Here is a 41829-nt window from a genome sequence, read left to right on the forward strand (position 1 = left end):
AAGTCCGACAGCGCCCGCTCCCCGGTCGGCGTGAGCCGCACCGCCCGCTCCGAACCGATCCGTTCGCACCACCCCGCATCCAGCGAGTGGCGGCACAGCGCCGCCCCCGCCACCCCCGCGAGATGGGGACGCCGCTCGGTCCAGTCGAGGCACCCCCGGGCCAGCGGCCGCCGGGTCGACCGGTCCAGGGCGATGCCCACCGTGCCGAACCACTCCAGCCCCGCCTCCGTCAGCGCGAACCCGGTGTCCTGCCGGAGCAGCCCCCGCTCGGTCAGCGCGTCCGTGACCACGATCCCGAGTTGCCCGGCGAAATGGTCGTAGCAGGTACGGCCCCGGGCCATCGCGGAGCTAGCGCTCGATTCCCGAAGGGTGCGAGGAGGCCGCCGCACAGCCGCCTCGGGCACCTGCGCGGCGAGATCCTCGACGAGCTGCGCCACCCCCGGGTCGGCCAGCCGCACATACCGGTGGCGCCCCTGCCGTTCCTCGGCGAGCAGGCCGCCGCCCACCAGCTTGCCCAGGTGCTCGCTGAGCGTGGACGCGGCCACCCCGGCGTGCCGGGCCAGTTCCCCGGCGGTCCAGGCCCGCCCGTCCAGCAGGGCCAGCAGGCACGCGGCCCGCGTCTCGTCGGCGACCAGCGAGGCGAAGGCGGCGAGGCCGGCTGCCCGGGAGTCCTTGGAGGTCATGTGTCCAGCATGGAACACAGACGCTTCGGTGCCGGCCGAACTGCTGCTACACGCTCTGCCGTGCCTGCTCGTACTGCTGCGCCAGACCGTCCAGCAGCGCCGTCAGTCCCGTGTCGAAGGCCCGCTCGTCGATCTTCTCCTGCTGCTCGGCGAGCAGGTGCGCCTGCCCGAGATGGGGATAGTCGGCGGGGTCGTACGCGCTCGCGTCGTCCACGAACCCACCGGCGAAGGAACCGAGCGCGGAGCCCATGATGAAGTACCGCATCAGTGCCCCGATGGACGTGGCCTGCGCGGGCGGCCAGCCCGCGTCGACCATCGCGCCGTACACCGCGTCGGCCAGCCGCAGGGCGGCGGGGCGGCGGCCGGGGCCGCGGGCGAGGACCGGGACGATGTTCGGGTGGTCGCGCAGGGCGGCCCGGTAGGAGACGGCCCAGTCGTGCAGCGCGGTCCGCCAGTCCCGGCCGTCCTCGAACATCGACAGGTCGACCAGCCCGCTCACCGAGTCCGCGACCACCTCCAGGATCTCGTCCTTGGTGCGGAAGTGGTTGTAGAGCGAGGGCCCGCTCACCCCCAGCTCGGCGGCGAGCCGACGCGTGGAGACGGCCGCCAGGCCCTCCGCGTCCACGAGTTCCCGTGCCGTCTCGACGATCCGGTCGGTGCTGAGGAGGGGCTTGCGCGGTCGGGCCATGGCGCACATAGTAGGGCTGCAACTGGAAACTAGCAGTGCTAATTTAAATGTACGGCTTTCAAGATCCGTCTGGTGTGGGGTGATCGCGTGGTGAACCTGGGGCTCAGCGAGGAACACGGGGCCGTACGGCAGCTCGCCCGGGACTTCGTGGAGCGTGAGATCGCCCCTCACGTGGTCGCCTGGGACCGGGCCGAGGAGGTCGACCGGGGCATCGTGAAGAAGCTCGGCGAGGTCGGCTTCCTCGGTCTGACCGTCGGCGAGGAGTACGGCGGCTCGGGCGGCGACCATCTCGCGTACTGCCTGGTCACCGAGGAGCTGGGGCGCGGCGACTCCTCGGTGCGCGGCATCGTCTCGGTGTCCCTCGGGCTGGTCGCCAAGTCGATCGCGGCCTGGGGGAGCGAGGAGCAGAAGCGGCGCTGGCTGCCGGGGCTGACCGCCGGGGAGTACGTGGGCTGCTTCGGCCTCACCGAGCCCGGCACCGGCTCCGACGCCGGCAACCTCGCCACCCGGGCCGTGCGCGACGGTGGGGGCCCCTCCCGCTCGAGCGGAGCCGAGAGTGGGGGAGACTTCGTCCTCAACGGCACCAAGATGTTCATCACCAACGGCACCTGGGCCGACGTCGTCCTCCTCTTCGCCCGTTCCACGGACGCCCCCGGTCACAACGGCGTCTCCGCCTTCCTGGTCCCCACCGACACTCCCGGACTGAGCCGCCGCACCATCCACGGCAAGCTCGGCCTGCGCGGCCAGGCCACCGCCGAACTGGTCCTCGAGGATGTCCGGGTGCCCGCGTCGGCGCTGGTCGGCGAGGAGGGCAAGGGTTTCTCCGTCGCGATGTCCGCGCTGGCCAAGGGGCGGATGTCGGTCGCCGCCGGCTGTGTCGGCATAGCCCAGGCGGCGTTGGACGCGGCCGTGCGGTACGCCGGTGAGCGCGAGCAGTTCGGCAGATCCATCGCCCACCACCAGCTGGTGCAGGAGCTGATCAGCGACATCGCCGTGGACGTGGACGCGGCCCGGCTGCTGACCTGGCGGGTGGCCGACCTGATCGACCGCGGGCAGCCGTTCGCGGTCGAGTCCTCCAAGGCCAAGCTGTTCGCCTCCGAGGCCGCCGTCCGCGCCGCCAACAACGCCCTGCAGGTCTTCGGCGGCTACGGCTACATCGACGAGTACCCGGCCGGCAAACTCCTGCGCGACGCCCGCGTGATGACCCTCTACGAGGGCACCAGCCAGATCCAGAAGCTGCTCATCGGACGGGCGCTCACCGGAGTTTCGGCGTTCTGAGTACGTTCTCTGAGTATCCCGGCGGATGTGGCGCGGGCCACGTCCGCCGATGCTCGTTCCCATGAGTGACACACCGGTCAAGCAGCAGAACACGGCGGCCTTCTACGGCCAGGCCGTCGCATCCTTCGCGGTCGCCATGGCGGCCACCGCCATCGGCATCTTCCGGCTGAACGCCGACGCCTGGGTCCGGGCCTTCCTGGCCATCGCCGTCCTCTACCTCGTCACGTCCGCCTTCACGCTCGCCAAGGTGATCCGGGACCGCCAGGAGGCCGGACAGATCGTCAGTCGCGTCGACCAGGCCAGGCTGGAGAAGCTGCTCGCCGATCACGACCCGTTCGAAAAGCTCTGAGCGGGCACTCTAAGCGACCGCTCACCTTCGGCGGTATGGTGGTGCTCCTGTGACCGAGAGGGGCGAGCGAGCGATGAGTGCGGCGGAGGAGACGACCGGCGGCGAGGTCGAGCCGTGGGAAGAGGTCACCCCGGACGCGGCCCGGCGGCTGCTCGTCGCAGCCGTGGAGGCCTTCGCCGAGCGTGGCTACCACGCGACGACGACCCGCGACATCGCGGGCCGCGCCGGCATGAGCCCGGCGGCGCTCTACATCCACTACAAGACCAAGGAAGAGCTGCTCCACCGGATCAGCCGGATCGGCCACGACAAGGCCCTGGACATCCTGCGTACGGCGGCCGCGCGCGAGGGCACCGCCACGGAGCGGCTCGCCGACGCCGTCGGCTCCTTCGTCCGCTGGCACGCCGGGCGGCGCACCACCGCGCGGGTCGTGCAGTACGAACTCGACGCGCTCGGCCCCGAGGCCCGCGCCGAGATCGTCGCGCTGCGCCACCAGGTGGACGCCGAGGTGCGCGGGATCATCGAGGACGGCGTGGCCTCGGGCGAGTTCCGGGTGCTGGACGTGAAGGGCACCACGCTGGCCGTGCTGTCCCTGTGCATCGACGTGGCCCGCTGGTTCAACGTGAACGGGCCGCGCACCCCCGACGAGGTCGGCGCGCTCTACGCCGACCTCGTGCTGCGGATGGTGGGCGCCCGGTAGGCGCCGCCGGGCTCAGAGGTAGTACCGTGCCACCGACTCCGCCACGCACACCGGCTTGTCGCCGCCCTCGCGCTCCACGGTGAAGGCGACGGCGACCTGCACGCCGCCGGGGACGTCCTCGACGCCGGTGATCGTCGCCGTGGCGCGCAGCCGGGAGCCGACGGGCACGGGGGAGGGGAAACGGACCTTGTTCGTCCCGTAGTTGACGCCCATCTTCACGCCCTCGACCCTGATGAGCTGCGGTCCGAAGAGCGGCAGCAGCGAGAGGGTCAGATAACCGTGGGCGATGGTGGTCCCGAAGGGCCCCGTGGCGGCCTTCTCCGGGTCCACGTGGATCCACTGGTGGTCCCCGGTGGCCTCGGCGAACAGGTCGATCCGCTTCTGGTCGACCTCAATCCAGTCCGTGTGGCCCAGCTGCTCGCCCACGGCGGCCCTGAGCTCGTCGGGGGAGGTGAAGGTCCTCGGTTCTGCCATCTTCCCGGCCTCTCGCTCGTTTGTCTAAGCAACTGCTTAGCATGGTCGGCTCCGGGGTCCCTGTCAACGGACCGCGACCGGCGGGGTCGGTAGTCTCTGCGGAGTGCCCCAGATCCCCGAGAAGATCCACGAGCTGACCGTCGGCCAGTTGTCCGCGCGCAGCGGCGCGGCCGTCTCCGCCCTGCACTTCTACGAGTCCAAGGGCCTGATCAGCAGCCGCCGCACCTCCGGAAACCAGCGCCGCTACACCCGTGACACGCTGCGCCGCGTCGCCTTCGTCCGCGCGGCCCAGCGGGTCGGCATCCCCCTGGCCACGATCCGCGACGCCCTCGCCGAACTCCCGGAGGAGCGCACGCCCACCCACGAGGACTGGGCGCGGCTCTCGGAGGCGTGGCGGTCGGAGCTGGACGAACGCATCCGCCAGCTGAACCGCCTGCGGGACCACCTCACCGACTGCATCGGCTGCGGCTGCCTGTCGCTGGACACCTGCGTGCTGTCCAACCCCGACGACGTGTTCGGCGAACGGCAGACGGGGTCGAGGCTGATGGCGGAGCGGAGGTAGGGCGGTTCCGGGGAGCCCCTTCGAGGCGCTCCCCGTCACTCGTACTCCGTCCCGCCCTTCCGCGTCAGATACGCCGGGCTGACCGCCTTCGCGATCGCCCGGCCGCCGGTCACCGGGCTGTGGCGCTCCACGGCCGGCCGTATCACCACGCCCTCCCTGAGATGCAGTCCACGCCCCGACACCGTCTCCCGGCCGCTCGCGAACTCCAGCACCTTCTCGATGTCGTACGGCCCCGCGTACAGCCGGGGAACCAAGGGCAGTTCCCCGTCCAGCACCTCGGCCGCGTCGAGCCGGCGCACGACCCCGTCGATCTCCGCCGACACGTCGAACACCGCGTACCCCAGCGACTCCCGCCGCCCGTCGGCGCCGTACGTCAGGTCCTGCACCCCGGCGCCGTACACCTCCCCGAAGATGCCGACCCGGCGTGCCCCGAGCCGTTCGGCCAGCGCGGCCGCCGCCTCGGCGACCCCGTGCCCGCGCACCGCCCGCCAGTACAGGTTCCGCGGATCCTCCCTCAGCGCCAGGGACTTCGCCCCGAACCCCTTGGACGACACGAACACCCGGTCCTGCTCGGCGACATACGTCAGCAGGCACGCAGAACCGTGCAGCTTCTCCGTCAGGACCACAGCCTCGCCCGGTGGGAATATGTCCGGAAACCGCTGGATGTTCTCGATGTCGACCCAGGGCAGGAGGTCCGGGGCCGACTCGACCTGCCCGTCCATGGTCGGCGGGATCGGCGGCACCCACTTGGTGATGCCCAGCCGCTCGGCGAAGTCCGTCCCGTCGGCCGCGGCCCGCGCGAGATCGACGTCGGCCAGCGCCTTCGGCCGGCACACGATGCCCTGCGACAGCTCACCGCGCAGCCGCACCGCCTTGACCCGGTTGGCCTCACCACCCGCCAGCCGCCCGGTCAGCCCCAGCTCCTCGATCAGCCCGGACGGAAGCACGGACTGCTCGGGGATGTAGACGGCGGCCTCACCGGTGCGGTACGCGCCCTTGGCGACGACGGCCCGGTACAGCCCCACCTGGGCCAACTCCAGCGCGTCGGCGTTCGGATGCTCGTGGACGGTCAGCACTTCGGCGGTGACGCGCAGCGTCGACATGGGGGACTCCTCGGTTCCTCAACTCGGTTTCATCACCTCCCACTGTCCGGACCCGAAACGGGTGGAGCGAACGGATTTGGGGCTGCTACCGTCGCGCTGACGAGCAGCGCTGGGACGACCCGTACCGGACCAGCCCTTCCGTCACCAACTGAGCGTTGGAAGAGGCCCGTTCGCCGTCCGGCAGGAACAGGGTGTCCTCCAGGCCGATCCGCGTGGCCAGGCCCAGCCGGCCCGCCAGTCGCAGCACCGGCCAGGTGCCGCCCTCCTCGCCGTGGAGCAGGACGGGGCGGCCGAAGGCGTCGCCGATCCCCGCCAGCAGGGCCCGCGCCGAGGCCTCCGCCGTGGCCGGGTCCGGGTCGGTCACCTCGGCCAGCACCCGCAGCACCCTCGGGCCGAGCGGGGAGGCCGCGAAGCGGGCCGCACCGTCCGTGCCGGACCAGATGCCCGCCTCCACGCCGATGCCCATGGTGAGGAACTGCTCGGCGACCTCCTCGGCGCCCGGCTCGTGCCAGTTGACCGAGGCGAAGTCGGGCAGCACCGACCAGCGGCGCACCCGGGCGAGCCGGGCCGCAGGGTCGGGGGCGGCCGAGGCGCCGGTGGTGATCCCGAGCGGCACCCGCACCCGGTCGCGGAGGGCGTCGATCGTCTCCTCGACCACGCGTGGGGACAGGCTGTCCCGTCCGCACGGCGTCTTGGGACGGACATGGACCTCGGTGGCCCCGGCCGCGACGGCCTCGGCGGCAGAGCGCGCCAACTCCCGCGGGGACAGCGGCACCACCGCTCCGTCGGCGGCCGAGCGACGGCCGTTGAGACATACCTGCACCATGCCCCGATGGTGCCCGGGGCCACCGACAACAACCCCGCGGCGCAGGGCCTTTCTTCCGGATCGGCCCGGCCAAGCGCCCCGGCAGGCTCCGGAAGACGGGGCCTGGCACATCAGGGGGTGCGGCATCCCCGGCGCACCCCCGGTGCATCCCCGCCGATCGGGCCGGCCCGCGGATCAGGCCGACATCAGCAGCCGTTCACGCCTGGCGTACGCCAGCGCCTGCGGCGTGAGCACGGGCCGGGGCACGAGGATCCCGCAGTCCGCGCAGACCGGACCGGACGAGGGCTCGTGGTCCAGGCCGTACTTCCACACGAGGCGCTCACCGCCGCACACCGGACAGGCCGAGCCCGGTTCGCGGTTCAGCGCGGCTATCAGCCGGCGCAGCACCTCGGCCAGGGGCTCGTCCGGGTGGACCCGCGGATCGTCGCACCAGGCCACCCCGAACCCGCCCCAGGTCAGCCGGTGCCAGTCGTCCACGCTGCCCGGCCGGCGCAGCCCGTCGTGCTTCTCCTTCTTGCGGCGCTCGGCGAACTCGGCCTCGTAGCCGAGCCAGACCGCCCGCGCCTCCTCCAGCTCCTCCAGTGCGGCCACGAGCCGCACCGGGTCGGGGGACCGGTCCTCCGGGCCGAAACCGGCCCGGGAGCAGAGATGGTCCCAGGTGGCCCGGTGCCCGTAGGGAGCGAACCGCTCCAGGCACTTGCGCAGTGAGTAGCGCCGCAGCGCCAGGTCACACCGCGGATCTCGCACCTGTCTCGCGAGACTTCGGAATCCGGCCATCGCCTTGCACCTCCGTCACACCTGCGTCCGCACTTCGGTCAGTTCGGCGTCGCCGTACGGGTTCCGCACGACGTCGCCGAGTAGACGTGTCGACACGGAATTCGGCTCCATCCGTTTTCCGATGCCTCCCATAAGGCGCCCCGGGTTGACCGCCGGGCATCGACTGCAATGCCTCCAAAAGTTGACGCATGTTCATCTTCAATCCCGGGGATACCGGCGGTAACGTCCGGCCCACCCCAGTCGGGAGGAGCTGCCATGCCACGGCGCACCCCACGCAACGTGTTGTTCGACAAACTGAGAACTCCCCGCAGGCTCGCCGGGTTCCTGAAGACGGCATCCGTATGCGTTCTGATGGCCGGGCTTCTCTCCCCGCTCACCCGGGCCGTCGCCGCCGAGGACGCCACGGCCTCGAACGACTACTGCGGTGGCCAGTGTTCGGACATCCTGCCGCCCGGCGAGAACGGCAACGCGACGCTCGCCCAGATCCTGCTCAACCAGGCCTTCGGCACCCAGCCCTCGCACGCCGAGGACCAGCTCGGCCCCTACGCCGGCCTCGCGACCGGCTACTCCGGGCTCACCGACGCGAAGATCAACACGTTCTTCAACGACGCCTCGTTCGGCGTCCCTTCCGACCAGGTCGCCTCCACGGAGAAGCCCGCCGGCCGCGGTGACGTGACGATCGTCCGCGACAAGAAGACCGGTGTGCCGCACATCACAGGCACCACCCGGTACGGCACCGAGTTCGGCGCCGGGTACGCGGCCGCCGAGGACCGGCTGTGGCTGATGGACGTCTTCCGGCACGTGGGCCGCGGGCAGCTGACCTCCTTCGCGGGCGGCGCGGCGGCCAACCAGGGCCTGGAGCAGGAGTTCTACCGCAACGCGCCGTACACCGAGGCCGACCTCCAGGCACAGATCGACAACGCCGTGGCGAACAACGGCGCCCGCGGACAGCAGGCCCTCACCGACGCCAACGCCTACCTCGCCGGCATCAACTCCTACATCGACGCCTCCGACAGTGGCCGCTACTTCCCCGGCGAGTACGTCCTGACCGGCCACAAGGACTCGATCACCAACGCCGGCACCATAGACCACTTCAAGATCACCGACCTGGTGGCGCTCGGCTCCGTCGTCGGCTCGCTGTTCGGCTCCGGCGGTGGCGGCGAGGTCAACAACGCTCTCTCACTGATCGCCGCCCAGTCCAAGTACGGTGTGGAGCAGGGCACCAAGGTCTGGGAGTCCTTCCGCGAGCGCAACGACGCAGAGGCCGCCCTCACCGTGCACAACGGCGAGAGCTTCCCCTACGCCTCCAGGCCCGACGACCCCCGGGGCGAGGCGCTGCCCGACTCCGGCTCGGTGACCCAGGAACCGCTCGTCTACGACCGCACCGGCAGCGCGGCCACCGCGAGCGCCGAGAGCGCCTCCGGCACGGCCGCAAGGTCCACCCTCAGCTCCGCCCGGCGCGGCATGTCCAACGCCCTCGTGGTCAGCGGCAGGTACACCGCGAGCGGCCACCCGATCGCCGTCTTCGGACCGCAGACCGGCTACTTCGCCCCGCAGCTGCTCATGCTGCAGGAGATCCAGGGCCCGGGCATCAGCGCCCGCGGCGCCTCCTTCGCGGGCCTGAGCATGTACGTCGAACTGGGCCGGGGCCAGGACTACTCCTGGAGCGCGACCACCTCGGGCCAGGACATCATCGACACCTACGCCGTCGAACTCTGCCAGGACGACTACCACTACCTGTACCACGGCACCTGCACGGCGATGGACAAGGTCGAGCAGAAGAACTCCTGGAAGCCCACCGTGGCCGACGGCACGGCGGCGGGTTCGTACACCATGCGGGCGTGGCGCACCAGGTACGGGCCGGTGGAGTACCGCGCCACCGTCGGCGGCAGGAAGGTCGCCTACACCACCCTGCGCTCCTCCTACCTGCACGAGGCCGACTCGATCATCGGCTTCCAGATGCTCAACGACCCCGACTACGTCAAGGGCCCGAAGGACTTCCAGAGCGCGGCGCAGCACATCAACTACACGTTCAACTGGTTCTACGCCGACTCCCAGCACACCGCCTACTACAACAGCGGTGACAACCCGGTCCGGGCGAGCGGCGTCGACGCAGAGTTCCCGGTGTGGGCGCAGCCCGCGTACGAATGGCGGAACTGGAACCCCGCCACCAACACGGCCGACTACACCACGGCCGCCGAGCACCCCGACTCCGTCGACCAGGACTACTACGTCTCCTGGAACAACAAGCAGGCCAAGGACTACACGACCGCGTCCTGGGGCGACGGCTCCGTGCACCGCGGCAACCTGCTCGACGACCGGGTGAAGAAGCTGGTCGCGGCCGGCGGGGTGACCCGTACGAAGCTGGTGCAGGCCATGGCGGACGCGGCCCTCGCCGATCTGCGCGCCGAGGACGTGCTGCCGAAACTGCTCAAGGTGATCAACTCCTCCCCGGTGACCGACCCCGCGGCCGCCGGTGCCGTGAACAAGCTCCAGACATGGGTGAGCGCGGGCGCCAGGCGCACCGAGACCTCGGCCGGGTCGAAGACCTATGCCGACGCCGACGCGATCCGCATCCTGGACGCCTGGTGGCCGCTGCTGGTCAAGGCGGAGTTCGAACCCGGCCTCGGCAGCGACCTGTACACCGCCCTGACCGCCAACCTGCCCGTGGACGAGGCCCCGTCCGCCGGTCACGGCCCGACCGGCTCGCACGCCGGAAGCTCCTTCCAGTACGGCTGGTGGAGCTATGTCGACAAGGACGTCCGGGCGGTGCTCGGCGAGTCCGTGCAGGGCGGCCTGGCGCAGAAGTACTGCGGCGGGGGCAGCCTCGGCGCCTGCCGGGACCTCCTGATCAGCACCCTGAAGCAGGCGGCGGGCCTGACCGCGGCCCAGGTCTACCCGGGCGACGACCAGTGCTCGGCCGGCGACCAGTGGTGCGCCGACTCGATCGTCCAGCGCACCCTGGGCGGCATCAAGCACGGCAGGATCGGCTGGCAGAACCGGCCGACCTTCCAGCAGGTCGTGGAGTACACCTCGCACCGCTGAGGTGACGCGGGCGGCGGGTCAGGCGATACGGCCCGCCGCCAGCACCAGCCGCGCCAGCTCCGGGTGCACGATGTCGCTGTGCGCCCCGGCCGGCGGGCCCCCGCGGTGGACGACCGCGGCCGCGTCCACGTTCACGCACCCCGACGCGGGCAGGGGCCCGCGCAGGGCGGCGGCGAGGTCCAGGCCCACGGTGCCCGGCACCGCCTGCACCCCGTCGTGGCCCATCGCTCCCCACCGCGCCCCCAGCGTCCGCCCGAGGTCGAACCCGGCGACCGACCGGTCGTCGTCCGACATCCGGGAGGCCAGCGGGTAGAAGGTGCCGAGCGCCGCGTCGAAGTGCGAGTAGCAGCACACCAGGGGGCCGTCGATCCGCTTCTGCCGGTCCTTCAGGGCGCCCGCGGCATCCGCGTCCTGCGGCAGCCGGGCTGCGAACGCGTAGTGGGAGAAGGCCCCTTGGAGCAGGGTCACGGACTTCACCGTGCGCACTCCGGCCGGCAGCCCGCGCAGCGCGTACGACACCAGCCGCCCGCCGAAGCTGTGCCCGACCAGATGCACCCGCACCCCGGCGGCCGCACCGGCCAGCCGGCCGACGACGGGCCCGAGCCCGTGCTCGCCCACGGTCCCGGCCCGCCGTTTCATCGTGTAGTACGTCGCCTGCCGCAGCAGCTCCTTGGCGCCGTCCCAGGGATTGGGCAGGCTGAACCCCTGGGACGGCGCCGGCGCCTCCGGTGCGCCGAGCCCGGTCAGCGCCCGGGCGAAGTCCTCGCAGGCGATGTTCGTGTCCCCGCGGAACACCACGGGCTCGCCCTCCCGCGGGGTGTCCGTCACGGCGGGCGGTCCCGGGGCGTCGACCAGCAGCCGTACCAGCTGCCCGAACTCCGCGAGCCTGTCCTCGCCGGCCGGCTGTTCGTCCAGCATCCGGGCCAGCTGGTCGACCACGGTGGACCGCCCCGGGAAGGCCTCCAGCAGGGCACGCCTGGTGTCCTTGTCCAGCGCCGGGCCGGGCACCGCCTGCGCCGCCGCGGCCGCCACGGACCTGGGGAAGTCCGGGATCGGCTCGTCGCAGAACCGCATCGACGGCCAGATCACGCCCACATAGCCGATCCGTGCCCCGGGAGCCAGCTCAGGGATCGGGGCGAAGAAACTGCGGTACAGCGCGGTGGCGCCCGAGCGGTCGTTGTTCCAGCCGTGCGCGAAGACGATCAGGTCACGGACGCCGTGGTCCGTGACCTGCGCCAGCAGCCGGTCGCGTTCGGGGCCGTCCACGTCCCCGTCCGCGTCGAAGGTCAGCTCCCAGTAGGGAGTCACGCTCATCCCAGGATCCGCCATGCCAGGCCCCCTCGTCGCCCCGAAACGATGCGATGTGGGCGCATCGTCCTGCGGCGGGACGGAGTTGGCCATACGGCGCGGCTCACCTGTAGAGGAGATATTCCTTTCGGAGCTCGCCGAACGCCGCCAGCTCCTCCTGCCAGGCGCCGGCCACCTCGTCCGTGTCGGCCCCCGCGCCGATCATCGTCCGCACCCGGGCGGAGCCGGTGAGCTTGTCGATCCAGTTGTCCGGGCGCCAGGCGAAGCCGTCCCAGACCTTCCTCGCGGTCACCAGCAGCGCGATCCCGGTGCGTACGGGGTCGTAGGCGGCCCGGTCGTGCACATGGGTCTGCACGCCCCCGACGGTCTTGCCCTGGAACTTGGAGAACGTGGGCGCGAAGTAGGCCTCCCGGAACCGCACACCGGGCAGCCCGAGTTCGTTGACGGCGGCGGCCCACCGCCCGTCGATGCCCTCGGCGCCGAGAAGCTCGAAGGGCCGTGTCGTGCCACGTCCCTCGGAGAGGTTGGTCCCCTCGAACAGGCAGGTGCCCGAGTACACCAGCGCGGTGTCCGGGGTCGGCATGTTCGGGCTCGGCGGCACCCAGGGCAGGCCGCTGGCATCGTAGAACTGCGTGCGCTTCCAGCCCGTCATCGTCACGGTCTCCAGCGGGACGGGCGTGGTCAGGAACTCCCCGTTGAACAGCCGGGCCAGTTCGGCGACCGTCATGCCGTGCGCCTGCGCGATGGGCTGCCGGCCCACGAAGGTGGCGAACTCCTTGTGCAGGACGGGGCCCTGGGCCGAGCGGCCGGTCACCGGGTTCGGGCGGTCGAGCACGACGAACCTCCTGCCCGCGAGCGCGGCGGCCTCCATGCAGTCGTAGAGCGTCCAGATGTAGGTGTAGAAGCGAGCCCCCACGTCCTGGATGTCGAAGACCACCGTGTCGACGCCGGAGGCGGTGAAGACGTCGGCGAGCGGCCCGCCGCTCTTGAGGTAGGTGTCGTAGACCGGCAGACCGGTCGCCGGGTCGTCGTAGCGGCCCTCGGAGCCGCCTGCCTGGGCGGTGCCGCGGAAGCCGTGTTCCGGTCCGAAGACCGCCGTGAGCTCCACCCGGTGGTCCTCGTGCATGACGTCGACGATGTGGCGGGCGTCCCGGGTGATGCCGGTGGGGTTGGTGACGATGCCGATGCGCCGGCCGCTGAGCCGGGAGTATCCGTCGGCCTCGAGTCTTTCGAAGCCGGTGTGCAGGTGCTCGCGGCGCTGGGGTGCGACCGGTGCGGCAGGTGCGGTCGCCAGTGCGGCCGATGCGAGAAGACTCCGTCGGGACAGACGCATGGGGTGACCTCCGTCGGTGGAAGGTGCAGGCCGTAGGTGGTTGCTCGCGCTCGCGGCGGAGCCGCGCCTCGACACGGCCCCGCCGTCAATTAGGTTGGGTCAGGCACCCTTCCTTTTACACATACCGACCGGTTAGTCTGGTCGCCGCTGAGCCGAGTCGCGTCGTGTCGAAGGAGACCGAGTGGTGGAAGCCGTGCAGGATGCGGGAGTGGTGGTCACCGGAGCCGGCGGGGGGATCGGGGCCGCGCTGGCCCGGCGGTTCGCGGCCGAGGGCGCCCGTGTGGTCGTGAACGACCTGGACGCCGGGAAGGCCGAGGCCGTCGCGGAGGAGATCGGCGGGATCGCCGTGTCGGGTGACGCCTCCGCGATCGTCGGCGACGCCCGTGACGCGCTCGGCGGCACCGTGGACGTCTACTGCGCCAACGCCGGGGTCGCCTTCGAGGACGGGATCCCCGGTGGGGCTCTCGACGAGAAGTCCTGGGCCCTGTCCTGGGACGTCAACGTGATGGCCCACGTCCGCGCGGCCCACGCGCTGCTGCCCGACTGGCTGGAGCGCGGCCGCGGCCGCTTCGTCTCCACCGTCTCCGCCGCCGGGCTCCTCACCATGATCGGCGCCCCCTCCTACAGCGTCACCAAGCACGGCGCGCTGGCCTTCGCCGAGTGGCTGTCGCTCACCCACCGCCACCGGGGCGTGAAGGTGCACGCCATCTGTCCCCAGGGCGTGCGCACCGACATGCTGGCCGCCACCGGCAGCGCGGGCGACCTGGTGCTGCAGCCGAGCGCGATCGAGCCGGAGGCGGTCGCCGACGCCCTGTTCCGGGGCATCGAGGAGGACCGCTTCCTGATCCTGCCGCACCCCGAGGTCGCCGAGTACTACACGGCGCGGGCCGCCGCCCCCGACCGCTGGCTGTCCGGCATGAACCACATCCAGCGCAAGTGGGAGGCCGCCCGATGAGCGCCTCCCCGTACGCGGCCCGGCCCTGGCTGGCCCTGCTCAACGACGCCCAGCGCGCCCCGGTCGAACCCGCCGACTCCCTCGTGCACGCCCTGCGCGGCGCGGTCGCCGAGGCCCCCGACCGCTCCTTCCTCGCCTACTTCGACGCCCGGCTCAGCTATCGCGAAGTGGACGAGCTGAGCGACTCGGTGGCCGCCCACCTCGCCGAGCGCGGCCTGCAGCGCGGCGACCGGGTCGCCGTCCTGCTGCAGAACTCCCCGCACTTCGTCCTGGCCGTCCTAGGCGCCTGGAAGGCCGGCGCGACCGTCGTGCCCGTCAATCCCATGTACAAGTCGGCCGAGGTCGCCCACGTCCTGCGGGACGGCGAGGTGGCCGCGCTGATCTGCTCCGACCGGGCCTGGGAGTCGTACCTGCGGGACACGGCCGCCGACTCGCCGGTGCGGATCGTGCTCACCGCGTGCGAGCTGGACTTCCAGACGCGGGGCGACGCGCGCGTGTTCACCTTCGAGCGGCTGCCGCAGGCCCCCGACGCCGACGACCTCGTGGCCGTCGCCCGGCAGGGCCTGAGGGCACCCGCGGGCCGCGACCCGCGCCCCGGCGACATCGCGCTGATCAGCTACACCTCGGGCACCAGCGGCACCCCGAAGGGTGCCACCAACACGCACGGCAACATCATGCACAACACCGAGCGCCAGCGGACCGGGCTCGCCCTGCCCGAGGCGCCCGTCTACTACGCGCTCGCCCCGCTGTTCCACATCACCGGGATGGTGTGCCAGTTCGGCGCCGGCCTCGCCAGCGCCGGCACCCTGGTGCTCGCCTACCGCTTCGACCCCGGTGTCGTCCTGGAGGCCTTCGCCGAGCACCGCCCGCACTACACGGTCGGCCCGTCCACCGCCTACATGGCGCTGGCCGCCCACCCGGACGTCTCCCGCGAGCACTTCGCCTCCTTCGTGAACATCTCCTCGGGCGGCGCCCCCGTGCCGCCGGCCCTGGTGGAGAGGTTCCGCGAGCGCTTCGGGCCGTACATCCGCGTCGGCTACGGCCTCACCGAGTGCACCGCCCCCTGCGCCTCCGTACCGCCCGGCCTGGAGGCGCCCGTCGACCCCGTGTCCGGCACGCTGTCGGTCGGCCTGCCCGGCGCCGACACGCTCGTCCGCATCGTCGACGAACAGGGCCAGGAGGTCCCCCTCGGCGAACCGGGCGAGATCGTCGTACGCGGGCCCCAGGTGGTGCCCGGGTACTGGCGGCGCCCCGAGGCCACCGCCGAGACCTTCCCGGACGGCGAGCTGCGCACCGGCGACATCGGGTTCATGGACGCGCAGGGCTGGCTGTACGTGGTGGACCGCAAGAAGGACATGATCAACGCGTCCGGCTTCAAGGTGTGGCCGCGCGAGGTCGAGGACGTCCTCTACACCCATCCGGCGGTGCGCGAGGCGGCCGTGGTCGGCGTCCCCGACGGCTACCGCGGGGAGACCGTCAGGGCCTACATCAGCCTCCGCCCGGGGGCCGAGGCGGACCCGGACGAACTCGCGGTGTACTGCAAGGAGAGACTGGCGGCGTATAAGTACCCGCGCCAGGTGGAGATCCTGCCCGACCTGCCCAAGACGGCAAGTGGGAAGATCCTGCGGCGGGAGCTGCGTTCCCGCGCGCGGAGCAGCAGCGACAACAGTCGGTAGACACGACGGAAAGGCAGGTGGCGACAGTGCCCAGGACGACGGACGGAGACGGGACGCCCGTTCCGCAGCGGCTGCTGAACGCCGCCACCCGCCTCTTCGCCGAGCAGGGCTACGACCGCACCTCGGTGCAGGAGATCGTGGAGGCGGCCGGCGTCACCAAGGGGGCGCTTTACCACTACTTCGGCTCCAAGGACGACCTTCTGCACGAGGTGTACGCCCGCGTGCTGCGCGTCCAGCAGGAGCGGCTCGACGCGTTCGCGGACGCGGACGAGCCGATCGAGAAGCGGCTCAGAGCGGCGGCGGCGGACGTCGTGGTCACGACGATCGAGAACCTCGACGACGCCATGATCTTCTTCCGGTCCATGCACCACCTGAGCCCGGAGAAGAACAAGCAGGTGCGCGCCGAGCGCCGGCGCTACCACGAACGCTTCCGCGCGCTCGTCGAGGAGGGCCAGCGCGAGGGGGTCTTCTCCACGGCGACACCCGCCGACCTGGTCGTGGACTACCACTTCGGCTCGGTCCACCACCTGTCGACCTGGTACCGCCCCGACGGCCCCCTCACCCCCCAGCAGGTCGCCGACCACCTCGCCGACCTGCTGCTGCGGGCGCTGCGGCCGTAGGGGACGGGCGCCGAGCGGCCGGTCGTCCTCCCGAGGATCAGCCGATGATCTCCTTGAAGAACAGCACGGCCGAGGCCGCCGCGCCGCGCCGACGCTCACCGCGACCGGCCACGCGGTGCCGGCCAGGGCCGCGAGGACGGTGGCGCCGACGCCGGCCGGCGCGGCGAGCAGGAACACGACGGCGGCGCGCTGGGTGAGGAGCGGCACGTCCCCGTCGGGCCGCGTGCGGTCGGGCCGAGGCACCCTCGGACTCCTCACCTGACGCCGAGGGCCGCGGCGCCCTCCGGCTCCCGGGGGTGCGTGCTCACGCCGTCCCGGTCCGACAGCTGCCACGGGTCCCGCGCGGGACGGATGAGCGTGAAGTCGATCCGGCGGTCCGCGAGCACACGGACACCGTGCACCGCCGGCTCGGGCAGGCTGTTGTAGTGGAACGGCGTCGAGAAGTAGTAGGCGCCGGTGTCCGGGACGACGACCAGGTCGCCCGGGCGGAGCAGGGGCAGCGCGCGGTCACGCGCCAGCAGGTCGCCGGCGAAGCAGGCGGGACCCGCGACGTCCTGACGCGCGGGACGGTCCCGCCTGGCCGTGCCCTGCCCGTCGTGTGCCTCGACCCGCAGCGGCCAGGCGTCGGGGTCGAACACCGTCCGGGTGGCGACCTGCACGCCCGCGTGGGTGACGGCGATCGGGCGGCCCCCGGCGGTCTTCGTGTACTCGACGTACGCGGCCAGGAAGCCGTTCTTGGCGAGGAGGGAGCGGCCGAACTCGGTGACGACCTGGTACCTGCCCTCGAAGAGACGGGGGACGTGGGTCCGCAGCTGCTCCACGTACGCCGCGAAGGTGGGCGTGACCTCGTCGTCGGCGAAGTTGACGGGGAGCCCGCCGCCGATGTCGATGCCCGTGATCCGGCCCGGGCCGAAGGCCGCCTCGACCTGGTCGGCGAACTCCACCGCCTGTGCCACCCCGCGGGCCAAGAGGTCGAGGGGGCAGCCCTGGGACCCGGTGTGCGTGTGCACCCAGGTCAGCCACGGGTGCTCGCCGAACGCCCGCATCAGCCGTTCCCGGTTGCCCGGGTCCGCCAGCGGGACGCCGAACTTCGAGGTGCTGGTGGCCGTGCTCATCGCGGCGATGGCGCCGCCGCCGATCTGGCAGTTGACGCGCACCCCGATCCGCGACGTCGAGGCGCGGCGCGCGAGGATCTCCTCGATCCGCTCCAGTTCCTGGAAGTTGTCCGCGTTCACGGACACTCCGAGGGCCAGCGCCCGCTCCAGCTCCGCCCGGGTCTTGGCGGGAGCGTCGAAGACGATCCGGTCGGCGGGGAAACCGGCCTCCAGCGCCCTGGCCAGCTCGCCCGCGGTCGCGACCTCGCAGCCCATGCCGAGCTCCTTCAGCTCCCTGAGCACGGGCACCAGGCAGTTGGCCTTCGCGGCGAACGTGTGCAGGACGCCCGGCAGTTCGGGCGGCCCGGGAAAGGCGTCGTGCAGGCAGCCGACCGTGACCTCGACCCCGTCGAGGTCGACGAAGGCGGCCAGCAGGGCTCCCTCCGGGTCCAGCAGTCCCTGCCGTACGGCCTCCTGCAGGATGCGTTCACGCCGTGCGGCGGCGCAGGTCACAGCGGTCATGGTGAGCCTTCCGGGGTCGGGGTCGCGAGGCCCGGGCGAGTGGTCCCCGGGCACCTCCCCAGCCTGGTCGCCGCGCCACCCGGCCGTCTTCGTCGATTCGGCAGAGGCACCCGGCCCGTGACGGGTGACCGGCGGCACCGCCGTACCGGAAGGGCGGCGCCGTTGTGGGCGCCGACGAGAACGGCGCCCGTCGTTGGTGCGGACGGACGAACGACGGACCGGCCGGCGGCACCGTCACGGTGCCGGCGGTGGTTCCGGTCGCGTCGCGTCGTGCTCAATCGTCCGCAGTTGCAGCTGCGCCAGCAGGCGGGCGTCCGGGCTGTCGAGGTCGAGCCCGGAGACCTTGGTGATCCGGCCCAGCCGGTAGCGCAGGCTGTTGGGGTGCAGCGAGAGGCTGCGTGCGGCGGCGGACACGTCACCGAAGTGGTCCAGATAGGCCCGCAGGGTCTCCACGAGGCTTCCGCCCTGCTCGGCGTCGGACGCGGCCAGCCGCTCCACCGACGTCCCCGGCGGCAGCCGTACGTCCCGCAGCGCCTCGACCACCCGCAGAATGCCGATCGTGTCCGCCACGTCCTCGACCCGGGCCACGGTGCGGGCGTCCCCCGGACCGGAGAGGGCCCGGAGAGCCGACTCGGCGTCCCGGCGCGACCCGGCCGCCGCGGCCAGCGACGGGACCGCCTCGCCCAGTCCGACCCGCACCTGCCTGCCGGTCGCGGCCGACAGCTGTGCGGCCAGCGACCTGCCGAGTTTCGTCACCTGCTCACGGGCGGCCTGCGGATCCCGCTCCAGCGCGCCCACCAGGACCAGCGCCCTGCCGCCAGCCGGCACGACCACCACCCGGTGGCCGAGCGCGGTGCAGTGCAGGCCGAGCAGGCCGTAAAGGCGCGACGGCTCCTCGGGCGGCGCCGCCTGCTGGGTGCCGGCGCCGAGCCCCACCGCCAGCACGGCACAGGGCTCCTGCGCGGGCAACGCCATGCGCTCGGCGAGCAGTTCGGCGGATCCACGCTCCTCCAGCAGCGCACGCGCGGCGTCCTCCGCCAGACGGCTGTCGGCACCACGCGTGCGGTGGTGGAGCAGGTGGGCGGCCGCCGCCCGGGACGCCGCCCGCAGGGCCTCCGCCGCGTTCGGAGTCAGGGGCCGCCCGGCGACCGCGGCCACCCAGACGGACCCCAGCACCTCGCCGCCCGCCCGGACGGCGCACACCAGGCGCTCCGGGTCTTCCCCCTGGGCCCGCCGGTGCAGTACGTCGTCCGTCGTCCACAGGGCGCGGAACAGCCCCGCCTCCCGCATGGCGGCCACGCGCCAGGGCGGCACGCGCCGCCCCAGGATGGTCAGCCGGCGCATCTCGTCCACGTTCTCCTCGGTCGACGAGTGCGCGAGGACGCGGGACTCGGTGTCCTCGATGGTCACCGAGCCGCCGACCAGGGCGGCCACCGCGTCGGCCAGCCCGTCGAGGTCTCCCAGGGCAGGTCCGGGTGCCCCGGGCACGGGCGGCGCCCCCGCCGAGGCCAGTCCGGCCCGCAGCACACCCACCAACTGGTCCCAGGGACACCAGGGGGTGCGGAACAGCACCGCCGTTCCGGCCTCTTCGGCGGCCGGCCGCAGTGCGGCGGCCGCCCGGTCGGGGCGCTCGGGACCGAACACCACTCCGACGGCTCCCGCCGCGCCGGCCCGGCGCAGGACATCCAGTGCCTGCGCCGATCCGGCGTCGATGCCGACGGCGAGTAAAAGCACCCCTGGTCTGATCCCGGGGTCCAACGCGTCCAGCACGCCGACACCGCCGACGGGCACCGCCAGTCCGGCCGGTGCCGTGTCCAGTTCCAGGACCCCCGGGCCCACGACGGACAGCAGCCGCTCCAAGGTCACCCGGGACTCGGTGGCCCTGCTCCACTCCGAGTGATCCCGCAGGTCCGTCACGCTTCCCCTCCTCGTTGCGCCGGCTGCCGTGCCGGTTCCGGAAGAGGTACGACATCACGGACCGGCCGCGCACTCAACGGCGCACTAGAGGCACGGGAAGGCACCCGGCGCCGTCCCCGCCCGGGTGCCGGTGCGGCGGCCGGGCCGCACCGGCGCGGTGCTCACAGGTACTTCTTCAGCTCCCGCCGCGCCAGCGACCGCTGGTGCACCTCGTCCGGGCCGTCGGCGATCATCAGGGTGCGCGCCCCCGCGTACAGCTCGGCCAGCGGGAAGTCCTGGCTCACCCCGCCCGCGCCGTGCAGCTGGATCGCGCGGTCGATGATGTCGACCACCGCGCGCGGCGTGGCGATCTTGATGGCCTGGATCTCCGTGTGGGCGCCCCTGTTGCCGACGGTGTCCATCAGCCAGGCCGTCTTCAGCACCAGCAGCCGCAGCTGCTCGACCGTCACCCGCGCGTCGGCGATCCAGTTGTGGATCACGCCCTGCTGGGCGAGCGCCTTGCCGAAGGCCGTGCGGGAGACGGCACGCCGGCACATCAGCTCGATCGCCCGCTCGGCCATGCCGATCAGCCGCATGCAGTGGTGGATGCGGCCGGGGCCGAGCCGGGCCTGGGCGATGGCGAAGCCGCCGCCCTCCTCGCCGATGAGGTTCGACACGGGCACGCGCGCCTGGTCGAAGATCACCTCGGCGTGGCCGCCGTGGGAGTGGTCCTCGTAACCGAAGACCTGCATCGCGCGCTTGACGGTCACGCCCGGGGTGTCGCGCGGGACCAGGACCATCGACTGCTGACGCCGGATGTCCGCCCCGTCCGGGTCCGTCTTGCCCATGACGATGAAGATCTTGCAGTCCGGGTTCATCGCGCCGGAGATGTACCACTTGCGGCCGGTGATGACATAGTCGTCGCCGTCCCGCTCGATGAGCGTGGTGATGTTCGTGGCGTCGGAGGAGGCCACGTCCGGCTCGGTCATCGCGAACGCCGAGCGGATCTCACCGGCGAGCAGCGGCTCAAGCCACTGCTTCTTCTGCTGCTCGTTGCCGAACTGCGCCAGCACCTCCATGTTCCCGGTGTCGGGCGCGGCGCAGTTCGTCGCCGTGGGCGCGAGGTGCGGGGAGCGGCCGGTGATCTCGGCGAGCGGCGCGTACTGGAGGTTCGTCAGCCCTGCGCCGTACTCGGCGTCCGGCAGGAAGAGGTTCCACAGGCCCTGCCTGCGCGCCTCCGCCTTCAGCTCCTCGACCACGGCCGGGGTGTCCCAGGGCGAGGCCAGCGCGGCCCGCTGCTCCTCCGCCACCGGCTCCGCCGGATAGACGTACTCGTCCATGAAGGCGAGCAGCTTGCCGCGCAGCTCCTCCGTACGCGCGTCGAACGCGAAGTCCATGTCCGGTCAGCCTTCCTGAAGAGTGGTCAGTCCGTGGTCGATGAAGACGGGCACGAGTTCACCGATGCGGTCGAAGCCCCGCCCGACCGTCTGGCCGAGCGTGTACCGGTAGTGGATGCCCTCCAGGATCACGGCGAGCTTGAACCAGGCGAACGCCGTGTACCAGGAGACGGCCGAGACGTCGCGCCCCGAGCGCGCCGCGTACCGCTCGATCAGCTCCTGCGGGGACGGGTGCCCGGGGGCCTCGGCGGTGGTGGAGACGGGAGACTGCGGCATCCCGAGCGGCCGGCTGTACATCACCAGCAGGCCCAGATCGGTCAGCGGATCGCCGAGCGTCGACATCTCCCAGTCGAGGATCGCCTTGATCCTGTCGTCCGAGCCGATCAGGACGTTGTCCAGCCGGTAGTCACCGTGGACGACGGCGGGCGCGGGGGAGGTCGGCAGGGCACGCCCGAGGGCCGCGTGCAGCTCGTCGATGCCGGGCAGTTCACGGTTGCGGGACGCGTCCAGCTGCTTCCCCCAGCGGCGCAGCTGCCGGTCCAGGAAGCCCTCGGGCCGGCCGAAGTCCTGGAGGCCCACCTCGGTGGGGTCCACCGCGTGCAGCTCGACCAGCGTGTCCACCAGGGACAGCACCGCGTTCCGGGTGCGCTCCGCGCCGAGCGGGGCGAGCTGCTGGGCGGTGCGGTACGGGGTTCCCTCGACGAACTCCATGACGTAGAACGGTGCTCCGAGCACCTCCTCGTCCTCGCACAGCAGCACCGGGCGGGGGACCGGCACGTTCGTCGGGTGCAGCGCGTCGATCACCCGGTGTTCGCGCTTCATGTCGTGCGCGGTGGCCAGCACATGGCCGAGCGGCGGCCGCCGGACGACCCACTTCGAGGTGCCGTCGGAGAGCGCGTAGGTGAGGTTCGACCGTCCGCCCTCGATCAGCCGCCCGGTCAGCGGGCCGTTCACCAGACCGGGGCGCTCACGGTCGAGCAGGCCGCGCAGCCGGTCGAGATCGAGTCCGGGCGGGTGGTCGGCGCTCATACATCACTCCTACGAACGGGCGAACAGGAACCCGACTCATGATGCCGACCGGTCGGTATGTCGTCCAGTACGTAAGCCCAACCTGGCTGGAAACGTGACCGGAGCCACGATAGGCCGACGGCTCCCCGGCACGCTGTCCCGGGGGAGCCGTCGACCCCTGCCTCCCCGCAGGGTCAGTGGTCGTCCCAGTGGTCCCCGTGCTCGGCGTGCCGGTGTCCGTCGTGCAGGTAGTCGACGTGGTCGCCGTGCTGCACGCTCGCGTGCCCGCACTCGTCGTGGTGCACGTGCTCATGTCCCTCGTGCGCGATGTGCCCGGCCGGCTCGCACTCGTCCCAGTGGTCGCCGTGCTCGCGGTGCAGGTGTCCGTCGTGCGCGTAGTCGAGGTGGTCGCCGTGCCGCACGGCGGGGTGTCCGCAGTCCGGGCCGTGGCTGTGCGTGCCGTGCGCGGTGTGTTCCTGGTGAAGGGTGGTCATGGTGCTCACCTTCGGGGTACGGGGGTTGACGACGGACAGGCTGCCACGCAAAGGGTATATATCGGGGCATCCCGGTTGCGTGGCGCACGAGTACCCCGGAGGGTCGAGGGCATGAAAGGCATCAGCTACAGCCGCTACGGCGGACCCGAGGTGCTGGAGTACGGCGAGTTGCGCGACCCGAAGGTGGGCCCGGACCAGGTGCTGGTCAAGGTGCGCGCGGCGGCGGTCAATCCGGTCGACTGGAAGTGCCGCGAGGGTTACCTCGACTCCCTCCTGGACGCCGTCTTCCCGGTGATCCCCGGCTGGGACGTCAGCGGGGTGGTGGTGCAGCCCGGTGCCGCGGTCACGGAGTTCTCCGTCGGTGACGAGGTGATCGGCTACGTCCGCGAGGACTTCCTGGCCCGCGGCACCTTCGCGGAGTACGTCGCCGCGCCCGTGCGCACCCTGGCCCGCAAGCCCCGCAACCTCTCCTTCGAGGAGGCCGCGGGGCTGCCGCTGGCCGGTCTCACCGCCTACCAGGTGCTCGTCAAGGCGCTGGAGGTCAAGCGCGGCGAGACGGTCCTGGTGCACGCGGCGGCCGGCGGGGTCGGTTCGCTGGCGGTCCAGATCGGCGCGCATCTCGGCGCCCGGGTCATCGGTACGGCGAGCGAGCGCAACCACGACTTCGTCCGCGGCATCGGCGGCGAACCGGTGACGTACGGCGAGGGCCTGGCGGAACGGGTGCGCGGGCTCGCTCCCGAGGGCGTGGACGCGGTGTTCGACACCATCGGCGGCGACACCCTGAAGACCTCCGCCAACCTGCTCGCTCCCGAGGGCCGGCTGGTCTCGATCGCCGACCCGGACGTGGTGAGCTACGGCGGCCGCTACTCCTTCGTCCGGCCCGACGCCGAGGACCTGGGGAAGCTGGCCGGACTCGCGGAACAGGGCGCCGTGTCCGTGCACGTCCAGGAGACCTTCCCGCTGGAGCGGGCGGCGGACGCGCACCGGCTGAGCCAGGAGGGGCGCACCCGCGGGAAGATCGTGGTGACGGTGGACTGGAACAACGAGGAGAACGAGGGCGCCGCCTAGACCGCGCGGTCCGCCGGACCACGGATACGACCGCCGGACGGCTCGTGCGATCGCTGGGCCGCCTTGACGTCCGTCGGGCCACTGCACGGGACCCTGGCCACTGGCACGGCCGCTAGACCACGAGCACGGCCGCGCAGACGGCCATGGCCACCGTGCACAGCACCGCGCCCGTCGCGAGCCGGGGTGCGAGTGCGGGCGGCCGGGCCCCGGCCGCCAGGGCGCCGATCCGGTGGTGGGCCACCCACAGGAACCCCAGCCAGAGCGCACAGCACAGCGCGCACATCACGACGCCGGTGGCCGAGGCCCCGCCGTGCAGGGCCGTCTTCACGGCGAGTACGGCGGCCACGGTGCTCGACAGCGTCGTGCGGCGCCAGGCCAGCCGGGTCCGCTCCGGCTGCAGCCCCGGATCCCGGTCCGCGGCCGCCCCCGTCGCGCTCACCCCGCCCATCCGACCAGCACCACCACGACCATCGCGACGGCCACCACCGCGACCACCATGCTCAGCACCGCCGGGAACCGGGACATCGGCAGGTCCTCGCCCCGCCGCATCGCCCGCTCGCAGCGCACCCAGTGGTTGACCGCACGCAACGAGCACAGCACGCCGGCGCCGAGCAGCGCGAGCGCGAGCCCGACCCGCCAGGCCCAGCGCAGGTCCGGCAGGAACTGGTCCACCGCGAATCCGCCGCCGATCAGCGCGAGGGAGGTCCGCAGCCAGGCCAGGAACGTGCGCTCGTTGGCCAGCGAGAACCGGTAGTCGGGGGTGCCGCCCTCTTGCCGTACCTGCTCCGGGGCGAACCAGAGCCGGACGTTCCGCACGAATTCGATCACGCTCAGGACCCTACCGGGGTGTCACCGGGGCGACCGGAACGCCCTCAGCCGCTCGTAGGCCGCCAGCCCGTCCGGCACCCACTCCCACTCGCCCAGGCGCCGCTCCACCTGGTCCTCGGACAGGAAGTCGTGCCACTGGACCTCCTCCACCTGGGGCCGTACCTGAAGATCGCAGCGCACCTCGTACACCGCCGACCACCAGCTGTTCCCCGCCCCGTCGTCGTACAGGAACTTGAAGAGGTACGTCGGCCGGGGCAGACCGGTCACCCCCAGTTCCTCCTGCGCCTCCCGCAGGGCCGCCTCGTCGTAGGACTCGCCCGCTCCCACGACCCCGCCGACGAACATGTCGTAGAGGGAGGGGAAGACCAGCTTGGTCGCGGTGCGGCGGTGCACGAACAGCCGCCCGGCCGCGTCCCGGGCCTGGATGAAGACGCACCGGTGGCGCAGGCCCCGGGCGTACGCCTCGCCGCGCGGGACCCGGGCGACGACCCGGTCGTGCTCGTCGACGATGTCGAGGATCTCGTCAGCAGGGTTCATGCCCAGTATCCAAGCAGGGCCCCGCCGGGCGGGCTCAGCGCGGCTGGAGGTCCCGGGCGCGCTCCTCCTCCGCCGTGCGGCACGGCATCGCCGGGTGCAGCCCGAGCAGCACGATGCCCGTGACGATCGCGGCGAGACCCGCCGCCTCCCCGGCCAGCGCCCCCGTGTCGGTGTGCAGCCGGTCGCCGAGGAAGCCCACCCCGCACAGGATGCCGGCCAGCGGCTGGGCGGCGGTGAGCGCGGGCAGCGACATACGCAGTTCGGCCGTCTCGAAGGCGCTCTGCACCAGGACCAGCCCGGTGACGCCGAGGGCCAGCACTCCGTACGGCTGCCAGCCGGTGACCAGCTCCGTGAAGCCGCCGGCCGAGAACCGGGTGCCGCTGACCCGGGTGAGGGCGTCCTGCACGCCGTACAGCAGCCCGGCGGCGGTGGCCAGCAGCACCGGACCCCAGCTCAGCCGGGACTTCTTGGCGTACGTCGTGAGCACCATGGCCGCGCCGACCATCGCGCCGATGATCAGCCAGTGCCGTACCGGGTCGGCGACGGCGCTGCCGCCGCGCGGCTGGCCCGCGACGATGAAGGTGGTCACACCGCCCGCGAGCAGCGCGAGACCGGTCCAGCCCTGGCGGCCCAGGGACTGTCTGGTCTGGTGCCGGGACAGGGCGAGCGCGAACAGCAGGTTTGTGGCGAGCAGCGGCTCGACCAGGGAGATCTCGCCCTTGCCGAGGGCGACGGCGCCCAGCGCCATGCCGGCCACCATCAGGGCGATGCCGCCCAGCCAGCGCGGCACCCGCATCAGGTCGAGCAGCAGCCGGAACGACAGGAAGTCGCCGAGCGGTGCCTTCTGGGCGGCGTTCTGCTGGAGCACGAACCCGAAGCCCACACAACAGGCCGCGCTCACGGCGAGAAGGAGAACCAGTACGGACACGCTGCGTACCTCGATCATCCGGCCGGACCACGGACGCGTAGTGGCCGACTGTAGCGCTCCCGGGACGGCATTGGCCCGGAGAGTGCCCGGAACCGGGCAGTTGACTCGGTCACGATGCCCGGCCGGGCGCGGGGGTTGACGAAGGCGCGGCGGCGGGACCGTCCGGCCATGGTGCGACGCACGGACGGACCGCGCCATGGCGTACGCCACAGGAATCCGCCCGCACCCCGCCCTCGCGGTACGGCAATCAGGGCTCCTACGGCTCAAGTGCCCCTCACGGCAAGGTGGTTGAAGAGGGCAACACTCCGGTTCCGCTTGACGCGATCCTTGGCTGAGGGTTTGCTGTGCGTGATCGGTCGATGGCAGCCCGAGAAACAGGAAGTCCTGCGGTGCCCCCACTCCCGCCCCTGCTCGGCGCGCGCCGGGCCCTCACGGACCAGTCCGGCGGCACCACCCCGGACGACTCCGGCACCTTACCGAGCGCCGACGGTGTCCTCGACGAGGCCTTCGACGACGCCTTCGGTGACACCGAACTCCTCGCCGCGCGTGCCACGTTGGCCCAGGGCCGCCGGCAGGCCGCCCGCTCGCTGCTGCTGCACACCGGCGACGACTGGGACCGCCGGGCGCACCGGATCACCGTGCTCGCCGGGGAGCCGTACGCCGCCGCCTGGGCCCACGACTGGCTGCTCGCCGAGCCCGGGTCCGCCGACGCCGCCACCCTGCACGCCCTGGCGCTGGTCCGGCGCGCCCTGCACGGCAAGGAGGACACCGACCGGGCCGGCGAGGCCTGCCGGACCGCCGCCGCCCTCGCCCCCGCCGACCCCACCCCCTGGCTCGGCCTGCTCCTGCTGGCCCGCACCCTGGGCCCGGAGCGCGAGGTGCTGCGGGCCTTCGCGGAACTGCGCGAGCGCCACCCCGAGCACCACCACGGCCACCACCTGCTGGTCGCCCGCCTCGCCGAGCGGCCCCAGGGGGGCCGGACCGAGTCCCACGAGGTGTACGACCTCGCCGAGCGGGCCGCGGCCGAGGCCCCCGCCGACTCCCCGCTGGCCGTCCTGCCGGTGGTCGCGTTCGCCGAGCGCTACCGGGTCCTGGCCGCCACCGGCCTGGCCCCCGCCGACCCCTTCGCCTCCGGGCACTGGTCCGGCCCCCGGGCCCGCCGGACGCTGCGCGCGGCCTTCGACTGGTGGCTGGAGTGGGAGCAGGACGAGCATCCCCGCCACTACGCCGACCTCAACCACCTGGCGTTCGCCATGTCCTGCGCCGGCCGTCCGGCCGAGGCGGCGGCCCTCTTCCGGCGCATCGGCCGGCACGCGACCAGGGCCCCCTGGTGCTACCCGCACCGCCAGGCCTGGCAGGCCTTCCACACGGCCCGCTCCCGCGCGCTGGGCGGGGGCCGGGGCGAGAAGTGATTACAGAACTCTGACCGATCGCCGCCCTCCCTGGCCGCACCGGGACCGGAAGTGCTCGAATGACTACGTGAACCCTGAACCGACCGAGGACCCCGGCGCACAGGGCAGGCCCATCGGCCGCCGCGTATTCCTCGGCACCCTCGGCCTGGGCGCCCTCGGCGTCGTCACCGCACCCGTGCTGCAACGCGGCATGGAGGGCGTCCTGGCCGGCGTCTCCGGCAAGGACCCGACGGGCCTGACCGGCCTGCTGCCCAACGGCGGCGGCTTCCGCTACTACTCGGTCGCCGCGTCCGTCCCGCACAAGGGCCCGGCCGACTACCGGCTCACGGTGGACGGCCTGGTCGACCACCCGCACACCTACACCCTGGCCGACCTGCGCGCCCTGCCGCAGACCCGGCTGGTCAAGGACGTCCAGTGCGTCACCGGCTGGCGGGTCCCGGACACCCCCTTCGAGGGCGTACGGCTCTCCCGGCTGCTGGACGCGGCCGGTGTCCGGTCCTCGGCCAGGGCCGTCCGCTTCACCTGCTTCGACGGCACCTACAGCGAGAGCCTCACCCTCGACCAGGCCCGCCGCCCGGACGTCCTGGTCGCCCTGCGCATGCAGGACAAGGAGATCGGCCACGACCACGGCGGACCGGTCCGCCTCTACGTCGCGCCCATGTACTTCTACAAGTCCGCCAAGTGGCTCTCCGGCATCACCGTGACCGACCGCGTCCGGCCCGGTTACTGGGAGGACCTCGGCTACGACGTCGACGCCTGGGTGGGCCGGTCGAACGGACGGACCGATGAGCCTACGAGCTGAGACCCCGGCGCCGCCGAGCGCCCGCGTCCGCCGCTTCGGCCGGGCCGAACGCTGGGTGCACCGCACCACGGCCGCGCTGATGGGCGTCTGCGTGGTGACCGCCGCCTGCCTCTACATCCCGGAACTGGCCGTGCTGGTCGGGCGGCGCGAACTGGTCGTCCGCGTCCACGAGTGCGCCGGGCTCGCCCTGCCCGTCCCCGTCCTGCTTGGCCTCGCCTCCCGCGCCTTCCGCGCCGACCTGCGCTTCCTGAACCGCTTCGGCCCGCACGACCGCGTGTGGCTGCGCGCCGCGCTGCTGCGCGACAAGCGGCACTCCTCCCGGCCGGCGGGCAAGTTCAACGCGGGCCAGAAGATCTACGCGGCCTGGATCGCCGGGGCCACCCTGGTCATGCTCGGCACCGGCCTGATGATGTGGTTCACCCACCTCACCCCGCTGATGTGGCGCACCTCGGCGACCTTCGTGCACGACTGGCTGGCCCTGACGATCGGTGTGGTCCTGGCGGGCCACATCGGCATGGCCCTCGGGGACCCGGAGGCGAGACGGGGCCTGAGGACGGGCTCGGTGAGCAGGGAGTGGGCGAAGCGGGAACACCCGCTGTGGCGCCCCTAGGGTCTGCCGGACAGAGCCTGGCCCTCGAACTCCAGCAGCACCTTGCACGACCGGCTCCTGTCCGCGGCGAGCGCGAACGCCGTCTCGGCGTCCCGCACCGGGACCACGGCGCTGATCAGTCCGTCGAACTCGCCCCGGGCGGCCAGCAGCTCCAGCGCCTCGTCGAACTCGGTGTCGAAGCGGAAGGCACCGCGCAGCTCGATCTCCCGGCTCACCACCAGGTTCCCGGCGAACGGGCTCTGCCCCGGCGGCAGCATCCCGAGCTGGACGACCACGCCCCCGCGCCGCACCAGCCGCAGACAGGTCTCCAGTCCGGCCGCCACCCCCGACGCCTCGACGGCCACGTCCACCTCGGCCGGCCATCCGGTGTCCTTGGGGTCGTCAGCCCCGACGAGCGTGTCGGCCCCGGCGACGGCCGCGTACCCGAGCGCCTCGGGCAGCAGGTCGGTCGCGGTCACCCGTGCCGCGCCCGCCGCCCTCGCCGCCGCGACCACCAGGCACCCGATCGGCCCGGCCCCGGTCACCAGCACATGCCTGCCGGACACGTCCCCGGCCCGCCGCAGCGCGTGCAGCGCCACCGCGAGCGGCTCGGCGAGCGCAGCCCGCCGCAGCCCGAGCCCGTCCGGCAGTGCTCTCAACTGCCCGGCGGGCACGGCAACTCGAGCCGCGAACCCGCCCTGGACGTGCGGCACGCGGGCAGCGCTGCCGAGGTAGCGGGTGTCCCGGCACACGTTCGCCCGCCCGTCCCCGCACTCCGGGCACCGCCCGCAGGGGGTGGCGGGGTGCACGGCGACCGCCGTACCCGGGACGGGACCGTCGGTGCCGGGGCCGTAGGAGACCACGGTGCCGACCACCTCGTGCCCGAGCACCATCGGCTCCCGGAGCCGGAAGTCACCGACCCCGCCATGCCGCCAGTAGTGCAGGTCGGACCCGCACACACCGCCGTACCGCACTGCCACCAGGGCCTGGCCGGGCCCCGGTTCGGGCGCCGACAGCTCCGTCACCCGCAGGTCACCCGCGCCGTGGATCACACAACCCAGCACGCCCGCAGCCCCTTTCACAGCACGCTCGTCATGCCGCCGTCGACGTACAGCACCTGCCCGCCGACGAAGTCGGCGGCGGGCGAGGCGAGGAAGAGGACCCCGCCCACCAGATCCTCGGTGCGGCCCCAGCGGCCGGCCGGGGTACGCCCGCGCACCCAGGTGCTGAAGTCCTCGTCCTCGACCAGGGGCCGGGTCAGCTCGGTCTCGATGTAGCCCGGCCCGAGGCCGTTGACCTGGACGCCGTACGGGCCCCAGTCCGCGCACATGCCCTTGGTGAGCATCTTCAGCGCGCCCTTGGTCGCCGCGTACGGCGCGATGCCGGGCCGCACCACCTCGCTCTGCAGCGAGCAGATGTTGATGATCTTCCCGCCACCGCGTTCCGTCATCCGCCGGGCGGCCTCCCGGCCGACCAGGAACGCGCTGGTGAGGTTGGTGTCGAGGATCCGGTGCCAGTCGGAGTCGGCGAACTCGAGCAGTGGAGCGCGCAGTTGCATGCCCGCGTTGTTGACAAGGATGTCGAGCGGGCCCACCCGCTCCTCGACGTCCGCGATCCCGGCGGTCACGGAGGGCCCGTCGGTCACGTCGAACACCGCCGTGTGGACGTCACCGGACAGTTCCGCGGCCGCCTCGGTGAGCCGGTCGCCGTCGCGTCCGTTCAGGACCACCGTGCAGCCGGCCTCCGCCAGGCCCCTGGCCAGGGCGAGTCCGATGCCCCTGCTGGAGCCGGTGACCAGGGCCGTGCGACCGGCGATGTCGAAGAGGGGGTGAGCCGTCATCGTCGTACCGCTCCTAGATCACGAGGGACAGCAGCAGGACCAGACCGCCGGCGAACACCGAGATGATCGTCTCCATCAGCGACCAGGTCTTGACGGTCTGCCCGACGCTCAGCCCGAAGTACTCCTTCACCAGCCAGAAGCCGGCGTCGTTGACGAAGCTGAAGAAGAGCGAGCCGGCGCCGATGGCGAGGACCAGCAGGGCGGTGTGGGTGGTCGACATGCCGGCCGCGAGCGGCGCCACGAGGCCGGCGGCGGAGACGGTCGCCACCGTCGCCGAGCCCGTGGCCAGCCGGATCACCACAGCGATCAGCCAGCCCAGCAGCAGCGCGGGGATCGACCAGTCCTTGGAGACGTCCAGGATCATCTGGCCCACTCCGCAGTCGATCAGCGTCTGCTTGAAGCCACCGCCCGCGCCGACGATCAGCAGGATGCCGGCGATCGGCATCAGGCCCTTCTCCACCGTCTGCTGCAGGCGCTCCTTGCTGAACCCGGCGGGCACGCCCAGCGTGAAGAAGCCGACGATCACCGCGGCGAGCAGCGCGATCAGCGGGGAGCCGATGACGTCGAAGACCCGCTGGGTCGCGTTCGCGGGGTCGTCCACGACGATGTCCACCAGCGCCTTGACCAGCATCAGCACCACCGGCAGCAGCACCGTGGCCAGCGTCGCGCCGAAGCCCGGACGGCGCTGAAGCTCCTGCGAGGGCCGCTGCGGCAGCATCCGGTCCGGCGCGGGGACGTCCACCCAGCGCGCCGCGACCTTCGAGAACAGCGGGCCGGCGACGATCACCGTCGGGATGGCGACGAGTATGCCGAGGGCCAGGGTCACGCCCAGGTTGGCGTGCAGCGCGTCGATCGCGACCAACGGGCCGGGGTGCGGCGGGATCAGACCGTGCATCACGGACAGACCGGCCAGCGCCGGGATGCCGATGCGCATCAGCGAGTAGTTGCCGCGCTTGGCGACCATCAGCACGACCGGGATCAGCAGCACGATGCCGACCTCGAAGAACAGCGGCAGGCCGATGACGGAGGCGATCAGGACCATCGCCCACGGCATCGCACGGCCGCCCGCCTTGGCGAGGATCGTGTCGACGATCTGGTCGGCGCCGCCGGAGTCGGCGAGGAGCTTGCCCAGGATCGCCCCGAGCGCGATCAGGACGCCCACGCCGGCCACGGTGGTGCCGAGCCCGGTGGTGAAGCTGGTGATGGCCTTGTCGAGCGGTGCACCGGCGACCGCCCCGAGCGCCAGCGACCCGATGGTCAGCGCCAGGAAGGCATGGAGCTTGAACTTGGTGATGAGCAGGACGATGACGGCTATGCCCACCAGCACGGCGATGCCGAGCTGGGCGTGGCCGGCCGAGGTGATCGGCGGAGGCGTGTCCGCTGCCAGCATCTCGACGCTGAGTCTGGTCACGGGTGTTCCCTTGCAGGTACGGGGACGGGGGTGTGCTTACTCGGGGATGTCGGGAAGAGCTTCGAGTGCCTTCACCGCGCGTTCGGTGATCTCCTGGGGGCTGCCGCCGACGTCCACGAGGACGCCGGTCTCGTCCGGCTCCAGCGGCTGGAGCGTGGCGAACTGGGAGTCCAGGAGCGCGGTCGGCATGAAGTGGCCCTGCCGGTGGGTCATCCGGTCCTCGATGAGTTTCCGGTCGCCCGTGAGGTGCACGAACACGATCCCGGGAGCGACGGCCCTGAGCCGGTCGCGGTACGACCGCTTCAGTGCCGAGCTGCTGACCACTCCGCCGAGCCCCGTCCGCCCGTGCGCCCAGTGGCCGATGGCGTCCAGCCACGGCCACCTGTCGCTGTCCTCGAGCGGGATCCCGGCCGACATCTTGTCGATGTTGGCCTTCGGGTGGAAGTCGTCGCCCTCGGCGTACGGGACGCCCAGCCGGGCGGCGAGCAGGGGACCGATCGTGGTCTTGCCCGTCCCGGCGACGCCCATCACGACGACGACCTGGGGGGTGCGCATGAGTGCCTCGCTGTCTTCTTCGACATCCGACGCCGCATCGGCGTCGCCACACTGAAACCCATTAGGTACGACGAATTCAAGAGTGTGTGACATATAAGTCTGACTTTTTGAGCCCGTGATCCACGCCGTACGCTGAGTGCATGACCACACGGGGGCTGCACGGCCGCGTACTCGACACCCTCGGCCCCGCGATCACGGCGGGCGAGTACCCGCCGGGCAGCGTTCTGCGCACGGACGAACTCGCCCAGCACTTCGAGGTGTCACGCTCCGTGATGCGCGAGGCCGTGCGTGTCCTGGAGTCCATGCACCTGGTCGAGTCCCGCCGCCGGGTGGGCGTGACGGTGCGCCCCAAGGCCGAGTGGAACGTCTACGACCCGCAGGTCATCCGCTGGCGGCTGGCCGGCGCCGACCGCCCGCACCAGCTGCGCTCGCTGACCGTGCTGCGCTCGGCGATCGAGCCGGTGGCGGCCGGCCTCGCCGCCCGGCACGCCACGCCCGAGCAGTGCGCCGAACTCACCGCGTGCGCGCTCGGCATGGTGGCCAACTCACGCGGCCACCGGCTGGAGGAGTACCTGGTCCACGACATCGGTTTCCACCGGGTCATCCTCATGGCGTCGGGCAACGAGATGTTCGCGCGCCTCGGCGACGTCGTCGCGGAGGTGCTGGCCGGCCGCACCCACCACGAGGTGATGTTCGAGGACCCCGACCCGGCCGCCGTCACCCTGCACGTCCAGGTCGCGGAGGCGGTCCGCGCCGGCGACGCGTCCCGCGCCGAGGAACTGACCAGGGAGATCACCGTCGGCGCCCTCCAGGAACTGGAGATCCTGGCGCCGTAGCGGCCCTACTCGTCGAGGAAGTCGCCGTCCACGTACACCCACGCCCCGTCCACCCGCTCGAACCGGCTGCGCTCGTGCAGCGTGCCGCCCCGGTAGGAGGCGCGGAACGTCACCGTCCCCGTGGTGTGGAAGGCGGACCCGTCGGTGTTGCCGAGGATCTCCAGCCCCGTCCACCTCATACGGGGATCCAGCTCCAGCCGCTCCGGCCGGGTCCGCGGATGCCAGGTGCGCAGCAGATAGCCCGCGTCCCCCTTCACGAACGCGCTGTACCGCGACCGCATGAGGGCCTCGGCGGTCGGCGCGGCGGCACCCGGCTGCGCGAGGTAGCGGCCGCAGCAGGCGTCGTAGGACTCGGGACGGCCGCAGGGACAGGTGCGCGAGGTCATGGCCCACATTCTGCCCCTACCAGGGGAGGCGCCGACCGCCGGCGCGGTGCACAGTGGAAGGGGTGACGCGGCGCCGCGTCCCGTGGCCTCGCAACGCAGTGAGGAGAGACGGACGATGACCCGACCCGTGAGCAACCGTCCTCCGTCCGTCAAGGAATGGCGGCTGAACCTCTACCTGTCCGAACACGACCCGGACACCACAGCCCGGATCGTCCTGGACACCGGCGACAACGTTCTGGAGAGCCACGCGGAGGCCCGCCGGAGCCCCTACGACCCGGCGGTGCCGGAGATCGGTGACGAACTCGCCGCAGGACGCGCCCTGGTGGCCATGGGCCGGCTGCTGCTGCGCGCGGCCGCCGGCGACATGAAGGCGACCGGAGCGACCGAGACGGAGACACCCCCGCCCCTCTGGCCGCCCCAGGAATGACGGAGCCGTGACCGTGCTCCTCACGAACCGACTCGAAGCGGGACGGCGGCTGGGCCGGCGCCTCGAGTACCTCAGGGGCCAGGACGTCGTGGTGCTCGGGCTGCCCCGCGGCGGCGTGCCGGTCGCCGCGGCCGTCGCCGAGGCCCTCGACGCGCCCCTGGATGTCTGCATGGTGCGCAAACTGGGCGTGCCCGACCAGCCGGAACTGGGCATGGGCGCCATCGGCGAGGACGACGTGCGGGTCATCAACCAGGACGTGCTGCGGCACACCGGCGTCGGCCGGGCGGACCTGGACCGGGTCGAGGCGCAGGAGCGCGCGGTGCTGGAACGGCGGGGCGCCCGCTACCGCGGCGAACACACGCCCGTGACCGTCGCGGGCCGGACCGTCGTGGTCGTCGACGACGGCGTGGCCACCGGCTCCACCGCACGGGTCGCCTGCCGGATCGCGCGCGCTCGGGGCGCGGCCCGCGTCGTGCTGGCGGTCCCCGTCGCCCCACGCGACTTCACCCGGCGGCTCGCCGACGAGGCCGACGAACTGGTGTGCCTCCACACCCCGGCCGAGTTCTTCGCGATCGGCCAGTTCTACGGCGACTTCACCCAGGTCGAGGACGACGAGGTCACCGCCTGTCTGCGGCAGGCGGCCAGGCGCCACGACCGCTTCGCCGGCACCGGCTCCGAGGACCGCGAGGTGGAGGTCGCGGCCGGTGCCGTACGACTGCGCGGGCGGCTCACCCTGCCCGCCGGAGCGACCGGTGTCGTCGCCTTCGCCCACGGCAGCGGCAGCAGCCGGCACAGCCCGCGCAACCGCTTCGTGGCCGAGGGGCTGAACCGGGCCGGCCTCGGCACCCTCCTCTTCGACCTGCTCACCGAGGACGAGGAGCACGACCGGACCAACGTGTTCGACATCGCGCTGCTCGCCGAACGGCTGGCCGGCGCCACCGGCTGGCTGCGCGAGCAACCCGACCTCGAGGGCCTCGCCGTCGGCTACTTCGGCGCCAGCACCGGCGCGGCCGCCGCCCTCTGGGCCGCCACCGAACCGTCGGCACACCCCGCCGCCGTCGTCTCCCGAGGGGGCAGGCCCGACCTGGCCGGACCCCGGCTGCCCGAGGTGACGGCGCCCACCCTGCTCGTCGTGGGCGGCGCCGACCCCCAGGTGCTCGGCCTCAACCGGGAGGCACAGGCCCGACTGCGCTGCGAGAACCGGCTCGAGGTCGTCCCCGGCGCCACCCATCTGTTCGAGGAGCCCGGCACACTGGAGCGGGTGACCGGGCTGGCCCGCGACTGGTTCACCGACCACATGGCGCCCGCACACGTGTAGGCGGGGATCATGTGTGAGGACGTCCGTCGTGGTGAGGACGTCCGCCATGCGTGAGCAGACCCTCACCCTGTTCCTCGCCGGTGACGTCATGCTCGGCCGGGGCGTCGACCAGATCCTCCCGCACCCCGGCGACCCCGCACTGCGGGAGGACTACGTGCGGGACGCCCGCGACTACGTCGCCCTGGCGGAGGCGGCCAACGGCCCCATAGCGCGCCCGGTCGACCCCTCCTGGCCCTGGGGCGAGGCGCTGCCGGCACTGGACCGCGCCGCGCCGGAGGTACGGGTCATCAACCTGGAGACCGCGGTCACCCGGGACGGCGACTTCGCACCCGGCAAGGCCGTCCACTACCGGATGAATCCCGCCAACCTGCCCGCGCTCGCCGTGGCACGCCCCGACGTCTGCGTCCTCGCCAACAACCACGTGCTCGACTTCGGGCCGCCGGGCCTGGCCGAGACGCTGGACTCCCTGGCGGGGGCCGGGCTGCGCACGGCCGGGGCGGGCCGGGACGCGGTCGCCGCATGGCGCCCGGCGGCCGTCCCCCTGCGGACGGGCGGACGCCTGCTGGTCTTCTCCTTCGGGATGCCGTCCAGCGGCATCCCGCACAGCTGGGCAGCCACCGCCGAGCGGTCCGGGGTGGCCCTGGTCGCCGCGCCCACCGAGGGAGCGGCCGCCGCCTTCGCCGACCGGCTGCGCCAGGTCGGGCGGCCGGGCGACGTCGTGGTCGCCTCCGTGCACTGGGGCGCCAACTGGGGATACGCCGTCTCCCGCGCCGAGGTCCGCTTCGCCCACGCACTCGTCGAAGCCGGGGCGGACGTCGTCCACGGCCACTCCTCGCACCACCCGCGTCCGCTGGAGGTGTACCGGGACAGACTCGTCCTGTACGGCTGCGGTGACCTCGTCGACGACTACGAGGGCATCGGCGGCTACGAGCGTTACCGCGACGACCTGCGGCTGCTCCACCTGGCCTCGCTCGAACCCGGCAGCGGACGGCTGACCGGCCTGCGGATGGTGCCCCTGCAGGCGCGCCGGATGCGCCTGGAACACGCGTCGGCCGAGGACACCGCGTGGCTGCGCACCGCCCTCGACCGGTGCAGCCGCCCTTTCGGCGGCCGGGTCGAGCACGCGGACGACGGCTCGCTCACGCTACGGCCCCTGCGGTAGACCGGAGTTCAGCTTCGCCCGCCCTTCCGCAGGAACCGGCGCAGGCGGGTCAGCGGCCAGGTGTTGATCACGTCGTCCTTGGTGAGCCAGCCGCGCTGTGCCGTGCCGACGCCGTAGCGCAGGTGGGCGAGGTGGAGCACGGAGTGGGCGTCGGTGTTCACCGCGAACCGCACGCCGTGCCGCCGGGCCCGCAGGACGTCCTCGTCACGCAGGTCCAGGCGGTCGGGCTGGGCGTTGATCTCCAGCGCGGTGCCGGTGCGGGCACAGGCGGCGAACACCTCGTCCCAGTCGGCGTCCACGCCCGGCCGCTTGCCGATCAGCCGGGTGGTCGGATGGCCGATGACATGGACGTACGGGTTCTCGCAGGCCCGCACGAGCCGTCTCGTCATCGTCCCGCGGTCCTGGTCGAAGTGGGAGTGCAGGGAGGCCACGCAGAGGTCGAAGCCGGCCAGGAACTCGTCCGGCCAGTCCACCTCCCCGTCCGGCCCGATGTTCAGCTCCGTGCCGTGCAGCAGCCGCATCCGGTGCCGGGTGCCGTCCAGGTCCCGCACCCGCTCGCGCTGGGCGAGGATCTTCTCGTCGGTCATGCGCTGCATGTACAGGTCGGGCGCGTGGTCGGTGACCGCGTAGTACGCGTAGCCGCGTGCGGCGGCCTCCTCCACCATCGTCTCCAGCGGCGCGAGGCCGTCCGTGAGGTCCGTGTGGGTGTGCAGGTCACCGCGGATGTCCCGCTCCGTCACCACCTCGGGCAGCTCACCGCGCAGCGCCGCCTCGATCTCCCCGCGGTCCTCCCGCAGCGCGGGCGGGATCCACGGCAGGCCGAGCCGGGCGTACACCTCCTCCTCCGTACGGGAGGCGAGCGATTCCCCGCTCTCGGTGTCGAACAGGCCGTACTCGGAGAGCTTCAGACCCTGGTGGACGGCGATGGTACGGGTGCGGATGTTGTGTCCCTTGGACCCGGTGAAGTACTGCAGCCCGGCGCCCCACGACCGGGGCGGGAGCACCCGCAGGTCCACCTGGACGCCCTTGCCGGTGCGGACCGACGTCTTCTTCTCCCCGTGGGCGATCACCTCCGCCGTCGACGGCAGGGAGGCCAGCGCGTCCATGAAGGGCGCGGACCGGTTCGCCGCGACGAGGACGTCGATGTCGCCGATGGTCTCCCTCATCCGCCGCAGCGACCCGGCGTACGCGCACCGCTTGCAGCCGGTCACCGCGGACAGTTCGGCGACGATCTCCTCGGCGGCGCCGAGGGCGAGGTTGAGCGGGATGCGGTCGCCCGCCTCCTGCATCAGCCGGATCCCGTGCAGGATGTTCTCCTGCGTCTTCTCGCCGAACCCCTTCAGATCGGCCAGCGCGTCCGCCTCGATGGCCGCGGCCAGTTCGTCGACCGACGAGATGTGCAGGTCCTCGTAGAGCCGCAGCGCCTTCTTCGGGCCGAGCGTGGGGATGGTGATCAGCTCCCGCACCCCGGCGGGTATCCGCGCCCGGCGGTCCTCGACCGCCGCGACCTTTCCCGTGCGCAGGTACTCGGCCACCTTCTCGGCGATCGACCTGCCCACGCTCGGGATCTCCCGGAGCCCGTCGACGTCCAGCCCCGAGATGTCGGTGGGATGACCGCCGATGGCACGCGCGGCTTTCTCGTAGGCGCGCGCCTTGAAGGCGTCGCCTCCCGTGATCGCGACGAGGTCGGCGTACTCCTGCAGGAGCGCCTCGACCTCTTCGTTGGGCCGGGCCACCCTTCAAGTCTAGGAAGCCCCTTCCGCACGCGCGCATGCGAAAGGCCCCTGCCGAGCAGGGGCCTCACTGGTGCACTGGTGTCCGAGGGGGGACTTGAACCCCCACGCCCGATAAAGGGCACTAGCACCTCAAGCTAGCGCGTCTGCCATTCCGCCACCCGGACAAGGTGTCTGTCGTGCGGGGTTTCCCTCGCGGCGACGAAGGAAACACTACCAGGCTTTCGAGGGTGGCTGATCACACCCCGTCCCCGGGGGCCCGGCGCGCGTGAACGGCGTGTGACGGGCCGGGACCGGTCTTGGGCCCGGAGCAGGACCGGAGGGAGGATGAGGAGGACCACCAGCGGACAGCGGGAGGAAGCAGCGTGAGCGAGACGGACACGGCCAGGGGCGTCACCGGCGAGGACGAGGTCGTGGACCTCTGCCGCGAGCTGATCCGGTTCGACACCAGCAACTACGGCGACCACTCGGGACCGGGCGAGCGCAAGGCCGCCGAGTACGTCGCCGAGAAGCTCGCCGAGGTCGGGCTCGAACCGCAGATCTTCGAGTCGCACCCGGGGCGGGCCTCCACCGTGGCCAGGATCGAGGGCACGGACCCGTCACGGCCCGCGCTGCTGATCCACGGCCACCTGGACGTAGTACCGGCCAACGCACAGGACTGGACCCACCACCCGTTCTCCGGCGAGGTCACCGACGGATGCGTGTGGGGGCGCGGGGCCGTCGACATGAAGGACATGGACGCCATGACCCTCGCGGTCGTGCGGGACCGGCTGCGCAGCGGACGCAGGCCGCCGCGGGACATCGTGCTCGCCTTCCTCGCCGACGAGGAGGCCGGCGGCACCTCCGGCGCCCGTTACCTGGTCGACCACCACCCCGACCTGTTCGAGGGCGTCACCGAGGCGATCAGCGAGGTGGGCGGCTTCTCCTTCACGGTGAACGAGCAGCGGCGGCTGTACCTGATCGAGACGGCCCAGAAGGGCATGCACTGGATGAAGCTGACCGTGGCCGGCACCGCCGGACACGGGTCGATGATCCACCGGGACAACGCCATCACCGAGCTGTCCGAGGCCGTCGCCCGCGTCGGCCGGCACAGGTTCCCGGTGCGGGTCACCAAGACCACCCGGGCCTTCCTCGACGAACTCGGCGACGCGCTCGGCACCGAGCTGGACGCGGAGGACATGGAGGCCACCCTCGCCAAGCTCGGGGGGCTCGCGAAACTGATCGGCGCGTCCCTGTCCAACACCGCCAACCCCACCCAGCTGAACGCCGGTTACAAGGTCAACGTCATCCCCGGCGAGGCCACCGCGCACATCGACGGACGGTTCCTGCCGGGCCACGAGGAGGAGTTCCTCGCCGACCTCGACCGGCTGCTCGGGCCCAACGTCCGCCGCGAGGACGTGCACGCCGACAAGGCGATCGAGACCACCTTCGACGGGGCGCTCGTCGAGGCCATGCAGTCCTCGCTGCTGGCCGAGGACCCGACCGCCAAGGCGATCCCCTACACGCTCTCCGCCGGGACCGACGCCAAGTCCTTCGACGACCTCGGCATCCGCGGCTTCGGCTTCGTGCCGCTGAAGCTGCCGCCGGAGCTGGACTTCGCCGGCATGTTCCACGGCGTGGACGAACGGGTGCCGGTGGACGGGCTGAAGTTCGGCGTGCGGGTGCTCGACCGGTTCATCGACGCGTCGTGATGCCATGGGCGCAGCTAATCGGGCGCCTTTTCGAGATCGACTGAGAAGAGTGAATGCGACCATAAGCTCGTATCTCGATTACTCCCTCCTCGTTACAGCTGATGTGATCCCGCACCTTGGGATCGCATTTGCCAACAAGGAGGAATAATGATCAAGAAGGTCGTCGCTGCTGCGGCTGCCACCGGTGGTCTGGTTCTCGCGGGTGCGGGCCTGGCCGTCGCCGACTCGGGTGCCCAGGGTGCCGCCGTGCACTCCCCGGGCGTCATTTCCGGCAACGTCGTTCAGGTGCCCGTCCACGTCCCGGTGAACGTGTGCGGCAACACGATCGACGTGATCGGGCTCCTGAACCCCACCTTCGGCAACGCCTGCGTCAACCGCTGACGTCGACTCCCTGAGAGGCGTCTTGTACGAGCCGTCGGCCTCGGAGCGCGCGCCATGCGCTCCGAGGCCGACCGGTCTTTTCCCGTGAACTCCTTTTCGCGGGAACACATATTTCACCGAAGGCAGGGGGGAATTCAGAAATGCGACACGGCACCCGCAAGGGCCTGATGACCATGGCGGCCGCCACCGGCGTGATCGCCGCCGCGAGCGGCTACGCCCACGCCGACTCGGGCGCGGCCGGTTCAGCGGCCGGCTCGCCCGGCGTACTGTCCGGCAACACGGTGCAGGCACCGGTGCACGCGCCGGTGAACGTCTGCGGCAACACCGTGAACGTCGTCGGGCTCCTCAATCCGTCCGTGGGCAACAAATGCGCCAATCACGGCGGCGACTCGGGAGGGTACGGCGAAACGAGCGGCCACGGCGGCTCGCACGCGGGCGGCCACACCGGCGGCTCGCCCGGCGTCGGCTCCGGCAACACCGTCCAGGTACCGATCGACGTCCCGGTCAACGTGTGCGGCAACAGCGTCGACGTCATCGGTGCCGGCAACGCCACCACGGGCAACGACTGCGCCAACGGCGGTGGACACCACAGCCGACCGCCCGGCGACGGGCACGGGACCCCGCCGGGGAAGCCCGGACACCCGGGCGAGCCGGGGCACCCCGGCCATCCCGGCCATCCCGGTCACCCCGGCCATCCCGGTCATCCGGGCCACCCCGGGACTCCGGGACACCCGGGTACGCCCGGAACCCCGGGAACCCCCGGCCACCCGGGAACGCCGGGCACCCCGCCCGCCGAGGGAGGCCACACTCCCCAGGGATCGTCCCAGGTCAAGCACCTGGGCGGCTCCGACCAGTCCCTGAGCGCCGCCCAGCTCGCCCACACCGGCAGTGACGTGCCGCTGGGCCTCGCCCTGCCGATGGGCGGGGGCGCTCTGCTCGCGGGCGCGGTGCTGTACCGCAAGGCCCGGGCCGCCGCGTAGCAGGGCAGGCCGGACCGCCGGGAAACCGGTGGAACCGGCAAACCGGCAAACCGGGGAACCGGAAGACCAGAAGAACGGAGCGGGCCCCGCCGCCACGGCGGGGTCCGCGTCTCTCACGTGTCCTTTCTTCCCACCTGGCGCGCACCCTGCTGAGGATTTT

42 protein-coding genes and 1 tRNA gene (1 of these 43 running past the window's edge) are annotated in these 41829 nt (G+C 72.3%); 19 read left to right on the forward strand and 24 right to left on the reverse strand.

Going from position 1 to position 41829, the window contains the following annotated elements; all coding sequences use genetic code 11:
- On the reverse strand, positions 1-683 hold the 5' portion of the coding sequence (locus tag AC07CM_RS13580) for an ArsR/SmtB family transcription factor (RefSeq protein WP_478876541.1). It extends 31 nt beyond the left edge of the window; only the first 683 of its 714 coding nucleotides appear in the window; the start codon lies at positions 681-683; its stop codon lies beyond the left edge, outside the window.
- A gap of 46 nt (positions 684-729) precedes the next feature.
- Positions 730-1371 carry a TetR/AcrR family transcriptional regulator gene (locus tag AC07CM_RS13585; RefSeq protein ID WP_478876542.1) on the reverse strand — a complete coding sequence of 214 codons (642 nt, stop codon included), beginning with the start codon at positions 1369-1371 and terminating at the stop codon, positions 730-732.
- Between the two features lie 90 nt (positions 1372-1461).
- Between AC07CM_RS13585 and AC07CM_RS13590 the strand changes: the two genes are divergently transcribed.
- The 3 genes from AC07CM_RS13590 (at position 1462) to AC07CM_RS13600 (ending at position 3695) form a co-directional block, all read left to right on the forward strand.
- Complete coding sequence (locus AC07CM_RS13590) at positions 1462-2649, forward strand: acyl-CoA dehydrogenase family protein (RefSeq protein WP_478876739.1); 1188 nt, start codon at positions 1462-1464, stop codon at positions 2647-2649.
- A 61-nt stretch (positions 2650-2710) separates the two neighbouring features.
- The gene (locus AC07CM_RS13595; RefSeq protein ID WP_478876543.1) at positions 2711-2998 is read left to right on the forward strand and encodes a YiaA/YiaB family inner membrane protein; all 288 of its coding nucleotides are present in this window, start codon (positions 2711-2713) and stop codon (positions 2996-2998) included.
- Positions 2999-3071: 73 nt separating this feature from the next.
- Entirely contained in the window at positions 3072-3695 is a 624-nt protein-coding gene (locus AC07CM_RS13600; RefSeq protein ID WP_478876544.1) for a TetR/AcrR family transcriptional regulator, read from the forward strand.
- A gap of 12 nt (positions 3696-3707) precedes the next feature.
- Here the strand turns inward: AC07CM_RS13600 and AC07CM_RS13605 are convergent, their stop codons facing one another.
- Entirely contained in the window at positions 3708-4169 is a 462-nt protein-coding gene (locus AC07CM_RS13605; RefSeq protein ID WP_478876545.1) for a MaoC family dehydratase, read from the reverse strand.
- Between the two features lie 103 nt (positions 4170-4272).
- Between AC07CM_RS13605 and soxR the strand changes: the two genes are divergently transcribed.
- Entirely contained in the window at positions 4273-4731 is a 459-nt protein-coding gene (gene soxR / locus AC07CM_RS13610; RefSeq protein WP_478876546.1) for a redox-sensitive transcriptional activator SoxR, read from the forward strand.
- Positions 4732-4766: 35 nt separating this feature from the next.
- On the opposite strand, the gene AC07CM_RS13615 is transcribed toward soxR, so the two are convergent.
- The 3 genes from AC07CM_RS13615 to AC07CM_RS13625 all read right to left on the reverse strand — a co-directional run bounded on the left by AC07CM_RS13615 (position 4767) and on the right by AC07CM_RS13625 (position 7437).
- Positions 4767-5834 (reverse strand): RNA ligase (ATP), encoded by a 1068-nt coding sequence (locus AC07CM_RS13615; RefSeq protein WP_478876547.1) that lies wholly within the window; start codon positions 5832-5834, stop codon positions 4767-4769.
- 85 nt (positions 5835-5919) lie between these two features.
- Positions 5920-6660 carry a 3-keto-5-aminohexanoate cleavage protein gene (locus tag AC07CM_RS13620; protein WP_478876548.1) on the reverse strand — a complete coding sequence of 247 codons (741 nt, stop codon included), beginning with the start codon at positions 6658-6660 and terminating at the stop codon, positions 5920-5922.
- 174 nt (positions 6661-6834) lie between these two features.
- Positions 6835-7437, reverse strand: a complete 603-nt coding sequence (locus AC07CM_RS13625) for a hypothetical protein (protein WP_478876549.1) — start codon at positions 7435-7437, stop codon at positions 6835-6837.
- Positions 7438-7692: 255 nt separating this feature from the next.
- Here AC07CM_RS13625 and AC07CM_RS13630 point away from each other — a divergent pair, with 255 nt between their 5' ends.
- Complete coding sequence (locus tag AC07CM_RS13630) at positions 7693-10482, forward strand: penicillin acylase family protein (RefSeq protein ID WP_478876550.1); 2790 nt, start codon at positions 7693-7695, stop codon at positions 10480-10482.
- Positions 10483-10500: 18 nt separating this feature from the next.
- Here the strand turns inward: AC07CM_RS13630 and AC07CM_RS13635 are convergent, their stop codons facing one another.
- Both AC07CM_RS13635 and AC07CM_RS13640 read right to left on the reverse strand, forming a co-directional pair.
- Positions 10501-11811: a serine-threonine protein kinase gene (locus tag AC07CM_RS13635; RefSeq protein WP_478876551.1), complete on the reverse strand. Its 1311-nt coding sequence runs from the start codon at positions 11809-11811 to the stop codon at positions 10501-10503.
- Between the two features lie 82 nt (positions 11812-11893).
- Positions 11894-13123 carry an exo-beta-N-acetylmuramidase NamZ family protein gene (locus AC07CM_RS13640; protein ID WP_478876552.1) on the reverse strand — a complete coding sequence of 410 codons (1230 nt, stop codon included), beginning with the start codon at positions 13121-13123 and terminating at the stop codon, positions 11894-11896.
- 181 nt (positions 13124-13304) lie between these two features.
- On the opposite strand from AC07CM_RS13640, the gene AC07CM_RS13645 reads away from it, so the two are divergent.
- Genes AC07CM_RS13645 through AC07CM_RS13655 form a run of 3 tightly spaced genes read left to right on the forward strand, consistent with a single transcriptional unit; the run spans position 13305 to position 16374 of the window.
- Positions 13305-14078 carry an SDR family oxidoreductase gene (locus AC07CM_RS13645; RefSeq protein ID WP_478876553.1) on the forward strand — a complete coding sequence of 258 codons (774 nt, stop codon included), beginning with the start codon at positions 13305-13307 and terminating at the stop codon, positions 14076-14078.
- Positions 14075-15754, forward strand: coding sequence for a class I adenylate-forming enzyme family protein (locus AC07CM_RS13650; protein WP_478876554.1), 1680 nt, complete (start codon positions 14075-14077; stop codon positions 15752-15754). Before AC07CM_RS13645 ends, AC07CM_RS13650 begins: the two co-directional genes overlap by 4 nt.
- Before the next feature lie 26 nt (positions 15755-15780).
- Positions 15781-16374 carry a TetR/AcrR family transcriptional regulator gene (locus AC07CM_RS13655; protein WP_478876555.1) on the forward strand — a complete coding sequence of 198 codons (594 nt, stop codon included), beginning with the start codon at positions 15781-15783 and terminating at the stop codon, positions 16372-16374.
- 254 nt (positions 16375-16628) lie between these two features.
- On the opposite strand, the gene AC07CM_RS13660 is transcribed toward AC07CM_RS13655, so the two are convergent.
- The 5 genes from AC07CM_RS13660 to AC07CM_RS13680 form a co-directional block, all read right to left on the reverse strand.
- Positions 16629-17990: a type III PLP-dependent enzyme domain-containing protein gene (locus AC07CM_RS13660; RefSeq protein ID WP_478876556.1), complete on the reverse strand. Its 1362-nt coding sequence runs from the start codon at positions 17988-17990 to the stop codon at positions 16629-16631.
- A gap of 234 nt (positions 17991-18224) precedes the next feature.
- The gene (locus tag AC07CM_RS13665; protein ID WP_478876557.1) at positions 18225-19907 is read right to left on the reverse strand and encodes a PucR family transcriptional regulator; all 1683 of its coding nucleotides are present in this window, start codon (positions 19905-19907) and stop codon (positions 18225-18227) included.
- Between the two features lie 161 nt (positions 19908-20068).
- The gene (locus AC07CM_RS13670; protein WP_478876558.1) at positions 20069-21283 is read right to left on the reverse strand and encodes an acyl-CoA dehydrogenase; all 1215 of its coding nucleotides are present in this window, start codon (positions 21281-21283) and stop codon (positions 20069-20071) included.
- A 6-nt stretch (positions 21284-21289) separates the two neighbouring features.
- Positions 21290-22312, reverse strand: a complete 1023-nt coding sequence (locus AC07CM_RS13675; RefSeq protein WP_478876559.1) for a phosphotransferase family protein — start codon at positions 22310-22312, stop codon at positions 21290-21292.
- Between the two features lie 173 nt (positions 22313-22485).
- Positions 22486-22785: a hypothetical protein gene (locus AC07CM_RS13680; protein WP_478876560.1), complete on the reverse strand. Its 300-nt coding sequence runs from the start codon at positions 22783-22785 to the stop codon at positions 22486-22488.
- A gap of 111 nt (positions 22786-22896) precedes the next feature.
- Between AC07CM_RS13680 and AC07CM_RS13685 the strand changes: the two genes are divergently transcribed.
- Positions 22897-23853 carry an NADP-dependent oxidoreductase gene (locus AC07CM_RS13685; protein ID WP_478876561.1) on the forward strand — a complete coding sequence of 319 codons (957 nt, stop codon included), beginning with the start codon at positions 22897-22899 and terminating at the stop codon, positions 23851-23853.
- Positions 23854-23965: 112 nt separating this feature from the next.
- On the opposite strand, the gene AC07CM_RS13690 is transcribed toward AC07CM_RS13685, so the two are convergent.
- Genes AC07CM_RS13690 through AC07CM_RS13705 form a run of 4 tightly spaced genes read right to left on the reverse strand, consistent with a single transcriptional unit; the run spans position 23966 to position 26146 of the window.
- Complete coding sequence (locus tag AC07CM_RS13690) at positions 23966-24301, reverse strand: DUF202 domain-containing protein (RefSeq protein WP_478876562.1); 336 nt, start codon at positions 24299-24301, stop codon at positions 23966-23968.
- A complete protein-coding gene (locus AC07CM_RS13695) occupies positions 24289-24681 on the reverse strand; it encodes a YidH family protein (RefSeq protein ID WP_478876563.1) in 393 nt (130 codons plus the stop codon). The genes AC07CM_RS13690 and AC07CM_RS13695 overlap by 13 nt, the downstream gene beginning before the upstream one ends.
- A 21-nt stretch (positions 24682-24702) precedes the next feature.
- Entirely contained in the window at positions 24703-25218 is a 516-nt protein-coding gene (locus tag AC07CM_RS13700; protein WP_478876564.1) for an NUDIX hydrolase, read from the reverse strand.
- Positions 25219-25252: 34 nt separating this feature from the next.
- Positions 25253-26146: a DMT family transporter gene (locus AC07CM_RS13705; RefSeq protein ID WP_478876565.1), complete on the reverse strand. Its 894-nt coding sequence runs from the start codon at positions 26144-26146 to the stop codon at positions 25253-25255.
- Between the two features lie 389 nt (positions 26147-26535).
- Between AC07CM_RS13705 and AC07CM_RS13710 the strand changes: the two genes are divergently transcribed.
- From AC07CM_RS13710 to AC07CM_RS13720, 3 genes are all read left to right on the forward strand, one after another.
- A complete protein-coding gene (locus tag AC07CM_RS13710) occupies positions 26536-27558 on the forward strand; it encodes a hypothetical protein (protein WP_478876566.1) in 1023 nt (340 codons plus the stop codon).
- A 67-nt stretch (positions 27559-27625) separates the two neighbouring features.
- Positions 27626-28360 carry a molybdopterin-dependent oxidoreductase gene (locus AC07CM_RS13715; protein ID WP_478876567.1) on the forward strand — a complete coding sequence of 245 codons (735 nt, stop codon included), beginning with the start codon at positions 27626-27628 and terminating at the stop codon, positions 28358-28360.
- On the forward strand, positions 28344-28970 hold the full coding sequence (locus tag AC07CM_RS13720) for a cytochrome b/b6 domain-containing protein (protein ID WP_478876568.1): 627 nt from the start codon (positions 28344-28346) through the stop codon (positions 28968-28970). Before AC07CM_RS13715 ends, AC07CM_RS13720 begins: the two co-directional genes overlap by 17 nt.
- On the opposite strand, the gene AC07CM_RS13725 is transcribed toward AC07CM_RS13720, so the two are convergent.
- The 4 genes from AC07CM_RS13725 to AC07CM_RS13740 are packed head-to-tail and all read right to left on the reverse strand — an operon-like array spanning position 28967 to position 32755.
- Positions 28967-30013, reverse strand: a complete 1047-nt coding sequence (locus tag AC07CM_RS13725; RefSeq protein WP_478876569.1) for an L-idonate 5-dehydrogenase — start codon at positions 30011-30013, stop codon at positions 28967-28969. The two genes, AC07CM_RS13720 and AC07CM_RS13725, sit on opposite strands and share 4 nt — an antisense overlap.
- A gap of 14 nt (positions 30014-30027) precedes the next feature.
- Positions 30028-30789, reverse strand: coding sequence for an SDR family oxidoreductase (locus AC07CM_RS13730; RefSeq protein ID WP_478876570.1), 762 nt, complete (start codon positions 30787-30789; stop codon positions 30028-30030).
- Positions 30790-30802: 13 nt separating this feature from the next.
- Positions 30803-32200 (reverse strand): GntP family permease, encoded by a 1398-nt coding sequence (locus AC07CM_RS13735; RefSeq protein ID WP_478876571.1) that lies wholly within the window; start codon positions 32198-32200, stop codon positions 30803-30805.
- 36 nt (positions 32201-32236) lie between these two features.
- Positions 32237-32755, reverse strand: coding sequence for a gluconokinase (locus AC07CM_RS13740; RefSeq protein ID WP_478876572.1), 519 nt, complete (start codon positions 32753-32755; stop codon positions 32237-32239).
- Positions 32756-32895: 140 nt separating this feature from the next.
- Between AC07CM_RS13740 and AC07CM_RS13745 the strand changes: the two genes are divergently transcribed.
- On the forward strand, positions 32896-33591 hold the full coding sequence (locus tag AC07CM_RS13745) for a FadR/GntR family transcriptional regulator (protein WP_478876573.1): 696 nt from the start codon (positions 32896-32898) through the stop codon (positions 33589-33591).
- 5 nt (positions 33592-33596) lie between these two features.
- Here AC07CM_RS13745 and AC07CM_RS13750 read toward each other — a convergent pair whose 3' ends face one another.
- Positions 33597-33977, reverse strand: a complete 381-nt coding sequence (locus AC07CM_RS13750) for a YchJ family protein (protein WP_478876574.1) — start codon at positions 33975-33977, stop codon at positions 33597-33599.
- Between the two features lie 115 nt (positions 33978-34092).
- On the opposite strand from AC07CM_RS13750, the gene AC07CM_RS13755 reads away from it, so the two are divergent.
- The 3 genes from AC07CM_RS13755 to AC07CM_RS13765 are packed head-to-tail and all read left to right on the forward strand — an operon-like array spanning position 34093 to position 36884.
- Entirely contained in the window at positions 34093-34404 is a 312-nt protein-coding gene (locus AC07CM_RS13755) for a dsRBD fold-containing protein (RefSeq protein WP_478876575.1), read from the forward strand.
- Between the two features lie 13 nt (positions 34405-34417).
- Positions 34418-35722 carry a phosphoribosyltransferase family protein gene (locus tag AC07CM_RS13760; RefSeq protein ID WP_478876740.1) on the forward strand — a complete coding sequence of 435 codons (1305 nt, stop codon included), beginning with the start codon at positions 34418-34420 and terminating at the stop codon, positions 35720-35722.
- Between the two features lie 46 nt (positions 35723-35768).
- Positions 35769-36884: a CapA family protein gene (locus tag AC07CM_RS13765; RefSeq protein ID WP_478876576.1), complete on the forward strand. Its 1116-nt coding sequence runs from the start codon at positions 35769-35771 to the stop codon at positions 36882-36884.
- A gap of 8 nt (positions 36885-36892) precedes the next feature.
- Here the strand turns inward: AC07CM_RS13765 and polX are convergent, their stop codons facing one another.
- Positions 36893-38620 carry a DNA polymerase/3'-5' exonuclease PolX gene (gene polX / locus AC07CM_RS13770; RefSeq protein ID WP_478876577.1) on the reverse strand — a complete coding sequence of 576 codons (1728 nt, stop codon included), beginning with the start codon at positions 38618-38620 and terminating at the stop codon, positions 36893-36895.
- Between the two features lie 76 nt (positions 38621-38696).
- Positions 38697-38784 (reverse strand) — tRNA-Leu (locus tag AC07CM_RS13775).
- Between the two features lie 198 nt (positions 38785-38982).
- Between AC07CM_RS13775 and AC07CM_RS13780 the strand changes: the two genes are divergently transcribed.
- The 3 genes from AC07CM_RS13780 to AC07CM_RS13790 all read left to right on the forward strand — a co-directional run bounded on the left by AC07CM_RS13780 (position 38983) and on the right by AC07CM_RS13790 (position 41669).
- Positions 38983-40308, forward strand: a complete 1326-nt coding sequence (locus tag AC07CM_RS13780) for a M20/M25/M40 family metallo-hydrolase (protein ID WP_478876578.1) — start codon at positions 38983-38985, stop codon at positions 40306-40308.
- A gap of 147 nt (positions 40309-40455) precedes the next feature.
- A complete protein-coding gene (gene chpH, locus AC07CM_RS13785; RefSeq protein ID WP_478876579.1) occupies positions 40456-40689 on the forward strand; it encodes a chaplin ChpH in 234 nt (77 codons plus the stop codon).
- Between the two features lie 140 nt (positions 40690-40829).
- Positions 40830-41669: a chaplin gene (locus tag AC07CM_RS13790; RefSeq protein WP_478876580.1), complete on the forward strand. Its 840-nt coding sequence runs from the start codon at positions 40830-40832 to the stop codon at positions 41667-41669.
- Positions 41670-41829: the final 160 nt, after the last annotated feature.

The organism is Streptomyces sp. NPDC044061, assembly GCF_056434305.1.

What these genes read in the sequence shown, in the direction of transcription:
- AC07CM_RS13585 (WP_478876542.1), bottom strand. Translation starts at nt 1,371, where the DNA reads ATGGCCCGACCGCGCAAGCCCCTCCTCAGCACCGACCGGATCGTCGAG.
- AC07CM_RS13595 (WP_478876543.1), top strand. Translation starts at nt 2,711, where the DNA reads ATGAGTGACACACCGGTCAAGCAGCAGAACACGGCGGCCTTCTACGGC.
- AC07CM_RS13600 (WP_478876544.1), top strand. Translation starts at nt 3,072, where the DNA reads ATGAGTGCGGCGGAGGAGACGACCGGCGGCGAGGTCGAGCCGTGGGAA.
- AC07CM_RS13605 (WP_478876545.1), bottom strand. Translation starts at nt 4,169, where the DNA reads ATGGCAGAACCGAGGACCTTCACCTCCCCCGACGAGCTCAGGGCCGCC.
- AC07CM_RS13615 (WP_478876547.1), bottom strand. Translation starts at nt 5,834, where the DNA reads ATGTCGACGCTGCGCGTCACCGCCGAAGTGCTGACCGTCCACGAGCAT.
- AC07CM_RS13620 (WP_478876548.1), bottom strand. Translation starts at nt 6,660, where the DNA reads ATGGTGCAGGTATGTCTCAACGGCCGTCGCTCGGCCGCCGACGGAGCG.
- AC07CM_RS13625 (WP_478876549.1), bottom strand. Translation starts at nt 7,437, where the DNA reads ATGGCCGGATTCCGAAGTCTCGCGAGACAGGTGCGAGATCCGCGGTGT.
- AC07CM_RS13630 (WP_478876550.1), top strand. Translation starts at nt 7,693, where the DNA reads ATGCCACGGCGCACCCCACGCAACGTGTTGTTCGACAAACTGAGAACT.
- AC07CM_RS13635 (WP_478876551.1), bottom strand. Translation starts at nt 11,811, where the DNA reads ATGGCGGATCCTGGGATGAGCGTGACTCCCTACTGGGAGCTGACCTTC.
- AC07CM_RS13640 (WP_478876552.1), bottom strand. Translation starts at nt 13,123, where the DNA reads ATGCGTCTGTCCCGACGGAGTCTTCTCGCATCGGCCGCACTGGCGACC.
- AC07CM_RS13650 (WP_478876554.1), top strand. Translation starts at nt 14,075, where the DNA reads ATGAGCGCCTCCCCGTACGCGGCCCGGCCCTGGCTGGCCCTGCTCAAC.
- AC07CM_RS13660 (WP_478876556.1), bottom strand. Translation starts at nt 17,990, where the DNA reads ATGACCGCTGTGACCTGCGCCGCCGCACGGCGTGAACGCATCCTGCAG.
- AC07CM_RS13670 (WP_478876558.1), bottom strand. Translation starts at nt 21,283, where the DNA reads ATGGACTTCGCGTTCGACGCGCGTACGGAGGAGCTGCGCGGCAAGCTG.
- AC07CM_RS13675 (WP_478876559.1), bottom strand. Translation starts at nt 22,312, where the DNA reads ATGAGCGCCGACCACCCGCCCGGACTCGATCTCGACCGGCTGCGCGGC.
- AC07CM_RS13680 (WP_478876560.1), bottom strand. Translation starts at nt 22,785, where the DNA reads ATGACCACCCTTCACCAGGAACACACCGCGCACGGCACGCACAGCCAC.
- AC07CM_RS13685 (WP_478876561.1), top strand. Translation starts at nt 22,897, where the DNA reads ATGAAAGGCATCAGCTACAGCCGCTACGGCGGACCCGAGGTGCTGGAG.
- AC07CM_RS13690 (WP_478876562.1), bottom strand. Translation starts at nt 24,301, where the DNA reads ATGGGCGGGGTGAGCGCGACGGGGGCGGCCGCGGACCGGGATCCGGGG.
- AC07CM_RS13700 (WP_478876564.1), bottom strand. Translation starts at nt 25,218, where the DNA reads ATGAACCCTGCTGACGAGATCCTCGACATCGTCGACGAGCACGACCGG.
- AC07CM_RS13720 (WP_478876568.1), top strand. Translation starts at nt 28,344, where the DNA reads ATGAGCCTACGAGCTGAGACCCCGGCGCCGCCGAGCGCCCGCGTCCGC.
- AC07CM_RS13730 (WP_478876570.1), bottom strand. Translation starts at nt 30,789, where the DNA reads ATGACGGCTCACCCCCTCTTCGACATCGCCGGTCGCACGGCCCTGGTC.
- AC07CM_RS13740 (WP_478876572.1), bottom strand. Translation starts at nt 32,755, where the DNA reads ATGCGCACCCCCCAGGTCGTCGTCGTGATGGGCGTCGCCGGGACGGGC.
- AC07CM_RS13745 (WP_478876573.1), top strand. Translation starts at nt 32,896, where the DNA reads ATGACCACACGGGGGCTGCACGGCCGCGTACTCGACACCCTCGGCCCC.
- AC07CM_RS13750 (WP_478876574.1), bottom strand. Translation starts at nt 33,977, where the DNA reads ATGACCTCGCGCACCTGTCCCTGCGGCCGTCCCGAGTCCTACGACGCC.
- AC07CM_RS13755 (WP_478876575.1), top strand. Translation starts at nt 34,093, where the DNA reads ATGACCCGACCCGTGAGCAACCGTCCTCCGTCCGTCAAGGAATGGCGG.
- AC07CM_RS13765 (WP_478876576.1), top strand. Translation starts at nt 35,769, where the DNA reads ATGCGTGAGCAGACCCTCACCCTGTTCCTCGCCGGTGACGTCATGCTC.
- chpH (WP_478876579.1), top strand. Translation starts at nt 40,456, where the DNA reads ATGATCAAGAAGGTCGTCGCTGCTGCGGCTGCCACCGGTGGTCTGGTT.
- AC07CM_RS13790 (WP_478876580.1), top strand. Translation starts at nt 40,830, where the DNA reads ATGCGACACGGCACCCGCAAGGGCCTGATGACCATGGCGGCCGCCACC.